This window comes from Acidimicrobiales bacterium (assembly GCA_016794585.1).
Lineage (GTDB): Bacteria > Actinomycetota > Acidimicrobiia > Acidimicrobiales > DATDAH01 > JAEUJM01.
In genome coordinates this window covers 171,420-229,090 of sequence record JAEUJM010000043.1, presented here as the reverse complement: position 1 = coordinate 229,090, position 57,671 = coordinate 171,420, and the positions used below count along the sequence as shown (strand labels likewise).

Genomic DNA, 57,671 nt, shown 5'->3' with positions numbered 1-57,671 from the left:
TCGCTCACGCCCTCGACGAGGTGCTCGGGCGCGCCGGGCCCGACGACGTCGTGGTCGTCGCCGGCTCGCTCTACGTGGTCGGCGCCGCCCGATCGTGGTGCCGCGCCCGGGGCCTCGTCGCCGAACGCGACTGACGCCTTCGCCCCCGATCGTCCGATCGCCGGGCGCCGTGAAACCTCAACTCCGACCACGCACCGGCCGATGCTGCCGTGGGGGCCGTCTGGCTGCTCTGGGAGGTCATGAGGTTGCTGTCACGTCTGAAGATCCGCACTCGGCTGGCCCTCATGATGGCCGTGCCCCTCCTCGCGGTCACCGGCGTGGCCGTGCTGGGCTTCCAGACGATGCAGGCGGTCAAGGTCGAAGGCCCCTCCTACGCCGACATCATCGAGACCAAGGAGCTCGTGAGCGACGTCACGGCCCCGCCCGAGTTTCTGGTGGAGAGCTTCCTGGTCGTGCGCCAGCTCGCCACGGAGACCGATCCCGGTCGGGTGGCGGTGCTCACCGAGCGCCTCGAGGGACTCCAGGCGAAGTACGAGGAGCGCCACGACTTCTGGGAGGAGCGGCTCGGTGACGAGCCCTCGCTTCGGTTCGCGCTCCTCTCCGACTCGTACGCGCCGGCCCAGGAGTTCTGGGACGTCGTCGACGAGGACTTCCTGCCTGCGGTCGCCGACGGCGACACCGAAGAGGCCCAGCGTCTGGTCGAGGGGCCGCTGCAGAGCGCCTACGAGCGACACGACGACGCCGTCGGCCGTGTGACCCGCCTGGCCGCCGCGCACGAGGCCGAGGTGCAGGCCGAGACCTCCGCCCTCATCGAGCGTCGGACCGACATGCTCGTGATCTTCGTGGCCGTGGTGGCGGTCCTGGCCGTCGTCCTCGCCGCCCTGGTGGTCCGGTCGATCCGCCGTCCCCTGAATGCACTCGAGCGCAACCTGCCCCGTGTGGCCGAGGAGCTCCGGTCCGCCGACCTCGTCGACGGAGCCCCCGATCTCGAACTGGCGCCGGCCATGGGACACGACGAGCTCGCCCACGCCACCGAGGCCTTCAACTCGGTGGTGCGGACCGCCGTCGATCTCGCCGCCGAGCAGGCCCGCATCCAGCGAGACGTGTCCGAGACCTACCTGCACCTGGGCCGGCGGAACCAGAACCTGCTGCGACGCATGCTCTCGTTCGTGTCCGACCTCGAGCAGAACGAGCGTGACGCCGAGGCGCTCGACCACCTGTTCCGCCTGGACCACCTCGCCACCCGCATGCGGCGCAACGCCGAGAGCCTGCTCGTGCTGGCCGGCGCCGAGCCCGCTCGGACCTGGTCGACGCCCGTGCCCATGATCGACGTCGTGCGCGCCGCGATCTCCGAGATCGAGGACTTCGGCCGCATCGATCTCGCCGGCCTCGAGCCCGCCGCGGTGCTCGGCACGGCGGCGGCCGACGTGACCCACCTCCTCGCCGAGCTGCTCGAGAACGCCGCGCTCTTCTCTCCGCCGTCGACCCAGGTGGAGGTCCACGGCCGGCGGCGCGAGGACGGCTACGTCCTGTCCATCGTCGACCACGGGCTCGGGATGACGGCCGAGCAGATGGCCGAGGCCCAGCTGCGGGTCAGCGGTGGCGACGACGGCTCGCGGGCGAAGATGCTGGGCCTCCACGTCGTCGGCCGCCTCGCCGCCCGCCACGACCTCCACGTGCAGCTCGCCGACAACCCGAGTGGGGGCACCGTGGCGCTGGTGTGGCTGCCCTTCGGCCTCGTCGGCCCCCTTCCGGGCCAGGCCACCCCGGCGCGGTCGGCGCCCGCGCCGGCGTCACCGACCACGGCGGGTGCCGCGGTGGGGGACCGGGCCCCGGAGGCCGTCGCCGGGCCGCGAGACCGCACTCCCGCCATGGCCGGTGCGGTGGCGACGCCGTCGACCTCCTCGACCACCTCGACCGCCACGCACGCGGCGGGTGAGGCGCCGCCGTCCGCGGGAGTGCGGCTCCCGACGTTGGTCCCCCCGGCCCCGCTCCGTGCCGACCCGCCCGCGGCCCCCACCGTGGCGCCCGGGCCGACCGCGTCGGCACCGGACCGTCTCTCGGGCGCCCCGGCGGGCGCGACGCTGCGCTCGCGACGGGGCACAGGCGCGAACGGTGACCAGGCGAACGGCGTCGGCGGCCACTCGACATCCCCGTCCGCCGCACCTGCGCCCGCCCCCACCCCTCCGGGCGGGGCCGGCTCGCCGGGCGCCACCCGACGCTCGCCCGACGAGGTCCGCTCCAACCTGGCCCGCCTCCAGGCCGGCGTCCGTCAGGCCCGCCACGATCGTCCGAGCCCGGACGAAGGAGGCCCCCGGTGACGTCCACCCTGAGCGAGCAGGTGCGCAACATCAGCTGGCTGCTGTCGAACTTCGTCGACAGCACCGCCGAGGTGGAGGAGGCGATCGCCGTCTCCTCGGACGGCCTGCTCATGGCCATGTCGTCCAACCTGGACCGCTCGGCGGCCGACCAGCTCGCGGCCATCGTGTCCGGGCTGCGGAGCCTGGCCGACGGCGCCGCGCGGGTGACCGGGCGGGGTGGCCTGAGCCAGGCCATCGTCGAGATGACCGACGGGTACCTGTTCGTCACCGCCATCAGCGGTGGGTCGTGCCTGGGCGTGGTCGCGGGCCCGTCTTGCGACCTGGGGGCGGTGGGCTACGGCACCACGCTGCTCGTCGAACGGGTGGGCTCCTCCCTGACCCCCGAGCTCATCGCCGAGCTGAAGGGGGCCCTGGCCAGATGAGCGACGGCCACCCCGGTGCGCGTCCCATGCCCTCGAGGGCGGCAGCCGAGACCGGCGCGGGCGAGCACGGGGTCCGGCCCTACCTGATCACGAAGGGCCGCACCCGCTCGGCGCAGCTCGCCGGCGGGTTCGAGACCCTGGTGGTGATCACGGAACTGGGCCGCGAGCGCCTCGGGCAGATCGGCCCGGAGCACAGCGGCCTGTTGCACCGGGCGACGTCCCCCATCTCCGTCGCCGAGTTGTCGGCACGCCTCGTGCTGCCACTGGGCGTCGTGCAGGTCCTGGCCGGCGATCTGGTGGGCGGCGGGCTCCTCGCCCAGCACGCCGCGGCGGCCGGCACCGCCACCGACCCCGACCTGCTGCGACGGGTCATCACCGCGTTCGAGAAGATCTGAGGAGCCATGGCCGAGACCCACCCCCTTCCCATCAAGCTGGTGGTCGCCGGCGGTTTCGGTGTCGGCAAGACCACCCTGGTGGGCGCCGTGTCCGAGATCGAGCCGCTCACCACCGAGGCGGCCATGACGACCGTCGCCGCCCAGGTCGACGACCTCGGCGACGTCACGGGCAAGACCACGACCACCGTGGCGATGGACTTCGGCCGCATCACCCTCGACGGCGGGCTCGTGATGTACCTCTTCGGCACCCCGGGCCAGGACCGCTTCGGGTTCATGTGGGACGACCTCGTGATCGGGGCCCTCGGGGCCCTGGTGCTCATCGACAGCCGCCGCTTCGACGACTGCTTCCCGGCCGTCGACTACTTCGAGTCCCGGGACATCCCGTTCGTGGCGGCGGTCAACCAGTTCGACGGCGTGGCCCACCACAGCCTGCGCGACGTCGCGACCGCGCTGGACGTGAAGCCCGACGTGCCCGTGATCGCCATCGACGCCCGGGACCGCGAGTCGGTGAAGGAGTCCATCCTCGTGCTCCTGAACCACGCCCTCGACCGGGCGACCGGCACCATGGCCTTCGTCTGAGGCCCTGACCGCCGACCGGGCGCCGGCACCGGCCCCGGAGAGTTCCCCGGCATTCGCCCGGTGAACTCCTTGATCGCGGGGCCCGAACGGTCGATACGTGGGTCGTATGGGTTCGCTCCGGAGGTGGTGGCGCCGTGGAGGCGCAGAGCGTGGGGCGACCGGCGTCGAGTACGCCTTGATCGCGGCGCTGCTCCTGTTCGCCTCGCTCGGGGCCATCCAGGCCCTCGAGCGCAACGCCGACGACTACTACGACGACACCAGCAGCCGCATCGGCGCGCTACCGGGCACCGACGGGGCGTCGCCCACGGGGACGTCCATCCCCGGCGGCTCGTCGACCTCGACCACCGCAGCCCCCACCACCACGACCACGGCGGCGCCCACGACGACGACCACGACCGCCCCGCCCACGACGACCACGACCGCCCCGCCCACGACGACCACCACGGCGGCGCCGACCACGACGACGACCACGGCGGCGCCCCGCTCCTACATCAGCGGGACCTCCGCCAGCTCCGACACCTCGGGCAGCGGGTGGCGGCCGGCCATCACCGTGACCATCAAGAACACCAGCACCGGGGCCAACGTCTCCGGCGCCGTCGTGACGGTGCGCTTCACGCGGTCGAACGGCAACGTGCTCGGCACCACGACCTGCACGACGGCGACGAACGGACAGTGCCTCGCCCGCATCAGCGGCGTCTCGGACTCCATCACGCCCGTCACGGCGACGGTGACCAACGTGAGCTCGTCGCCGACCTGGAACGGCGCGACGGCGTCGCGCAGCCTTCCCCACCCGTGAGTCCCGGTTTCCGGGCAGCGGCCGACCTCCCGTAGGCTGCCGCCCTCATGGACCGAACTCTCGTCATCGCCAAGCCCGACGCCGTGGAACGCGGCCTCGCCGGGGAGATCGTCAGCCGCCTCGAGCGCAAGGGCCTCCGCCTCGTCGCCGCCGAGTTGCGCACGATCGACGCCGAGACCGCAGGGCGCCACTACGAGGAGCACCAGGGCAAGGGCTTCTACGACGACCTGGTGGCCTTCATCGGCCGCTCGCCGGCGCTCGTGCTCGTCGTCGAGGGCCCCGAGGACACCTACAAGGTCGTCCGCACGATGATGGGCACCACCAACCCCGCCGAGGCGGCACCGGGCACGATCCGGGGCGACTTCGGCATCGAGCTCACCGAGAACCTGGTCCACGGCTCGGACTCCCAGGAGTCCGCCGCCCGGGAGATCGCCATCTTCTTCCCCGACTTGGCGTAGCCTGGCGCCGGGCGGGCGCGGCCTCATTGCATTTGCGTTACAATCCCCCAAACCCGACTGCGGAGTAGGGGCGCTGGATGTCCGACAACCTGTTGACCACCGTGATGGGCCGCGACATGGCGGTCGACCTCGGCACCGCCAACACCCTGGTCTACGTGCGCGGGCGGGGCATCGTCTTGAACGAGCCTTCGGTGGTGGCCATCAACACCCGCGACGGCCGTCCGCTGGCCGTCGGCATCGAGGCCAAGCGCATGATCGGGCGCACGCCCGGCCACATCCAGGCCATCCGCCCCCTGAAGGACGGCGTCATCGCCGACTTCGAGATCTGCGAGAAGATGCTGCGCTACTTCATCCACAAGGTGCACCAGCGCCGGTGGGTGAAGCCCCGCATGGTCATCTGCGTCCCCTCCGGCATCACCGGGGTGGAGCAGCGGGCGGTGCAGGAGGCCGCCGAGTACGCCGGCGCCCGCAAGCCCGCCTACATCATCGAAGAGCCCATGGCCGCGGCCATCGGCGCCGGCCTGCCCGTCCAGGAGCCCACCGGGAACATGATCGTCGACATCGGTGGTGGCACCACCGAGGTGGCGGTCATCTCCCTCGGCGGCATCGTGGCCAGCCAGTCCTCGCGCGTCGGCGGCGACGAGCTGGACGACGCCATCATCCAGTACATGAAGAAGGAGTACAGCGTGGCGCTCGGCGAGCGCACCGCTGAGGAGGTCAAGATCCAGCTCGGGTCGGCGTGGCCGCTCCAGCAGGAGCTGAACGCCGAGATCCGCGGCCGCGACCTCGTGACCGGCCTGCCCAAGACGGTCGTGCTGTCCACGGGCGAGATTCGCGAGGCCCTCGAGGAGCAGGTCGCGGCCATCATCGACGCCGTGAAGGTCACCCTCGACAAGACCCCTCCCGAGCTCGCCGCCGACATCATGGAGCAGGGCATCATGTGCGCCGGCGGCGGCGCGCTGCTGCACGGCTTCCCCGAGCGGTTGGGCCACGAGACCGGCATGCCCGTCCGGGTGGCCGAGAACCCGTTGTACGCGGTGGCGCTCGGCTCCGGGCAGTCGCTCGAGGAGTTCGAGGCGCTCAAGGGCGTCTTGTTCTCCGCCAACCGGCTCTAGCCGGCCCCGGGCGTGGCACCCCCGCGCGAGCACGGACGCTCGCGCACCACCCTCGTCGTGCTCGTGCTGATCTCGATCACGGTGATCGCGCTCGACACGGCCAACCTCGGGCCGGTCAACAGCGTGAAGTCGGGGCTCGGCGCGGTCCTCAGCCCGGTGCGGGCGGTCAGCGACACCGTGTTCGGGCCTGTCGGCGACGCCTTCAACGGCGTGTTCAACCGCGACGACCTCCGGGCCGAGAACGAGGAGCTGCGCCGCCAGCTCGACGAGCTCCGCGGCGACCAAGCCCTGGCACAGCAGGCCGCCGCGGACCTCGACGCCATGCGTGAGGCGCTCGACCTCCCCGACGTGGCCGACATCGTGCGCACCAACGCCCGGGTGGTGGGCGGCCCGGTGTCGAACTTCGACCGCACCATCCAGATCGACAAGGGCGCCAACGCGGGCATCCGACGAGGCATGCCGGTGGTCACCGCGGCGGCGTCCGACGAGGTGCCCGGCCGTTCGGCCCTCCTCGTGGGTCGGGTCGTGGACGTCTCCTTGAGCTCTGCGCACGTGCAGCTCATCACCGATCCGGGCTTTCGCATCGGGGTCCGCCACGTGCTGAGCGGCGACATCGGCGTGGCCGAAGGGCGAGGGGAGGGCCAGAACCTCCGCGTCGACGTCGGGCTCGACGCAGCCACTGAGATCAACCCCGGGGACTTCTTCACCACCAGCGGGGTCGAGCGCAGCCTGTTCCCTCCGGGGATCGCGGTGGGTATCGCCACCGAGGCGGTGGAGGCTGCCGCCCCGGAGCGCGACGACCCCACGGCGACCACCACCACGAGCACCACGGTGGGTGCCGGCCGCGAGATCGAGCAGAGCATCGACCTCCAGCCGGCGGCCGACCTCGACCACCTCAGCTTCGTCTCCGTGATGCTCTGGACGCCGAGCTGATGGGCTCGCTCGTCGGGGTGCGCACGGCCGTGGTGGTGGGTCTCGCCTTCCTCCTCCAGGTGAGCCTGTTCTCCCGCACCCCCTTGTTCGGCGTCGTGCCGGACGTGATCCTGCTCACGGCCATCGGGATCGGCCTGGCCGGTGGTCCGGAGCGGGGTGCGCTCGCCGGATTCGCCGGGGGCCTCCTCTTCGATCTCACGGTGACCACCCCCTTCGGGCTCTCTGCGCTCGTGGGCGCTTCGGTGGGCTACGTCGTCGGTGGGCTCCAGCACGCGGTGCTCGGCAGCACCTGGTGGACCCCGCTGGCCGTCGCCGGCATCGCCAGCAGCGCGGCCACGCTCGCCTACGCCGCCCTCGGCGCCCTGCTCGGCAACCTCGAGTGGCTCAGCGTGCACTCGATCCTGGTGGCGCTCGGGGTCGGGGTCCTCAACACCGTGCTCGCCGTGATCGTGTTGCCGATCACCCGCTGGAGCCAGGGCGAGCCGCTGGGCCTCGAGCGGCTGCGCGTGCCCGAGGTGCTCACCCGGAGCCGGCGGGGGAGCACCCGTCGGAGGCGACCCCACCGCGGCGGCTGGTGATGTCATGATCGAAGGGTCCGTATCCGCGCTTTCCAGGGAAGATGGCTGTGGCCACTGAGAACCCTGGCCTCCGGCTGAGCGTCGTCGGCATCGTCGCGTTCTCGCTGTTCGCGGCGCTCTTCGTGCGCATGTACACGCTCCAGGTCGTGCAGCGCTCCGACTTCGAGCAGGTGGCCACCGACAACCGGTTGCGCGTCGTCCACGAGCAGGCGCCGCGCGGGCGCATCCTCGACCGGAATCAGCAGGTGCTCGTGGACAGCCACGAGGTGCTCCAGGTGATCGCCGACGTCCGGGTGCTGCCGACCGCGGAAGGCGAGCCCGAGGAGCGCGCCCGGGTGCTCGGCCTGCTCGCCGCACAGCTCACCAGCGAGGACGTCCCCGTGACGGTCGCCACCCTCGAGGAGAACATCGCCGACAACTTCATCGACCCCTTCGCGCCGGTACCGGTGGTCACCGACATCTCCGACGAGCAGATGGTCGCGGTCATGGAGCGCCAAAGCGACCTCCCGGGCGTCTCGGTGCGTCGGACGACCGTGCGCCAGTACCCCTACGGCTCGCTCGGTGCCCACGTGCTGGGCTACATCGGCTCCATCAGCCAGGAGAAGCTCGACCAGATCGAAGAGGAGACCGACGGCGAGAACCCGCTCGGGTACGAGCCCGGTGACGAGATCGGGCGCGCCGGCATCGAGGCGGCCTACGAAGACCAGCTCCGTGGGCAGCCGGGCGAGCTCGTCCTCGAGGTCGACGCGAGAGGCAACGTGGTGCGCACGGTCTCGCATGACCCGCCGGTCCCCGGCCATGACCTCATCAGCACCCTCGACGTCAACGTCCAGTCGCTGGCCGAGACCGAGCTCGCCACCCGGATGGACATGGTCAACGACACCTACGACAACGCCGGCGGCTCGGTGGTCGTGCTCGACCCCAACAACGGCGGGGTGGTGGCCATGGCCTCGTACCCCACGTTCAACCCCAACGACTTCCTCGACGGCATCAGCCAGGAGCAGTACACGCTCCTGAGCGACCCCTACGGGCCCAAGGCGCTGCTCAACCGGGCCGTGGCCGGCGAGTACGCCCCAGGGTCGACCTTCAAGCCCATCACCGCGCTGGCCGCGATCGAGAACGGCGTCCGGACGCCCGTGGACGCCGTCAATGACGTCGGGGAGTACCGGGTCCAGAACTGCGAGGGCGACACGTGCACCTTCGCCAACTCCGAATCCCAGCCGCACGGCGACGTGGACATGCGTCGCTCGCTCGAGGTCTCCAGCAACTACTACTACTACGAGATCGGCGACATCCTCTGGCTGCGCCGGGACGAGGTCGGCGAAGAGGCGCTCCAGGAGACCGCCCGCTCGTTCGGCTTCGGCACCCCCACCGGCATCGAGCTGGGGGAGGAGCGCGGCGGGGTGGTGCCGACGCCCGAGCGCAAGGCCAACAACCACGAGGAGAACCCCGACGCCTTCCCGTACGGGGACTGGCTGAGCGGTGACAACGTCAACCTCGCCATCGGCCAGGGCGAGATGCTCTCGACGCCGCTGCAGCTGGCCAACGCCTACGGCGCCATCGCCAACGGGGGCACCGTCTGGCGTCCCCACCTCGCGACCGCGGTCGTCGACCCCATCGCCGACGGTGCCCAGCTCCAGGTGCTCGACCGGTACGAGCCCGAGCTCCAGGGGCGCTACAACCTCACGCCCGAGATCCGCCAGCCCATCGTCGACGGCCTCGTGGGCGTGACCCAGGGGGCCGAGGGCACGGCGGTCGGAGCGTTCGAGAACAATCCGCCCGGCTGGCCCGTCGGCGGCAAGACCGGCACCGCCGAGGTGACCAACAAGCAGAACACCTCGGTGTTCGCAGGGTTCGGCCCGGTCCTGCCCGACCAGCCACCCCAGTACGTCGCGGCCGCGATCCTCGAGCAGGCCGGTTACGGCGCCGACGCGGCGGCGCCCATCATCGCCCGCATCTTCGCCGGCATCGCCGACCCCGCGCAGATGCCCATCGCCCCCCGTGCCGCGGACGTCCTCGGCGCCGATGCCGCCGCCACCTCGGCCACAGGATGACGATCTGATGACCGCCCCCGCGTCGCTCGCCCGCCGGTCGCTCGGCCCGACCCGCTCGACGGTGCCGACCCCGGCCCGCCACGTCGACTGGATCCTCGTCGCCGCGGTGGTCGCGCTGTCCCTGGTCGGGGTGCTGATGGTGTTCAGCGCCACCAAGGGCCCGGGGGGCGAGACGCCCACCACGACGTTCTTCCTCCAACGCCAACTGATGTTCGCCGTGCTCGGCTGGGGGGTGATGGCGGCGGTGGCGTGCGTCGACTACCGCCACTACCGGGACTGGGCCATTCCCATGGCCATCGCGGCTCTCACCCTGCTCGTGCTCGTGATCTCCCCGCTCGGCTCCGAGTCGAACGGCGCCCAGGCCTGGTTCGAGCTGGCCGGCTTCCAGCTCCAGCCCTCCGAGTTCGCCAAGATCGTCTTCATCCTGGGCATGGCCGCCTTCCTCACCTACGACCGGGCCGGTGGGCTCGACGGGCGTCGGCTCCTCATCGCCTTCGGCATCGCGGCCGTCCCCATGGGCCTGATCATGTTGCAGCCCGACCTCGGCACGGTGCTGGTGTTCGTGTTCGCCGCCCTCGGCATGATCACCGTGGCCGGCGTCCGCCCCCGGCACCTCGCCATGGTGGCCCTGGTGGCCATCGTGGGGACGGTGCTCATCTTGAACTCACCGATCCTCAAGGCGTACCAGGTGGACCGCCTCACGTCCTTCGTCAGCCCGGACAGCGACACGCAGGGCGCCGCCTACAACACCAAGCAGGCGGTGGTCGCAATCTCCGGTGGCGGCCTGACCGGCCAGGGGCTGTTCAACGGCCAGCAGACCCGCCTCAACTACGTGCCCGAGCAGCACACCGACTTCATCTTCACGGTGGTGGGGGAGGAGCTCGGCTTCGCCGGCGGGGCGCTCGTGCTCGGGCTCCTCGGGGTGATCGTCTGGCGCATCTGGCGGACCGCGCAGCTGTCGCGGGACGAGTACGGGATGCTGGTCTGCGTCGGCGTGCTCTCGATGGTGGTGTTCCAGGTCTTCGAGAACGTGGGCATGACCATGGGCATCATGCCGGTCACCGGCATCCCCCTGCCGTTCGTGTCCTACGGCGGTTCGGCCATCCTGACCCAGAGCGCCGCCCTGGGCCTGGTCCTCTCGGTTCACATGCGCCGGTTCGTCTGATCAGGGTGTTCGGGGGCGTTCGGGGTACGATTCGACGCACGATGTCAACTGTCTGGCCCGAGCTCGAACCGCTCCTGGGCCGGGTGCAGAAGCCGGCCCGCTACATCGGTTGTGAAGACGGCGCCCGCGTGCCGCAGCACGGCCCCGGGCGTGTGGCGTGGCTTCTGGTCTACCCGGACACCTACGAGATCGGTCTGCCCAACCAGGGCCTCCAGATCCTCTACGAGATCCTGAACGAGCGCCCCGACGCGGCCGCCGAGCGTTCGTACGCGCCCTGGACCGACCTCGAGGCCGAGTTGCGCGCGCACGACGTGCCCCTGTTCTCCCTCGAGACCCACCGCCCGGCCGGCGAGTTCGACGTCATCGCCTTCAACCTCTCGGCCGAGCTCGTCTATACCAACCTCCTGAATTGCGTGGACCTCGCCGGCGTGCCGGTGCGCAGCGCCGACCGCGGAGACGAGCACCCCTTCGTCGCCGCCGGCGGCCACTGCACCTACAACCCCGAGCCCCTCGCGGATTTCCTCGACTTCGTCGTCCTCGGCGACGGCGAAGAGGTCGTCGGGGAGATCAACGAGGTGCTGGCCGAGGGTCGCGCCGACGGGAGCTCCCGGGCGGACATCCTGCGGCGCCTCGCGGTGGTGAGCGGCGTCTACGTCCCCTCGCTCTACGAGTCCACCTACGACGACCACGGCCGGTTGCTGGCCACCACCCCCGTGCACGCCGACGTCCCCGAGCGCGTCGAGAAGCGCACGGTCGCCGACCTGGCCGAGTGGCCCTATCCGTCGACCCAGCTCGTCCCCCTCACCGAGGTCGTCCACGACCGCCTGAACGTCGAGGTCTTCCGCGGCTGCACCCGCGGGTGTCGGTTCTGCCAGGCCGGGATGATCACCCGGCCGGTGCGAGAGCGCCCGGCCGACCAGGTGCGCACCATGATCCAGGACGGCCTGCGCCGCACCGGCTACGACGAAGTCGCCCTCACCTCGCTCTCGACCGCCGACTTCAGCGGCATCGAGGGTGTGGTGGCCGACACCGTGAACGACCCGATGAACTGCGGGCAGGTGTCGGTCTCGTTGCCGAGCCTGCGGGTGGACGCCTTCACCGTCGGCATCGCCGCCGAGGTGCAGAAGGCCCGCCGCACCGGCCTCACCTTCGCCCCCGAGGCCGGCACGTGGCGCATGCGCCAGATCATCAACAAGCTCATCCGCGAGGAGGACCTCTACTCGGCGGTCGAGTCGGCCTACTCGCAGGGCTGGCGGCGCATGAAGCTCTACTTCCTGATCGGCCTGCCGTCCGAGACCGACGAGGACACCCTGGGCATCGCCGAGCTGGCCAAGCGCTGCGTCGAGATCGGCCGCAAGTACCACAAGGGCCCGTCGGTCACGGTGTCCGTCGGCGGCTTCGTGCCCAAGGCCTTCACGCCCTTCCAGTGGTTCGGCCAGAACACGGTCGACGAGCTCACCCGCAAGGTCAACCTCCTGCGAGACGCCGTCCGCCACGAGCGGGGCGTCCAGCTGAAGTGGCACGACCCCCGCGCCACGCTCATCGAAGGCGTCATGAGCCGGGGCGACCGCCGCCTCGGCCCGGTCATCGAGTCCGTCTGGCGGGCCGGCGGGACCTTCCAGGAGTGGTCCGAGCACTTCGACCACCAGCGCTGGCTCGACGCCATGGACGAGCACGGCCTCGCGGTGGACGACTTCGTCCACCGCCACCGCACCGAGGGAGAGACCCTGCCCTGGGACCACCTCTCCGCCGGGCTCCACAAGGACTTCCTCTGGCAGGACTGGCGCGACGCGCTCGACGAGGTCGGCCTCGAGGACTGCCGGTGGACCCCCTGCTACGACTGCGGCGCCTGCACCGGCTACGGCATCGAGCACATCGTCGCCTCGGCCACGCCGCCCGCAGGTGGCAGCCAGGGCACGGGCCAGGACCTCGCCACCGGCCACGAGGTACCCGTGGTGCTGTTGGCCCGCGACCCCGTGAGGGCGGGATGAGGGTTCGCGCCCGCTTCACGAAGCGCGGCAAGGTCCGCTTCACCAGCCACCGCGATCTGGCCCGCATGTGGGAGCGCGCCCTGCGACGGGCCGAGCTGCCCATGGCCTACACCCAGGGCTTCTCGCCGCGTCCCAAGATGCACTTCGGCCTGGCCCTGCCCACCGGTGCCGAATCCGAGGCCGAGTACCTCGACTTCGACATCGCCGAGCCCGCCGAGGGCGGCCCCGACGACCTCGACGTCGCCACCCTGCCCGACCGGCTCACCCCCTGCCTGCCGGTGGGGATCACCGTCGACGCCGCCGTGATCGTCGACACTGGGGTGATGTCCCTGCAACAGGCGGTCACGAGCTGCACCTGGCGGCTCGACGTCGGGGGCACCACCGCACCACAGGCCGCGGCCGTCGTGGCCCGCGCCCTCGCCGCCGACGAGCTCATCGTCACCAGAGAACGGAAGGGCAAGGCCGTCACCGACGATCTCCGGCCCTACATCCTCGCCCTCGCGGTCACCGGGGAGACCCCTGACGAGGTCACCCTCGAGACCGAGCTGGGCACCCAGCCCCGAAGCCTGCGGCCGTCCGAGCTGCTGGCTGTAGTCGACCCGACGCTCACCGAGCGCCGGGTCTGTCGAATTCACCAGTGGGTGACGCTCGACGGCGTCCGCAGCGAGCCGCTCTCGCTCGGCACGCCTGTCGCGGCACCCCCCGCGCACGCCGAGGCGCGTGCGTCATGAGAAGGGAACCTCTCCATGTCCGAACCCACCCCGGGCGACCGCCCGGGCGCTGACGCGACCACGTCGCCGGCGCCCCGCCGCACCGCCACCCCGACCCCAGATCCCAAGAACCCCGACGAGCTGCCCGAGCGCATGATCGAAGGCCGACCCAAGTCGGCCGAGGCGGCGGAGAAGGCGCTCGTGCCCCGCAAGCCCCAGATCGGCGACAGCATGCCCGCGCCCCCTGGCCCGCCCAGCACCGGGTCGGCGCCTGCCGGCAACGGCGGTGGGGGTGACGGCGGGGGAGACGGTGCCCCCCGCAAGCGCCGTCGGCGCGGCGGCCGTGGCCGTGGCGGCGGCGGTGGTCAAGGCGGCCAAGGCTCCGGCGGTCAGTCCGGCGGTCGCAACACCTCGGGCCAGACCGGCTCCGGCGGCGGCAACGGCCGAGGCGGCGGCAACCGCGGGCAGAGCGCGCCCGCGCCCGGCACGGCAGGACGCGCACGGGCCCAGGGCAGCACCGCCAAGGGCGGCGGCCGAGGCCGCGGCGGCGAGCCCGTCGACGCCATCACCTCCGACGCGCCCCTCGAGCTCGACGACGAGACGATGAAGAAGCGACGAGGGCGCGAGCGCAAGGGCCGGCCCGTCGGCCGGTACCTCATGAGCGTGTCCGTGCGCCCCTCGGCCACCCAGATCGCGGTGCAGGAGGGCCGGGCCCTCATCGAGCACTACGTCTCGCGGCCCTCCGACGACACCACCCAGATCCACGGCAACATCTACCTCGGCAAGGTGCAGAACGTCCTGCCCGGCATGGAAGCCGCCTTCATCGACATCGGCACCCCGAAGAACGCCGTGCTCTACCGGGGCGACGTGCAGTACGACGCCGAGGACATCGAGGAGAAGGGCCAGGCCCGGATCGAGCAGATCCTCAAGCCCAAGCAGAGCATCATCTGCCAGGTCACCAAGAACCCCATCGGGGCCAAGGGCGCCCGCCTCACCCAAGAGGTCTCGCTGCCCGGTCGCTTCGTGGTCCTGATCCCCAACAGCACCACCTACGGCATCTCCAAGCGCCTCGCCGACAACGAGCGCAAGCGCCTCCGGTCCATCCTCGACCGGGTCCGCCCCGCCGGCCACGGCATCATCGTGCGGACCGCGGCGGAGGGCGTCAGCGCCGAGGAGATCGAGCGCGACGTCGCCCGCCTCGGCGACCAGTGGACCCGCATCGAGGCCCTCGCCAAGAAGTCCCAGGCGCCGGCCCTGCTCTACCGCGAGCCGGACATGGCCCTCCGGGTCATCCGCGAGGAGTTCAACAAGGACTACCGGGGCATCGTCATCGACGACAAGGCGCTCTACGAGGACGTCCGCGACTACGTCGCCAGCATCTCGCCGGCGCTGGCCGACCGGGTCGAGTACTACGACCGGGAGACCAGCGAGCTCTCGCTGTTCGAGCGCCAGCACGTCCACGAGCAGATCCACAAGGCCCTCGACCGCAAGGTCTGGCTGCCGTCCGGCGGCTCGCTCATCATCGAGCACACCGAGGCCCTCACCGTCATCGACGTCAACACCGGCAAGAACGTCGGCACGTCGAACCTCGAGGAGACCGTCTACCGCAACAACCTCGAGGCCGCCGTCGAGGTCGCCCGCCAACTGCGCCTCCGCGACATCGGCGGCATCGTGGTCATCGACTTCATCGACATGGAGATCCGCAAGAACCGCGAGGACGTGATCCGCGAGTTCCGCGAGGCTCTGGCGTTGGACAAGACGCGGACGCAGGTCTTCGACATCTCGGAGCTGGGGCTGGTCGAGATGACGCGGAAGCGGATCGGGGAAGGTTTGATCGAGTCGTTCTCTTCTCTTTGTCCTGAGTGTGAAGGGCGGGGGTTGCAGTTCGATCCGGAGCTCTTGGACATCTGAGTCGGTCGGTCGGTCGGTCGGTCGGTCGGTCGGTCGGTCGGTCGGTCGGTCGGTCGGTCGGTCGGTCGGTCGGTCGGTCGGTCGGTCGGTCGGTCGGTTCCTTCACTGACCGGCGCTGGCGGGTCCTGTCACCGATCCGGTATCCGAAAATCGGCCCGGAAAGGCATGGGCCGATCTTTCGGACCCTCCGGATCGGCGCCACCCGCCAACGCCTCCGGGGTGCGGCTGGGCGTCCCGGTCCGCATCGTTGGTGGTGGGGGCTGGTGGGGCCTGCGGCCCCAAGGCTCCTTCGGAGCCTGTGCGTTCACGTCAGTTGGTCGATTCGGGCGTTTGGCGGGTAGGATCGTCGGTCTTATGTATGCGGTGATCAAGACCGGTGGCAAGCAGTACAAGGTCGAGGAGGGGGACACCCTTCTCGTGGAGAAGCTGGGGCAGGACGACGGCGACGTCGAGCTGACCCCGGTGCTGCTCGTGGACGGCGAGACCATCGTGTCGTCGCCGGACGCGCTGGCCAAGGCGACCGTCTCGGCCAAGGTGCTGGGCGCCGGCCGCGGGCCCAAGATCACCGGCTTCACCTACAAGAACAAGTCGAACCAGCGCAAGCGCTGGGGGCACCGCCAGCACTACAGCAACATCGAGATCACCGGGATCAAGAAGGGCTAGCCATGTCGAAGACCAAGGGCGGCGGTTCCACTCGGAACGGCCGCGACTCCCAAGCACAGCGCCTCGGCGTCAAGCTCTTCGACGGCCAGGTGGTGAACCCCGGCGGCATCATCGTGCGCCAGCGGGGCACCCGCATCCACCCCGGCGAGAACGTCGGCAAGGGCAAGGACGACACCCTCTTCGCCCTGGCCTCCGGCACCGTGAAGTTCGGCCGCCGCAAGGGCCGCAAGCTCGTGGACGTGCTCCCGGCCGACTGAGCACCATCCGCAGCAACCTGTTCTGACCGCCTCCGCCCCCGGCCTCGCCGGGGGCGGAGGTCGTTTTGGGCTGGGTCGTCCCACGACCACCTCAAGGTGGGGGGTCGGGTGGGCCGAAAGGACTAGGGGCGAACCCATCCCTAGGCCGAAAGGACCAGTCGGTGAGCGTGAGCCCCGGGCGCACAGGCGCCGCAGCGCCGGTAGCGGGCTCAGCGCAGGACGTCGATGCCCTCGGGCAGGTCCTCGCGGGCCCAGCCCAGGTGGGCGATCGCCTGTTGGCAGGCGTAGCGGTCGGTCATGCCCGCGACGTAGCCCACCGCCGCTTCGAGTGCCTCCTCGCTGCCACCGGGAATGCCTTCCGCGTGCTCCCCGGGGAGCAGGTTGGGTCGGTCGGCGAAGTGCTCGACCAGGGCCCGCAGGACACGGACCACCGCCTCGCTCTGGCGCACCGACGCCGGCCGCAGGTAGACCCGCTCGTAGTTGAAGGAGCGCAGCTCGGCCAGGGCGGTGGCGAGCTCGTCGGTCATGCCGACCTGCCCGGTGGTCACGGCGGCGTCGACCATGCCGCGGATGAAGGCCCGGAGCTGGCTGCTGCGCGAGGTGCCGACGCGTTCGCGCACGAGCGGGGGCAGCAGGTCGTAGGTGACGATGCCCGCCTGCACGGCGTCCTCGAGATCGTGGCAGGAGTAGGCGATGCGGTCGGCCCAGCTCACCACGGCCCCCTCGGGGGTGAGGGGGGCTGGCCGCGACCACGAGTGGTTGCGGATGCCGTCGAGGGTCTCGGCGCACAGGTTGAGGGGTGCCACCACGACGTCAGCGCCCCACACGGCGTGGTCGAAGCCGCCGGGCACGTAGGGGCTGAGCGCGTCCTCGCTGGCGTGCCCACCGGGGCCGTGGCCGCAGTCGTGGCCGAGGGCGATGGCCTCGGTGAGGGTGGCGTTCAGCCCACAGGCGGTGGCCACCGCGGTCGCCACCTGTGCGACCTCGAGGGCGTGGGTGAGGCGTGTGCGCTGATGGTCGTCGGGGAAGACGAAGACCTGGGTCTTCCCCGCCAACCGGCGGAACGAGGCCGAGTGAAGGATCCGGTCGCGGTCGCGCTCGAAGCACGTGCGCAGCGGGTCGGGCGCTTCCTCCACGGCCCGGGTGCCGGCGCCCTGTGCCCGGGTGGCGCTCGGCGAGAGCGCAACGTCCTCCGCCTCCTCCCGGGCTTCGCGGTCGAAAAGCACCACCTCGCCGAGGCCGACGTCGTCGGGATGGGCCAGGCGGACGGCGCCGCCTGCACGGTGGCCGTGCATGGTCGACGCCCAACGCTCGTTGCGTTCGGAGGTGGTGACGGGCTCCACGACCCCACCCTACGCAGGGGCCGTGACAGCCATGCGGGCCCCGGGGCCGTCCCGCGCATGGGGCGCACACCCCATTTGCGGTGGCGCACCCTCACCACCGGGCTCCTGCGGCCGATCAGAGGAGGAAGGCCAGCGGCGTCGGAGAAGGACAACTCGTGGCAGAGGTGACGGGAACCAGGGGGCGAGGCCCGCTCGGCGCCCGCGCGCGCGGCGAACGAGGGTCCGTCCTCGTCGAGGCGGCCTTCATCACGCCCGTCCTGTTCTTCCTCCTGTTCTCCATCCTCGAGTTCGGGATGGCCTTCCGGGACTACCTGGCGGTCGCCAACACCACCCGGGACGGGGCTCGTGCCGCCAGCATCTACGGCAACGACCTGACCGCCGACTTCGACATCCTCCAGACCATCGCCGACGCGTCCAACGTCATCGACCGCCGCGACATCGAGCGCATCGTGATCTACGAGGCCAGCGGGCCGAACACCGTCGTGCCCACGACCTGTGCGAACGGCACGCCCGTGCAAGGGACGTGCAACGTCTACACGGCCGCGGCCCTCGACCTGGCCGAGAGCGAGTTCGGGTGCCGCGGTGACCGCAACCTCGACCGCTTCTGGTGCCCGACCACCCGAAAGACCGCGCTGACGGGTACCAACGGGCCGCCCGACTACGTCGGCGTGTGGATCCAGGTGAAGCACATCTGGGTCACGGGGCTGTTCGGCCCGTCCCTGACCTTCACCGATTCGACGGTGATGCGTATGGAGCCGGAGGGCACACATTGACCGCGCTGTGGCGCCTTCGGGCGCGGCGGCGTCGCGGTGAGCGGGGCGCCGCCCTCGTCGAGATGATCCTGTTCACGCCGCTGCTCGTGATGATCGCCATCGGCATCTTGGAGTTCGGCCTGGCCTGGCGCGACTCCATCACCATCGCCTCCACGACGCGGGCCGGCGCGCGGGTGGGCAGCAACGCCGGAAACGACCGCATGGCCGACTACAACACGTTGCTCGCCGTGCAGGCTGCCGTGGCCTCCATCCCCAACGCTCAGATCAACAAGGTCGTCATCTACCGGTCGACCACGACCGATGGAGCCGTTCCCCCCAACTGCACGACCTCGGCCACCGGCATCAACTCGGGCTCGGTGCGGTGCAACGTCTACACGGGTGCGCAGCTGGCCACGCTGTCCACCTCCAACTTCGCCACGACCGGGACGTCCTGCTCCGCTGCGGCCTGGGACCGCTTCTGGTGCCCGCTGGACCGTCAGTCGCAGCAGTCGGCCGGCGCCGACTACCTCGGGGTCTGGATCTCGGTCAGCCACCCGTGGGTGACCCGCATGTTCCCCGGTAGCGGCCTCACCATCACCGACCACGCCGTCATGCGGCTCGAGCCGAGCATCTAGGAGGTGCCCGTGCCGTCTCGACCCGTCACCGACCGCCGGCGCCGCTTCCGCGGGGAGAAGGGGTACGCCCTCGTCCTCGCCGCCCTGTTGCTGCTGCCCCTGCTGGCCTTCACCGGCTTCGCCACCGACGTCGGCGCCTGGTACGCCCGGGCCAACCGGATCCAGCGCGCCGCCGACGCCGCGGCCCTCGCCGGGGTGGTCTGGATGCCCGACCTGGCCCAGGCCCGCACGGTCGCGCTCGCCACGGCGCAGCGCAACGGGTTCGTGAACGGCCAGGACAACATCACCATCACGGTCACCGGTGACGCGACCTCGACCCGCAAGCTCCGGGTGATCATCCAGGACGCCCAGGCCGACCAGTTCTTCTCCGAGCTGTTCATCGGCGATGTCGCCATCACCCGGGCGGCCACCGCCGAGTACGTGCTCCCGGTGCCACTCGGGAGCCCACTGAACCGCTTCGGCAACGACCCCGTGGCGGGGGTGAACCCGAACTTCTGGGGGTCGATCTCCGGGCCCTACACCGACCGGAACAACGGCGACCCCTACTCGACGAAGTGCGGCGCAGGCTCCTCGGGCACGTCGTGCACGCAGAGCAACACGGAGTACCGCACCGAGGGCTACAGCTACGGGATCAACGTCCCGGCCTCGATGGTGGGCCAGTCCCTCACCGTCGAGCTCTACGACGCCGGGCACTACCACCGGACGAACTACCCGACCGTCGAGACCGCGGACAACACCCAGGCGTGTGGCCAGAACGCCTGCTCGGGCTCGAACGCGGCGACCGGCGTGCGCACGCAGTACGAGATGTACCGCTCGGACAACACCCCCCTCGACAACAGCGACAACCCCAGCCTGGCGGGCCAGTGCAACGGTTCCGGGGCGAACGGGAAGCTCACCCTGGACGCCGAGGCCAGCTCCGGCACCTACAAGAACCAGTGGGCGCTGCTGTGCCGGGTCACGGTCGGCCAGGCGGGTGTGTTCCCTCTGGTCGTGCGCTCCAGCGGCATCACCGGCTCGACGGACTCCGGCAACGGGTGGAACCAGTACGCCATCCGAGTGTGCTCGGGCACCGGGTCGTGCACGTCGACGTCGACGACCGGTCAGCCCCGGGTCTACGCGCTATCGGACATGTCGATGTTCAACAACGCCGCGACCGCGACGGCCGACTTCTACCTGGCCGAGGTCGATCAGATCCACGCCGGCAAGACCTTCGAGGTCAGCCTCTTCGACCCCGGTGACGGCCAGTCCGGCAACGCCTACCTCAGCGTGAAGCGCCCCGACGGGACCATTCCCCCGTGCACCTACCGCAACCGGGCCACCGGGGTGTCCACCACCCTCGCCACGTGCACCATCCAGACCTCGAACGGCGGCAGCCCGCTCTTCAACGGCCAGTGGCTGGACATCGACGTAAGCCTGCCGAGCAACTACGCCTGCACGCTCGGCACCTTGCCGGGATGCTGGTGGAGGATCAACTACCAGTTCGGCGGACAGCCGAACGACCGCACGACCTGGAGCGCGCAGATCATCGGCGACCCGGTCCACCTGGTCCGCGACGGGTAATGGCCGGGAGGTGGGCCTCCGCCTCCCTATCCTGAACAGGTGTCGGGATTCGTCGACGAGTGCGGGCTGAACGTCCGCGGTGGTGATGGTGGCGCGGGCTGCGTCGCGTTCCGGCGCGAGGCCCACGTGGCCAAGGGCGGTCCCGACGGAGGCGACGGCGGCCGGGGCGGCGACATCTGGCTCGTGGCCGACAACAACGTGGCCTCCCTCCTCGCCTTCCGCGACCACCCTCACCGCCGGGCCACCAGTGGCACCCACGGCCAGGGCAAACGCAAGCACGGCGCCGGCGGCGAGGACCTCATCGTGCCGGTGCCCGAGGGCACCACCGTGTACGCCCAGGACGGCGAGCTGCTCGCCGACCTCGTGACCACCGGCGATCGCTGGCTGGCCGCCCAAGGCGGCCAGGGCGGGCGGGGTAACGCCCGCTTCCTGTCCAACCGCCGCCGGGCTCCGGCCTTCGCCGAGCAGGGTGAGGAGGGCGAGGAGCGCTGGCTCCGCCTCGAGCTGCGGCTCATGGCCGACGTCGCCCTCGTGGGTTTCCCCAACGTGGGCAAGAGCACTCTGATCTCCCGCATCTCGGCGGCCAAGCCGAAGATCGCGGACTACCCGTTCACCACCCTCGAGCCCAACCTCGGCGTGGTGCGCATGCCCGATGACAGCGCCCGACCCGGCGTCGAGTTCGTGGTCGCCGACATCCCCGGGCTCATCGAAGGGGCGAGCGAGGGCAAGGGCCTCGGCCACCAGTTCCTGCGCCACGTCGAGCGGGCCCGCGCCCTGGTCGTCCTGCTCGACCTCTCACCGGTGGCCGAGCGGCCGCCCGCGGAGCAGGAGGCGGTCCTGTTGCGCGAGCTGGGTGACTACCAGGCCGATCTGCTCGACCGCCCACGGCTGATCATCGGCTCGCGGGCCGACCTCGCCGACGGGCAGGGCGACGAGGACGCCGAGCGGGTGCTCGACGTGTCGGCAGTGACCGGTCAGGGACTGCCCGAGCTCGTCGGGCGCATGGCCAACCTGGTCAGTGAGGCCCGGGCGGCCGAGGGTGCCGATCGCGACCATGCGTTCGTCGTGCACCGGCCCGAGCAGGAGGGGGTGCGCATCGAGCGGGAGGACGACGGCAGCTTCCGGGTCATCGGTCGCCAGGCCGAGCGGGCCGTGGCGCTGTCGGACCTCACCAACGCCGACGCCCTCGAGTACGCGCAGCACCGGCTCCGCAAGGTCGGCGTCGACCGCGCTCTGGCGCGGGCCGGCGCACAGGAGGGCGACACGGTGCGCATCGGCGCGGTCGCGTTCGACTACGAGCCGGACCTGTTCGGCTGACGGTGGGCGATCGGGTGGGAACGTGAGGGTCGTCGCGAAGATCGGGACCTCGTCGATCACCGACGAGCACGGCACCATCGACGAACGCGCCATCGCCAAGTTCTGCGGCGACGTCGCTGGGCTCCGCTCCGCCGGCCACCAGGTCGTGGCCGTGACGTCGGGGGCCATCGCCGCGGGCCTGCCCAGCCTCGCTTTCCCCGAGCGGCCAAAGGACGCCGTCACCCTCCAGGCGGCGTCGGCCATCGGCCAGAGCCGCCTGATGCGGGTCTACGACGCCGCCCTCGCCGAGCACGGACTCGTCGCCGGGCAGCTGCTGCTCGCGCCGCTCGATTTCATCGTCCGCCAGCAGTATCTGCACGCCCGGGCAACCCTCGAGCGGCTCCTCGAGCTCGGGGTCGTGCCCGTGGTGAACGAGAACGACGCCATCGCCGACGACGAGATCCGCTTCGGCGACAACGACCGCCTCGCCGCCCTGGTGGCGCACCTGCTCGGTGCCGACGTCCTCGTCCTGCTCACCGACACGGTGGGGGTCCTCACCGCGGACCCCCGGCTCGACGAGACCGCATCGCTCATCGAGGAGATCGTCGAGGTCGACAACGACCTCGAGCGGCGCGCCGGCGGGACCGGCACGGTGCGGGGGAGCGGGGGCATGAGCTCGAAGCTTCGGGCGGCCAAGATCGCCGCGTGGTCGGGGGTGCGGGCGGTGGTGGCCGCCGCGCACCGCGACGGCGTGCTGGCCGACGCCGTCGCGGGTATCAGCGGCGTGGGCACCACGGTGCTGCCCCAGGACCGGCGCATCACGGCCCGCAAGCTCTGGATCGCCTTCGCGGTCGGCTCGTCGGGGTCGCTCACGGTCGATGACGGCGCCCGCAGGGCCCTCGTGGAGGCCAACCGGTCGTTGCTGGCCGCGGGGGTGGTCGCCGTGACCGGGACCTTCGAGGTGAACGACGCCGTAGAGGTCAAAGACCCGTCGGGCGCCGTGTTCGCCAAGGGGCTGGTGCGTCTGCCCAGCCGGGAGATCGCCGCGGGCGTGCGCGACCAACTGGTCGTGCACCGCGACGATCTGGTGGTGCTTCCCTAGCCCACGCCCGAGGGCGTCGGGAGAGCGGTCAGGCGGACGGCTCGGGCGACTCGGCGGGAGCGGGCTCGGCCGCGGCCTCCACCTGCGGTGCGGCCGCCTCGGCCGGCGCCTCGAGGCCCATCTGGGCCCGGATCTCCGACAGGCGGGCGGTGGCCTCGGTGTTCATGGTGGCCTGCTCGATCTCGAGCATGCGGCTCTCGACCGACTCCTCCTGGAGCTCGGACATGCCCTTGGCCTTCGCGTACCGGGCCTCGATCTTGTCGCGCACCTCGTCGAAGGTGGGGACGTCCTCGCCGACGGTCTCGCTGAGCGAGGCCATGGCCTTGTTGACCTGCTCCTGCATCTTGGCCTGGTCGAGCTGGCCCATGAGCTTCTGGCGCTCGGCCAGCTTCTTCTGGAGCTGGGCGGAGTTCTGGGCGACGGCGGCCTTGGCCTGATCGGAGGCCTGGGCACTCTGGAGCGACAGCGCCTTCAGGTTCTCGACCTCGCTCTCGAGGGCGATGAGGCGGTTGGCGATCGACTCGGCGGCCCGGGTGTACTCGGCTGCCTTCTCCTGGTCGCCCTTCTTGGACGCTTCGTCGGCCATCATCACGGCCTGGCGGGCGTTGCCGGTGACCTTCTCGAGCTCTTCGAGGGTGCGGTTCAACCGCATCTCGGTCTGCTTCTGGTTGGCGATGACGTTCGCCGCCTGCTCCTTGAGCCGGCGGTGCTGGTCCTGGGCTTCCTGGATGGCCTGCTCGAGCTGGATCTTCGGATCAGCGCTCTCGTTGAACTTCCCGGTGAGCTTGGCGGTCCAGTACTTCCACCACCGACGCATGAGCTTTCCCATGCCCGAGAGCCTACAGGGCAGGGGTGGCGGCGTTCCCCGCTCCTCGCCGCCGGAAGCGCGCCACCAGCTCGTGCAGCTCCTGGAGGCGGAGCGCGTAGAGGGCGCCGAGGTAGACCGCAGCACCCACCACCACGCCGGCGGTCGTGCGGGCGACCGCGCCGAGCCCCTCGTTCGAACCGATCAGCTCGCGGGCCAGGAGCACCGCCACAGCCATCACCACGGCTGCGACCGCCATGCGCCCGATGGCGCTGAGGGTGCGGCGTCCGTCGAGCCCGCCGATGCGACGACGCAGCACGAACACCGCGAGGAGGCCGGCGGCGGAGTACGCCGCGGCGTAGGCGAGGGCGAGCCCCTGGGCGCCGAAGCGGCCGACCAGCGCGAAGGCCAGGGCGATGTTGACCGCGTTCTCGAACAGGTTGAGCAGGAAGGGCGTGCGGGTGTCCTTCAACGCGTAGAAGCCGCGGAGGACGAACAAGTAGACGGAGAAGCCCACCAGGCCGAGGGCCATGGCCGCCAGCACCTCGGCGGTCAGATCGCCGGAGGTGTCGCCGAAGGCCCCTCGCTCGAGGAGGGCGGCGATCACTGGCCTCGCGAGCAGGACGTAGCCCACGGCGGCGGGCAGGATCACCAGGATGAGCAGGCGCAGCCCCAGGCCGAACCGGTCGCGGAACCCGGCGAAGTCGAGGCGGGCGGCGAACGCGGAGAGATCGGGCAGGAACGTCGTCATGATCGAGACGGCCAGGAGACCGTGGGGGAGCTGGAAGAAGATGAAGGCGTACGTGTAGGCCGAGACGGCACCGGCCCCCTCGCCCGTCGCGAGTGCCAGTACGACGAACAGGGCGACCTGGTTGCAGGCGGCGTAGCCGAGGGTCCAGCCCGACAGCCCCGCGACCTTGCGCACCGACGGGTGCCGGAGGTCGAAGCGGAAGCGGAGCCGGATGCCCGCACGGCGGATGGCGGGCCACAGGGCCACCGTCATGGCCACGATGCCGGCGGTGGTGCCCACCCCGAGCAGGAGCAGGAGCGAAGTGTCGCCCTGCACCTGGTCGAGGCTGGGTGAGCTGCCGGCCACCACCGCGAAGCCCACCAGCATCGCGATCACCACGACGTTGTTGAGGATGGGGGCGTAGGCCGGGGCGAAGAACGAGCGACGGGCGTTGAGCAGTGCGGTGCCGAGGCTCATGAGGCCGTAGAAGAAGATCTGGGGGAGGAAGAGGCGCAGGAGAGGCACCGCCACCTCTGCCTGTGCCGCCGCCTCGTCCGTCGGCAGGCGCAGGGCGTAGATGTGGATGATGAGCGGTGCCGCCAGCATGGCCATGAGCGTGAGCACCGCCAGGGACACGACGGCCACGGTGACGACGGTGGAGGTGCCCTCCTCGTCGTCGTGCTCGAGGTGGTCGACGAAGATCGGCACGAGCGTGGCCGAGAGGATGCCGCCGAGGATGAGCTCGTAGACGATGTTGGGCGTGGTGTTGGCCAGGTTGTACGCGTCGCTCAGCGTGGTGGCACCGAGCGCGTACGTGAGCGCGCCGACCCGCAGGAGGCCGCTCAGGCGGCTCAGCCCGGTACCGACGCCGACGACCGCGCTGGACTTGACCAGGCGACCGGTGGCGGCCGCCTCGCCGGGCCGCTCGGGCCCCGTGTTGCTCACGCCGGCGACGGCGTCCCTGGCGCGGCGGTGGGGGGCGGGAGCTCGGGAGGCGGTGCGTCGCCCATCCGGTCGGTCTCGTCCATGGCGAGGCGCAGGGCCTCCATCTCGTCGACGAGGCTGTCGACGTCGGAGCCGAGCCCACCGAGCTCGTCCACCTGGCTGGCGTCGACCGAGAGCTCGATGGCCCGGGCCACCATCTCGTCCATGCGGGCGTTCAGGAGGCGCAGACGATCCTCGGCCTCGCGGGTCACCGTGGCGAGTCGTCGGGCCGAGGCGAGCTGCGCCTCGAGGGCGGCGGCGGTCTTGTCGAGCGAGCTCCCCGCCGCCCAGGGGGCGTCGGCGTTGGCCCGCACCTCGTCGAGCTGGCGCTGCACGCCCGCCGTGTCGATCTGCCCGGACGCATCTGCGAGCACCTGGCCCTGCCGGGCGATGCGCCAGCTCTCGCGCACGGCGTCGTGCACCCGGTCGCCGATCTGCCCGAGACGGTCGCGCAGGGGCCCGCGCTCGGCGTTGCGCACGGCCTGGTCGAAGCGGCTCTGGGACTGGAGGGCCGACTGGACGAATCGCCGCCACGGCTCGTTGAGGGTGAACGGGTCGATGCGGTCGTCGCCCGCCTTGCGGGGGACCGCGTAGCCGACCCGTCCCGCCCACGCCGCGGCGCCCAGCGCCACCGCGCCGATCGGCCCGAGCCCGACGAGGATGGCCAGCGAGGCCCCCGCCCCGGCGAGCAGGATGCCCGACGGCGACATGATGGCCCGGGCCACGGGAGGGGTCAGGAAGCGGTCGCGGAACGAGAGGCGGGGCATCGGGGGCCTAGAAGTTGGAGACCACGGCGGCGAAGACCTTGTCGATCGAGGTGGGGTCGCTGGCGTCGTAGACGGCGGCGGTCGAGGCCTCGGCGATGCGGCGCAGGGTGGCGAGGTCGGCGTCGCCGCCGTAGGCGATGGGGAAGACCCGCACGGGCGACGAGAGCTGGCCCTCGCTGTCGGACTGGAGGCTGGCGAGCAGCTCGTCGAGCTGCTCGTCGTCGTCGGAGGTGTCGCCGTCGTCGTTCACACCGTCGGACAACAAGACCACGGCGTTGATGCGGTCGGGGTCGAACGCGGCGACGGCGTCCTCGTAGGCGGCCTGGGTGGCGCTGTAGAGCGGCGTGCCGTTGGTGGGCACGAGGTCGGCGATGGCGTCGGCCAGTTGCTCTCGCTGATCGGCGATGGGGCCGACCGGGACGACGTCGACGAACTCGGCGGTGCCCGATGGCCCGAGGTCGGTGGAGAACACGCGCAGCCCCACCTCGTCCTGCTCGGCGAAGTCGTCGAGCGCCTCGATGGCGGCGCGCTTGGCGAGGTCGAGCTTGGTCTCGCCGGAGTCGGGGTCGCCGATGTCGCCCATGGAGCCGGACACGTCCATGAGCAGGATCACCTGCGCGCCCTTGCGCTGGCGGTCCCACTTGTCGAGCAGAGCCACCATCACCTCGGGCTCGGGCACCTCGAGGAGGGTCTGGGGCTGGTCGGGGTCGACCCCGTTCTCGGCCACGATCGGCGCGGCGAGAGCCACGTCGGGGTTGCCGGGACGGAAGCCGAACTCGAGCACCCGCTCCTGGTTCTCGGGCTGCTGGACGAACTCGATGAACTTGGCGGCGGCGTCCTGCTCGGCCTGCGACACCCACTCGGCGTCGAGCGTGATGAGGGGGTTGTCGCTGAACAGCGTCCCCTCCTCGGGGTAGATGGCCACGAGCGGGACGCGGGGCGGACGCGGCTCCTCGCCCGGGTCGAGCACACCGTCGGGGTTGCCGGTGTTGTAGTCGATGACCGACTTCTCCTCGACGGCGATGGCCGAGGCGTAGGTGAGGGCGTTGCCCCGCTGGTCGGCCCGGTACATGTTGTTGAGGAAGGTCAAGGTGGTGTCGCCGTAGTGCACGACGGCCGATTCGACGTCCCGGGCCGCCTCGGCCACCTCGGGCTGGTCGAGGTCCTCGATGGTGAGGCCCTCGGTCTTGCCGGTGTTGGCGTAGGCCTGGGCGATGAGGGCGGACAGCCCGCTGGTCGAGAAGTTCGGGTTGGTCTTGCCCAGCCGGAAGGGGCCCCACTCGGGGTGGCCGAATGCGGCCCAGCCCTCGGGGTCGCGGGACAGGCGCAGGACGTCGGCCCAACCCACGGGCTCGTCGGGGTAGCCGAGGGCCTCGGCCATGGGCTCGGGCATGGCGATGACCAGCGGGGTGAGCATGAACGGCTCGCCCTCGGTGGCGATGGGCTCGTCACCCTGGTCGGTGAGCTGCTGGTTGAGCACCGCGCCCCACGCGCTGGAGGCGGGTGACCAGATGACCGGGAGCGGGCCCTCGACCGCCTCGTCCCAGCCGTCGCGCAGGAGCTGCTCGCTGCCGCCGGACGACTTGCGCTGCGGCCGCACGAAGATGCACTCGTCGCCCAGCTGGGCGTCGTCCGAGTCGTTGAAGGTGCGGGCCAGGTCGGTCATGAGGTCGATCTTCTCGGGGGAGACCGCCATGTCGACGACCACGCAGTCGCCCGGGTCCTCGCCGAGCAGGCCGTCCTCGGCCACGGTGTCCGAGCTGCTCTCGTCGCCACCGGTCGAGCAGGCCACGGCGCCGGCGGCCAGCACCATGCACAGCAGGACCGCTCCGATGCGTCTCGTCATGTCGCTTGCTCCCACTCTTCGATCAAGGCTTGGTACACCCCGGCGGAGGGGCCGGCGGGCGTGTCGTCCGGGGCGGGCCCGGGCGTCCAGCCGGCGCTCTCCAGCGCGGCCTCGAGGTCGTCCTCGCTGACGTCGACCTCGTGGCCCCGGATCGGGGCGATCACCACTTCGGCCCGGATCATGGGCGAAGGGTAGAGGACGGTGAACGCGTCGGACGTGCGGGCCTTCGTGGCGACCGCATCCGGGTCGAGGGTGCCGACCGCGTCCCAGGAGGCCGTCGGGAACTGCTCGAGCTGGGTGATCACCGGCTGGGCGGCGACGGCGGGGGGAAGCCCCGGGTCGGCGTTCTCGAGCTGCTCCAGCCAGTTCCGGAAGCCGGGGTCGGCGTCGAAGTCGTTCCTGGCGAACGCGGTGGTGCCGAAGTAGTCGGCGGCGGCCTGGCCCAGCACGAGGAGCCCGGCGGCCTCCTGGGTGGGGTCGTCGTGGCCGACCTCGATCCGGCCCTGGGTGGTGCTGCCCCCGTGGGCGCTCCACGGCTCGTCGGCGATCTCGCCGAGGCACCGCCAGCCCGTCTGGTCCACCCCGCCGCAGGCCGCCGCCAGCAGGTCGACGCGCGCCGCGGGCCCGACGAGGGCCAGCCGGGTGGTGGCGAGGACGTCGGAGGGCTCTCCGAGGACGGCGGGCTGGTTGGCGAGGTCGCGGCGGAGCTCGACGAGCGCCGGCCACGGGTCGAGCGTGAGCCAGCCGTCGATGTCGGACTCGGCCGGATCGAAGGCCGCGTCGGTCAGGCGCTCGGCGGTGTCGCCGGCGGGCTCGACGTCGAAGGTGACGTCGTCGTCCTCCTCGGCCAGGGTGGCGCAGGCGTCGGCCAGCTCGGTGGCGCAGATCAGGTGGGTGGCGCCGTCGCCACCCGATCCGTTGCCGCCGCCTCCGTTGCCGCCGCCGCCCCCGTCGTCGAGCATCCCGCGGACGAGCACCGCCCCGCCGATCATCACTGCAGCGCCCACCAGGGCCAGTAGCCGCTTCACGTGCCGCTCCTCACGTCGTGGGGGCCGCTGCCGGCGCCGGGATGTCCTCGGGCGAGAACGCACCGAGCTGCTCGTCCGTGGGGGTGGCTCCCGCCACGATCCGGCTGGCCTGGCGTCCGACCGCCTCTTCGAACAGGTTGCGGGCGAGGCGGCCGTTGCCGAAGCCCTTGCCCCGGGGCTGGGCCTCGAACCACGCCCGCACCCTGGCGACCACCTCGGGGGAGCACCGGTAGCCGGCCTTGTCGGCCTGGGACGAGAAGATGGCCACCAACTCGTCGTCGGTGTAGTCGGCGAAGGCGATCGTGCGCGGGAACCTCGAGGTGAGGCCCGGGTTGGCGTTGATGAAGTCGGCCATCTCGTCCGGGTAGCCGGCGGCGATGACCACGACCGAGTCGCGGCGGTCCTCGACGAGCTTGACGATGGTGTCGATGGCTTCGATGCCGAAGTCGCGTTCGCCGCCGCGTGCCAGCGCGTAGGCCTCGTCGATGAGGAGGACCCCGCCGTCGGCCTTGTCGAACACCTCCCGCACCCGGGTGGCGGTCTGGCCGATGTAGCCGACCACCAGCTGGGACCGGTCGGTCTCGACGAGCTGGCCCTTGTCCACCACCCCGAGGGTGCGGAAGATCTGGGCCACCAGGCGCGCGACCGTGGTCTTGCCCGTGCCCGGGTTGCCCGTGAAGACGAGGTGGCGACTGGTGTCGAGCACGGGCAACCCCCGCTCGCGGCGCAGGTTCTGCACCGCGATGAGGTCGGACACGAGCTTGACCTCGGCCTTGACCCCGGCCAGGCCGACGAGCCCGTCGAGCTCGGCGAGCAGCTCCTCGATGGGCCGAGCAGGGGGAAGGGGCTCCTCGTCGGGCGGTGCCGGCGCCCCCGCCGGTCCACTGGCGGCCGTGGCGGTGGCCGGGCCCGCCGGTCCCACACCCGGCTCGGGGGTGGTGGCGTCGTGGCGCCGCTCCGGGGCGCGCGCCCGGATCCCGTCGAGGGCGTGCAGGAGCAGGCCCCGGTAGTCGTCGATGGCGCGCAGCTCGGCTTCGGACGGTCGGGCGTCGAGGGAGGCGACGGTGTACGCGATCTGCAGCGCGAGGTCGTAGTAGCGGCGAGCGTGGCCGGTGCCGTGGCGTTCGTCGGCCTTGCGGAGGATGTCGAAGAGCACGGTCGTCTGCGACAGCTCGGACTGCTTGCCGGTGACCAGGCCGGCCTCTCGGATGAGCGCGGGGGTGGCGTGGTCGAGTTGGCTGTCCAGGCGGGGGCCGAAGGCCTCGATGAGGCCCAGGAGCTCGTCATCGGACTGGCGGTCGTCGCAGTCGATGAAGGCGAGGCTGAGGTTGTAGGCCTCGAGGACGACGTCGTGGCGCAGGTCGTCGGCGTCGACGCCGTCGAGGTCCGCGGCGATCTCGGCCATCACGGGGCTCAACGCGTCGACGAAGTCGCTCACGGCGTCCGCGAGGGCGCGGTCGCCGTTCACGCGTCCCGCTTTCGGGAACGGGCCGCACGGGCCGCTCGCACCACGCCTTGCGGAGTCGGACTCACGGGGGGATGGTAACGAAACCCGCCGGTAACCTCGGGGGCATGTCCATCGCTGATCTGGGACTCCGGGCCAAGGCCGCCTCTCGGGCGCTGGCCACGGCTTCCACCCGTGAGAAGGACGCCGGTCTGCTCCTGGCCGCCGACGGGCTCCTCGAGTGTGCCGACGAGGTGCTCGCCGCCAACGCCGTGGACGTGGAGCGGGCCGAGGGCGAGGGCGTGAGCGCCACGGTCGTCGACCGCCTCCGACTCACGCCCGCCAAGATCGAGGGCATGGCCGGCGGCCTGCGCCAGGTGGCCACCCTGCCCGACCCCGTCGGGGAGATCCTCGACGGCTGGACCCGCCCCAACGGCCTGCGCATCCACCGCGTGCGGGTCCCGCTCGGCGTCGTGGCCATCATCTACGAGAACCGGCCCAACGTCACCAGCGACGCGGCGGCACTGTGCGTCAAGGCGGGGAATGCCGCGTTCCTCCGGGGTTCTTCCGGTGCCATCACCTCGAACATCGCGATCGCGAAGGTGCTGCGCGACGCCTTCGCGGCCGCCGGCCTGCCCGAGGACTCGGTCGTGCTGGTCGAGGACACCACCCGCGAAGGCGCGGTCGAATTCATGCAGCAGCGCGCCAGCATCGACTGCCTCATCCCGCGGGGTGGGCCGTCGCTCATCGCGTCGATCCGCGAACACGCCACCGTCCCCTTCGTGATCGACGGCGACGGCAACTGCCACGTCTACGTCGACGAGTCCGCCGATCTCGCCATGGCCGAGGCCATCGTCGTCAACGCCAAGACCCAGCGGCCCTCGGTGTGCAACGCCCTCGAGTCCATCGTCGTGCACCAGAAGGTGGCCGAGCCCTTCCTCACCCGCCTGGCGCCGGCGCTCGAGGGGGTCGAGCTCGTGGGTGACGACCACACCCGGTCGATCCTGCCTTCTGCCGGTGCGGCGTCCGAGGCCGACTGGGGCACTGAGTTCCTCGACCTCAAGGCCTCGGTGCGGGTCGTGGACTCGCTCGACCAGGCCATCGACCACATCAACCGGTACGGCTCGGGCCACAGCGAGGCCATCGTCACCCGGGACCTCGAGTCGGCCGAGCGCTTCACCGCGGAGGTCGACGCCGCCGCGGTCCTGGTCAACGCCTCCACCCGCTTCGTCGACGGCGAGGAGTTCGGGTTCGGCGCCGAGATCGGGATCTCCACCCAGAAGCTCCACGCCCGGGGCCCGATGGGCCTGCGCGAGCTCACCACCGCCAAGTACGTCGTCCACGGCGAGGGCCAGATCCGAGGCTGACCTCGGGCCGCTGAGCCCGGCGATCGCTTGCCGAAGGTCGGTCTTCGTCGTACCGTCGCTGGCGACGGGTGCGGACCGGGGAGGGGCGACATGCGACGAGCCCGCGATGGCCGAGGGGCGCGGCTGCTCGCCCCTGTCCTGATCACGGCGGTTCTGGCCGTGCTCGCCGTGCTGTTGGCACCCGGTGGTGCCGGGGCCCAGCGCCTCGGTCCGGCGGCGACCCGGGCGGGCGGAACGCCGGAGGCGGCGCTCGGGAGCATCTCCCAGGTCGCGGGTGGCGACGGGCACTCGTGCTTCCGGCTGAGCACGGGCAACGTGAAGTGCTCCGGGAACAACTTCAACGGGCAGCTCGGCGACGGCACCCGCAACAGCCGCCTCGAGCCGGTGCTGGTGTCCAACCCGAACGGCACCGGTCCGCTCGGCGACGTGGCCGAGGTGGCCACCGGTGGAGACATCTCGTGTGCCCGCCTGGCCAACGGCCAGGTCCGCTGCTGGGGCATCAACGTGGATGACCAGCTCGGTGGCGGGTCGCCCGCGCTCAGCAGCGCCTTCCCCGTCGTCGTGTCGAACACCGCGGGGACCGGGCCGCTCACCAACGTGACGCAGATCACCGTCGGGGCCGGGCACGCGTGTGCCCGCCTGGGCAACGGCCAGGCGGTGTGCTGGGGATTCAATGCGTCGGGGCAGCTCGGCGACGGCACCACCACCTCGCCGCCGCGGCCCGTGGCGGTCTCGAACCCGGCGGGCACGGGGTCGCTCACCAACGTGTCGAGAGTCGCGGCCGGCAACTCCCACACGTGTGCGCGGCTGACCACGGGCCAGCTCCGCTGCTGGGGGGCGAACGCGAGCGGCCGCCTGGGTGACGGGACGACGACCGACCGCCTGCGGCCGGTCGTGGTGAAGAACCCGGCGGGCACCGGTCCCTTGACCGACGTCTCCAAGGTGGCGACCGGCCACTCGCACACGTGTGCGCGCCTGACGTCGGGGCAGCTGCGGTGCTGGGGGGCGAACAGCGACGGGCGGGTCGGCGACGGCACCACGACGAACCGGCTGCTCCCCGTGGTGGTGTCGAACCCTGCGGGGTCGGGCTCGTTGAGGGACGTGTCGAAGGTGGCGGCGGGGGCGGCCCACACGTGCGTCCGACTGACCTCGGGCCAAGCCAGGTGCTGGGGCTCGAACGCGAACGGCCGCCTCGGCGACGGCACGACCACCGACCGGCCACGTCCCGTGGTGGTGTCGAACCCGGCGGGCAACGGCCCGTTGACCGACGTGAAGGACGTCGCCGCCGGTGTGGCGCACACGTGCGTGAAGCTCGGCTCCAAGAACGCCCGCTGCTGGGGTCAGGACAGCGTCGGCCGACTCGGCGACGGCGCCGGGGGCGGCAGTGTGCGGCCCGCGGTCGTGCAGGACGGCGCGGACCTGGGCGCCCTCGGCGGCATCACCCAGATCGTCGGCGGCGGCCTCCACGTGTGTGGGCGGACGACCGCCGGCGAGGCCCGCTGCTGGGGCTTCAACGACGCCGGGCAGACGGGCAACGACGACACCAGCACCTCGGAGGCGACCGCGGTCCCGGTGGTCGGGACCACGGGGTCGGGCCGCCTCTCCGGGATCGTGCAGCTGGCGGCGGGGAGTCGCCACACTTGTGCGCGCCTGACCACCGGCCAGGTTCGGTGTTGGGGGGACAACTTCTTCAGCGGTGGTGCACTGGGCGACGGCAGCACCACCAGCAGCGGCCGACCAGTGGTCGTCTCCAACGCCACCGGCACCGGTCCGCTGACCGGCGTCGCCCAGATCGCGGCCGGCGCCGGCACCTCCTGCGCGGTCCTCGTCAACGGGCAGGCCCGGTGCTGGGGCTTCAACTCCGCAGGCGAGGTGGGGGACAACACCACCACGAATCGCACCCGTCCCGTGACGGTGCTCAACGCGGCGGGAACCGGTCCGCTGACCGACGTCGCCGAGATCGCGATCGCCAGCGGCGCCGCCTGCGCCCGGCTGACCACCGGGCAGGTCCGGTGCTGGGGCAACAACGCCAACGGTCGTCTGGGGGACGGCACCACCACCAACCGCCCCCTGCCGGTGACCGTCCTCAGCCCCGCGGGGTCCGGCGCGCTGACGGACGTGGCCCAGATCTCGATCGCCCAGGGTCACGCCTGCGCCCGCCTCAACATCAACGAGGTGCGGTGCTGGGGCAATGGAGCAGACGGGCGGCTGGGCGACGGCACCGGGACCACCCGGGTGCTGCCGACCGCAGTCCTGAACCCGCAGGGCAACGGCCCGCTGACGGGCGTCGGTCAGGTCGTGGCCAACGGCTCGGGGACGTGCGCCCGGGTCGGGGCACAGGTGCGTTGCTGGGGTGACAGCGTGAACGGGGAGACCGGGGACAACGTCGGCGCCGACCGCGTGCTGCCCGTGACGGTGCTCGACCCGCCGGGGCTTGGTCCGCTGACCAGCGTGACCCAGGTCGCACGGACCGGGGCCAGCGCGTGCGCGCTGCTCTCGAACGGCGAGGTGCGCTGCTGGGGCGACAACGCCTTCGGGTCCATCGGTGACGGCACCACGGGCACCGACCGCTTCCTGGCGACGGCCACGCAGGTCTGAGCCTGGGCCCGGAGCGCCCTGTCAGCTGTCCTCGAGTCGCTCCAGGGGACCGACGACGAACGAGCGCGGCGGCTCGGGCCGGCTCGAGTGGCAGGTGAGCAGACGGGGCTCGGCGTCGTTCGACGCAGTGACCTCGGCCCGATGGCGCCGGCCGGCGAGGTCGATCACGACCGCCCACGCACCCTCCCCGAGGCGCTCCCGGTGCCAGCCCGTCAGCGCGTCGATGCGGCGCTCGCCGGTCTCCTGGCGCACCGCCAGCTCGGCCGCCTGAACGGGCGGCGGCAGGGCAGACCGGCCCCGGTAGTGCTCCAACGGCAGCAGGCCGCGGGCGAGCTCCTCGAGGAATCCCACCACGGCGTCGACGGAGACGCGGCCGAAGTAGCAGCCGTGGGGGAGCAGGACGACGTTGGCGGCGAAGCGGTCGCCGCCGATGTGGGAGCACTCCCACACGGGCGCGGGCCCGAGGGCCCGCATGGCCCGGACGAGCGGGCGGCCCTCGTTGGCGCAGCAGGCGTCGTGGCGGCCGTTGGTGCACACGACGAGGAGGGGCTCGTCGCGGCCGGCCCCGACCGGCGGCGGGGCGGTCATGGGCGGGTCGAGGCGCCACCCATCGGGGCCTCCGAGGGCCGACCGGGTCAGGCGCTCGTCGCCCACCGTGGAGCGGGCCCGCACGACCATCGGCGGCGACGTGCGCTCGGCATCGGCCTGGACGCCCTGGCGCACGAGTACGGCCTTCGCGCGCGCTCCTCGGTCGAACGTCACGAGCGGCTCGGCCAGGTGAGCGGGCAGGTCGCTCTCGGTGAGGGCGTGGCGGCCCCACGCGCCCGGCCACTCGACCAGCAGCCACTCGTCGACGTGGGAGGCGGTGGCCGCCAACGGTTCGGCCAGGTCCCGGCTCGTGGCCGCGCAGAACGGGACCCGGCCCCGGCCGGGCCGGCCGGCCGGCGACGAGGGCATCGAGTCGCTCAGCGGTCGACTCGCTCGACGATGCCCTCGCGGTACAGGCGGCGCAGGACGACGAGCGACGAGTCGCAGTCGAGGAGGCCGTCGTCGGCGCGAACGTGCCGGCCGGCGACGAGGGCATCGACGAGGGGTGCGGCCTCGACGGGCAGGCTGATCACGCGGTCGCGCCGCACCAGGCGCACCCGGCCGCCCGCCACCTCGTGGCGCTCGAGGGCGCCGTGGCGCAGCTCCAGCAACGTCGTGGCGTCGGGGGCCGCGGCCCGCAGGGCCCGGCGGAGCTCGTCGGCCGCGTCGACGGGCGGGTGGGCCGACCAGAGGTCGTGTTCGAGGCGTCCGACCAGGAGCTCGGGATCCAGCGCGTCGAGGCGTTCCGCGAGGTGCACCCGGAACTCCTTCCAGGCCTCGTCGAACCCGTCGTCGCCGCGCCCGTCCCTGCTCCCCAGGGCCCCCACCGGCAGCGCCCGGCGGAGGGCCACGTCGTCGTCGGGGAGGACGTCGGCGAGCAGGCGGAGGACGTGGCGCCAGGTGAAGGCGAGCACGCCGACGGTGAGGTGCAGCGAGGCGGCGTCGCTCGTGCGGGCCTGGTGGCCGAAGCCCCTCGGCAGGTAGAGGCAGTCACCTGGTTCGAGTGTGCCGGACCACACGGGCTCGCCGAACGCCGGCGGGGGAGCGCCGCGGCCGCGGCGATGGGGCAGGACATCGGCCGGCTCGTGCACCGTCCAGTGCTTGGTGCCCTCCACCTGGAGCACGAACACGTCGTGGGTGTCGTAGTGCAGGTCGAACCCCTCGGCGGCGGGCGGGGAGAGGTAGGCGTTGGCCTGGACACGGTGGCCCAGCTCCTCGGCGAGGCCGCGGCAGAGATCGCGCGCCGGCGGCCAGGTGCGTTGCAGTGCCTGCCCCACGATCGACGCGCCGGCCCACGCCTCCTCCGCGATGCGCCCCGGGTTGGCCAGGTCGTGCACGGTCGTGTGGCCGGCGCCGGCCGAGCGCAGGTAGGTCGACGACGGGAGCCCGCTACCGTCCCGGATGAGCCGGAAGAACGGGCTGCGCAGGCCGTGGTCGGCGATCATCTCGACCAGGTCGTCGGACGACAGGAGTTCCGAGAACCGGTCCGCCGCCGCGGCGCCGCCCCGGTGCAGGGCGAGCGCTCGCTCCCAGTGGTCGGTGAGGAACGCCTGCTCGTCGCCGACGAGGGCGCGGAGGTGCGGACGCGGGGAGTGGGTCACCGAGGGGCTCGGTCGGGCCGCTCGGTCGGCGCCCGGTGGGTCAGGGTGAGGGCTCAGTCGCCGCCGTCGGTGTCCCCGCCGTCGGTCCCGTCGCTGTCGCCGCCGTCGGTCCCGTCGCTGTCGCCGCCGTCGTCGCCATCGGCGTCGTCGGAGGCGTCGCCGTCATCGCCCATGCGCACGCCGGGGGCCGCGGTGTCGAGCTCGATCGTCCAGTCGGTGGTGATGTCTGCGTCCGTGATGGCCATGGGCGCGAGTCGAGCACCGTCGGCCGGCGCGGTCAAGGCCCAGTTGGGAGGGGTATCGGGCGGTCGCGTGGGGGCGGGTGGTGCCCGTGGTGCCGGAATCTTGACCGAGCGGTCAAGGACCGTGGGTACGATCAGGGGATGGAACCCCGATTCGAATCGGTCCCGGCGGTGCGCGAGAGCCTGGCCGATGTCAACTACCTCGCCGACGAGGGCATCGCCGGCGTCGTGTACCTGGCCGACCGGCTCCAGAAGCCCATCCTCGTGGAGGGGCCCGCCGGTACCGGCAAGACGCAGCTCGCCAAGTCGGTGGCCGAGATCACCGGTTCGCGCCTCATCCGCCTCCAGTGCTACGAGGGCCTCGACGAGTCCAAGGCGCTGTACGAGTGGAACTACAAGAAGCAGCTCCTGCGCATCCAGGCCGAACGCAACACCGACGGCACGTGGGACGACATCGAAGACGACATCTTCTCCGACGACTTCCTCCTCACCCGGCCCCTCCTCGAGGCCATCCGGGCCGAGGATCCGGTCGTGCTGCTCATCGACGAGGTCGACCGCGTCGAGGTCGAGACCGAGGCGCTGCTCCTCGAGATCCTCTCCGACTACCAGGTGTCCATCCCCGAGCTGGGCACGGTGTCGGCTCGGCAGATCCCGCTCGTGTTCCTCACCTCCAACAACACCCGTGAGCTGTCCGAGGCGCTCAAGCGGCGGTGCCTGTTCCTGCACATCGACTACCCGGACCTCGAGCGCGAGAAGGAGATCGTCCTGGCCAAGGTGCCGGACATCACCGAGAGCCTGGCCGACCAGGTCGCCCGCATCGTGCGCTCCATCCGCCAGCTCGAGCTGAAGAAGTCGCCTTCGGTGTCGGAGACCCTCGACTGGGCCCGCACCCTCGTCCTGCTCGGCATCGAGCAGGTCGACGAGGCGCAGGCCACCGAGACCATCAACATCCTGCTGAAGTACCAGACCGACATCGCCAAGGCCATCAAGGAGTTCGGCGGCGACGGCCAGGCCTGGGTGCGGGGCGGCAAGACCCCCTCCTCGCAGAAGAGCTGACCGTGATGGAGGCTGCGGAGCGGAGCGGGGCAGCGCCGATCGCCCGACCGGATCCCGAAGGGGCGCCGACGGAGGAGGCGCAAAGGTGAGCGTCGTCGCGCCCTCGCCGATGCTCGAGCTCCTCGCGGGGTTCATCCAGGAGCTGCGCGAGGCCGGCCTGCCGGTCAGCCTCACCGAGAACCTCGACGCGATGGAGGCCATCAAGCACATCCCCCTCGAGGATCGTGAGGCCTTCAAGTACGCGCTGGCGGCCACGCTGGTGAAGAACAACGCCCACTGGCGGTCGTTCGAGACGGTCTTCGAGGTCTACTTCTCGCTGCGGGGCAAGGAGTACCTGATCGACCAGGGCGACGACGACGAGCGCGACGGCGCCGCCGGCGACGCCGACGCCGGCGACCAGCCGATGCAGGGCCAGGGCGGCGCCGGCGGGCGCATGAGCAACGACGAGCTCGCCGAGATGCTCTACCGGGCCCTGATGCGGGGCGACGAGGCGATGATGCGCGCCATCGCCCGCCAGGCGGTCGAGCGCTTCGCGGGTATGGAGCCGGGCCGCCCCGTCGGCGGTACCTACTACCTCTACCGCACGCTGCGGAACCTCGATCTCGACAACCTCTTCGAGCGGCTCATGGAGCACTCCCGCGAGGAGTCGCCCGAACCGTTGAGCCCCCTGGAGGAGCGCCTCGAGGCCGACGAGTACCAGCACCGGCTCGAGCAGCTGAAGCAGGAGGTCGAGGCGGAGATCCGTCGGCGCCTCGTGGCCGACCGCGGCGTCGAGGCGATGGCGAAGACGCTGCGCAAGCCGCTGCCCGAGGACGTCGACTTCATGCACGCCAGCCGGGAGGAGATGGCCAACCTGCGCAAGGCCATCTACCCGCTGACCCGCCGTCTGGCCGTGCGCCTCGCCCGCAAGCGGCGTCACGGACGCAAGGGCCCGCTCGACTTCCGCAACACCGTGCGCCACTCGCTCAGCTACGGCGGGGTCCCCGCCGAGCCCAAGTTCCGCTTCCCCCGCCCGGCGAAGCCCGAGATCATGGTCATCGCCGACATCTCGGGGTCCGTGGCGGCGTTCGCCCGCTTCACCCTGCACCTCGTCTACGCCATCAGCAGCCAGTTCTCGAAGGTGCGGGCCTTCGTGTTCATCGACGGGCTCGACGAGGTCACCCGCTTCTTCGAGGGCGTGGAGGACATCGCCGACGCGGTGCACCGGGTCAACACCGAGGCCGACGTGGTCTGGGTGGACGGCCACTCCGACTACGGGCACGCCTTCGAGGTGTTCTGGAAGGAGTACGGCAAGGACGTCGGGCCGAAGACGTCCGTCATGATCCTCGGCGACGCTCGGAACAACTACCACTCCTCGCAGTCGTGGGTCATCAAGGAGATCCGCCAGAAGGCCCGTCACGTCTTCTGGCTGAACCCCGAGCCCCGCTCCTACTGGGACACCGGCGACTCGATCGTCAGCGAGTACGGCATCCACTGCGACGGCGTCTACGAGTGCCGCAACCTGCGGCAGCTCGAAGGCTTCGTCGAGCGCCTCGCCTGAACGGCGCCGGCCCGGTCAGGCCCGCTGGGAGCGGTGAGCGGCGGCGCCGCCACCGGCCGTGCTGAGGTTCATGGCGGTGTTGACCAGCGAGACGTGGGAGAACGCTTGGGGGAAGTTGCCGAGCAGTCGGCCGGTGGACGGGTCGTACTCCTCGGAGAGCAGGCCCACGTCGTTGCGGAGCCCGAGCAGCTTCTCGTAGAGCGCCCGGGCGTCGGCGCGACGCCCGAGCAACTCGAGGCAGTCGGCCAGCCAGAAGGTGCAGAGGAGGAACGCACCCTCCTTGCCCGGCAGGCCGTCGGCGGTGTGCTCTGTGCGGTAGCGGAGGACGAAACCGTCGTCGGTGAGCTCCCGCTCGATTGCCTCGACCGTGGCCCGGACACGCTCGTCGGCGGCTGGGAGGAACCCCACCAAGGGCACCAGGAGGAGGCTCGCGTCCAGCGCGTCGCTCCCGTAGGCCTGGCGGAACGCGCCGTCGGTTCGGACCCCGTGGGCCAGCACGTCGTCTCGGATCTCCTCGGCAAGGCGCCGCCAGCGCTCCACGGGCCCGTCCAGGCCGAAGCGCTCGACCGCGAGAGCCGCTCGATCGGCCGCGACCCAGGCCATCACCTTCGAGTGGGTGAAGTGCCGGCGACCACCGCGGACCTCCCAGATGCCCTCGTCGGGTTCGTTCCAGCAGCCTTCGAGGAAGTCCATGAGCACCTTCTCGAGCTCCCACGACTCGTGGCCCTCGGCCAGTCCCGCGACACGGGCCTGGTGGGTCGCGTCGAGCACCTCGCCGAACACGTCGAGCTGGAACTGGTCGCTGGCGGCGTTCCCCACCCGAACGGGCGCCGAGCCCTCGTGGCCGGCCAGCCAGGGGACCTCGTACTCGGTCAGGCGGCGTTCACCGGCCACGCCGTACATGATCTGGAGCTTGTCGGGCTCGCCGGCGACGGCCCGCATGAGCCACTCCCGCCACGCCGACGCCTCGTCGACGTAGCCGGCGCTGAGCAGGGTCATGAGGGTGAAGGTGGCGTCGCGCAGCCAGCAGTACCGGTAGTCCCAGTTGCGCACGCCGCCGAGGACCTCGGGCAGCGAGGTGGTGGCGGCGGCTGCGATCCCACCGGTGGGGCCGAAGGTGAGGCCCTTGAGCACGACGAGCGAATCGTGCACCACGTCGGACCACTCGCCCCGGTAGGTGTTGCGGCCGCTCCAGGACTGCCACCAGCGCTGCGTGTAGTCCAAGGCGGCGTGGACGTCGGGCGCCGGCTCCGGTGGGAGGTGGGAGGGGAACGTGGCGAGCTCGAAGGGGACCGTGTCCCCGGGCCCGACCGAGAAGCGGGCCTCGGTGCGGTGGTCCATGCCGTGGGTCTCGACGGGAGTGTCGAGGCAGAGCCCGTCGGGCCCCGCCACGGCCAGCAGCCGGCCGTGGTCCTGACGGACCCAGGGGACGATCGAGCCATAGTCGAAGCGCATGCGCAGGTCCATGACCATCGGGACCCGACCGCTGCGGCCTTCGACGATGCGGATCAGGTTGGGGCGCTCGTCGCGGGGCACCATGAAGTCGATCAGCGCCGCCGACCCCTCGGCGGTGTGGAACACGGTCTCCAGGATCAGGGTGCCCGGCCGGTAGGCGCGCTCGACGCGGAGGACCTCGGTGGCCGGCGCCAGCTGCCATCGGCCGTTGTGCTCGTCACCCAGCAGGGCGGCGAAGCAGGCGGCCGAGTCGAAGCGCGGGGTGCAGAGCCAGTCGATGGACCCGTCCTTGCCCACCAGCGCAGCGGTCTCGGTGTCGCCGAGCATCGCGTAGTCCTCGATGCGGGAAGGGCTCACCCCACCAGCTTGTCGTGGTGGCGGGCCGCTCGCTCGGGTCAGAGCCGGTCGATGACCTCTTCGAACAAGGAGAACAGCGCCGGGCGCTCGTGGCGCTCGCGGGCGAGCACGCCGAGGCGGCGGCCCCGGTTCACCAGCTCGCGGGCCTCCCGGCCCGGCCACGGGCGGGGGAGCAGTTCGGGCGGAAGCAGCGGGTCGCGGCTGAAGCAGGCCTCGAAGTCGATCACCGTGGTGAGCGCGCCGGCGAGGAACTCGGCCTCGGTGAGCCGCTCCTGTCGGCTGCGCATGTCGGTGAGGGCCTCGGGCACCTCCTTGTAGCGCTCGATGAAACCCTGGTACCGGCGGGCGAGGTCGTCGAGCGCCCAGAGGCGGCCGGCAAGGGTGCGGGGATCTCGCTCGCCGCCGATCTCGAGCTCGTCGGTGACGGCCGTGGTGACCGCGTCGGCCACCCCGAGGCGCTCGGCCTCGGCGGTCACGACCGACTCCCACGAGTGGGGGGACACGTAGAGGCCGTTCTGGATCTGCCCGGCACCGAGGGCGAACAGGCGGCGCACGAAGGCGGCCACGCTCTCGTCGTCCACCGGGGCCACGGCGACGAGGTGCCAGCGCCGGTCCCAGCCCCGCCCGGCGGCGTCCTGGACGTAGGCGAGGCGCGCCCGCTCGAGCGCGGAGTCGAGGAAGGCCCGGCCCGCCGGGGTGGGGGAGTAGCGGTCGCCGTCCTCGGTGGCGAAGAGACCTTCGTCGACGATCAGGGCGAGCTCGGCCCGCACCTGCTCACGGGTCTGGCCGCAGGCCTCGGCCACGGGCTCGACCTCGCTGGCCACGATGCTGCCGTCCTGGCCCGCCATGCCCATCACGAGGAGGCGGGTGGGGATGTGGTCGTCGGGCGCCCGGTCGGTCACGGCGCCGAGGCTACTGCCGGGCGAGGAGGCTCCCTCAGGCCGGCCGCACGGGCGTCGATACTGGGTGCGTGTCACGCCGTGTTCGCGCCTTCTGGCTTCTCGTCGTGCTGCTGATGCTCGCGATGACGGGTTGCGACGCCGGCCGGTCGCTGCGCTTCTTCGGGACCGGGTCGGGTCGGGCCGACCGGGTCGAGATCGCGCTCGACGCCCCAGCCCGCCCCGTCGACGTCGGCGCCGGAGCCTTCACCATCGAGTGGTGGATGCGGGGCTGGCGGTCCAACAACCCGTCCGGGGTCGTGGCGTGCGGCGCCGGTGCCTACGGGTGGATCGGCGGGCACGTGGTGGTGGACCGCGACCGCTTCCCGTTCAGCGGGCCCGACGGGCGGGACTTCGGGGTCTCCGTCGACCGCTACGGGGACGTCGCCTTCGGCGCGCAGGACGGCACCGGCGCGGCTTCGACGGTGTGCACCGACCTCCCCGGCGACGGCGTGCTCGACGGGCGCTGGCACCACGTGGCGGTGGAGCGCACCGGCGCCGATCATCTTCAGATCTGGGTCGACGGGGTGCGCCGGGCCGATGGCGTGGGCCCGGCGGGCGACCTCTCCTACCCCGACGGGACGACCGGCGCACGACCGGCCGATCCCTACCTGGTGATCGGGGCGGAGAAGCACGACGTCGGCGCGGCCTACCCCTCGTTCGCGGGCCGCCTCGACGAGCTGCGGGTCTCCTCCATCCGGCGGTACCGCACTGCCTTCGCCCGACCGACGGCGCCGTTTGTCGCCGACTCGGCGACGGTGGGCCTGTACCACTTCGACGAGGCCGCGGGGTCCCGCGTGACGGACTCGTCCGGCGCGGTCGGCGGCCCCAGCCACGGGCTGGTGCGCTTCACGCCGTCCGGGGCCCGTCCGGCGCGCACCGACGACACGCCGTTCGGCTGATCGGCTCGAGCTCGCCGAGCGGCGGCACCGCGGGTGGGCTCAGACGTGCAGGCCGCACTCGGTGCGGTCGCGTCCGGCCCATCGTCCGGACCGGGGGTCGTCGCCGGGAGCGACCGGCTTGGTGCACGGCTCGCAGCCGATCGACAGGTAGCCCTGGTCCACGAGCGGGTTCTGGGGCACGTCGTGGTCGGCGATGTAGCCGGCGACGTCGTCGTCGGTCCAGGTCGCGATGGGGTTCACCTTGACCAGCCCACGCAGGTCACGGACCACGATGGGTGCGGAGTCCCGACTGGCGGCCTCGACGCGGCGCAGGCCGCTCATCCACGCGGCCTTGCCGGCGAGGGCCCGGTCGAGCTGTCCCACCTTGATGGCCGAGCAGCAGTTCTCGGGGTCGAGCTTCCAGAGCTCTTCCGCGTGGTGGGCGACGGTCATGATGCGCATGTTCAGGCCGTAGCGCCGGCGCACGTCCTCGACGGTCTGGAGCGTCTCGGGGAAGTGGTAGCCGGTGTCGATGAAGACGACCTCGATGGCAGGGTCCACCTTCACCGCCAGGTCGATGAGCACGGCGTCGGTCATCGAGGCCGTCATGCACAGGTAGGGCGCGAAGCAGTCGACCGCCCACTGGATGATCTTGCTGGCGGGCAGGCCCTCGAACTCGCGGTTGAGGTCGGCGAGCTCGTCGTCGGAGAAGGAGGGGACGTCGAGGCCGACGGGATCGAAGGCCATCAGGTCGCGCACTCCGAGTCACCGACCTCGGCCACGTAGGGCCCGGTCTCGCCGTAGTCCACGTAGTACTCGGGGCCGTCCTCGGGCTCGGGGAACCAGTCGAGGTCGAGCAGATCCTTGCGGACCTCGTCGACGCCGCCGACGCGGGCCAGCCAGCTCTGGAAGGCCTCACCCGCCTCACGCTCACCGGCGTAGCGACGCACGACCCGCACCGCGGCCTCGGGGGCGTTCTTGGCCGGGAGGCGCAGCGCCTTCTGGCCGAACTCGATGCGCTCCTCGCCGACGTAGCCGCCGAGGAGCATCTGGTAGCCGGGGGCGGCCTTGCCGTGGGCACGGCGCTCGGCCCCGAAGAAGCCGATGTCCGAGGCGTGGTGCTGGCCGCACGAGTTGGTGCAGCCGGAGATGTTGGTGCGCACGCCGCCGATCTCGGCGAGGCCCTCCTCTTCGAGGCGCCGGCCGATCTCGTCGGCGAGGCCACGGGACTGTGTCACGGCCAGGTTGCAGGTGTCGGCGCCCGGACAGGCGACGACGTCCCGGGTGAGCTCGGCCCCGGGCTGGGCCATGCCGATGACCTCGAGGCGCTCGTAGAGCGTGTCGAGCTGCGACTCCGAGAGGCCCCGGAACACGAAGTTCTGGCGATTCGTGACCCGGACCTCGGCCCCGAGCTCGCGCTGGATGGCGGCGAGCGCCCGGAACTGGTCGGCGGTCACGTCGCCCAGGCGGCTCCAGGCGTAGGCAGACACCGTGCCCTTGGCCGCGCCCCGCACGACGTTGGCCTGGTGCCAGCGGTCGCGCTGGTCGCCGCTGCGGATGGTCACGGGCGTGCCCTGTCCGATGGTCGGTGCAGTGGCCCCGGGAGCCAGGCCGGCGGGGTCGTCACCCAGCTTCTCGACGATGGCGGGAACGCCACCGGGCCAGGAGGAGGACGCCACGAGGAAGGCCCGCTCCTTCAACACGCGGGCCTGGAGCTCGTCCCACCCCATGGTGTCGACGAGCCACTTGAGGCGGGCGCGCAGCTTGTTGTCCCGGTTGGCGTGGTTGGAGAACACCCGCAGGACCGCCTCGAGGGTGGCGAGCAGCTCCTCCCGGGGCGTGAAGGGCTCGAGCGCGAGCGCGGGGTGCGGGGTGGCGCCGAGGCCCCCGGCGAGGAAGACGCGAAAACCCGCCTCGACCGAGCCGTCCTCGAGCGTGCGCGTGGTGGCGATGACTCCCACGTCGTTGAACATGGCCTGGCCGCAGTCGGTGGCGCAGCCGGAAAAGTTGATCTTGAACTTGCGGGGGAGGCGCTGGGCGAGGGGGTTGCGCAGGAAGTGCCGGTGCGCCGCCTCCGCCCAGGGGCTGATGTCGAGGGCCTCCTTCGGGCAGGCACCGGCCAGGTGGCAGCCCTGCACGGTGCGGACCGTGTCGCCGCAGGCTTCCCGGGTGGTCATGCCCACCGAGGCGAGCTTGCGCATGACCTCGGGCACCTCGGTCAGCTCGACGAAGTGGAACTGCACGTTCTGGCGGGTGGTGAGGTGGCCCCAGCCCCGAGAGTGCTCGTCGGCCAGGCGGCCCATCATGTCGAGCTGCTCGGGCAGCATCGAGCCGTAGGGGATCTTGACCCGCACCATCTGGTTGGTGCCGCCCTGGCGCTGGCCGTAGATGCCGTTGTTCAGGCGGAAGACCCGGAAGACGTCCTCGGGGAGGTCGCCGGCCTGGTACCGGGCGAGCTGCGCTTCGAACTTGGCGATGTCCGCGGACATCGCCGGGTCGATCTCGGCGTGCGGGAGCACGGGTGGGGCCTCCACGAGGGTCGAAAACCCGAGCGGATCGCTCAGGTATTCGAGGGAGTGTAGGAGAATCCCGACCCCGAAGGTCAAGTATTCTCAGAAACCCCAGGTATCAGCGGTGCTCGCGCAGCAGCTCGGAGACTCGGAAGGCCAGGTCGAGTGACTGGCGGGCGTTCAGGCGAGGGTCGCACATCGTCTCGTAGCGGTCGCCCAGGTCGGCGTCGAGGATCTCCTCGGCGCCGCCGAGGCACTCGGTGACGTTGTCGCCCGTGAGCTCGACGTGCACGCCGCCGGCCCAGGTGCCCTCGGCGCGGTGGGCGGCGAAGAATCCGGCGATCTCGGCGAGCACGTCGTCGAGGTGGCGGGTCTTGTGGCCCGTGCCACTGGTGAAGGTGTTCCCGTGCATGGGATCACAGGCCCACACCACGGGATGGCCGGCGTCGCGCACGGCGGCGAGCAGGGGAGGCAGCCCTGCCTCGATACGCGGGGCGCCCATGCGGCTGATGAGGGTCAGGCGACCCGGGATGCGGTCGGGGTTGAGGCGCTCACACAGCGCCAGCACCTCGTCGGGGGTGACGGAGGGGCCGACCTTGGCTCCGACGGGGTTGTGCACCCCGGAGAGGAACTCGAGGTGGGCGCCCTCGGGCTCACGCGTCCGCTCGCCCACCCAGAGCATGTGGGCCGAGCAGTCGTACCAGTCGCCTGTGAGCGAGTCTCGACGGGTGAGCGCCTCTTCGTAGCCGAGGATCAGCGCCTCGTGGCTGGTGTAGAAGTCGACCTGTTGGAGGTCGGGCTGCGAGGAGGTGTCGACCCCGCAGGCCTTCATGAAGCGCAGGGCGCGGTCGATCTCGGAGGCGAGCTGCTCGTAGCGGCGGCCCTCGTTGCTGCTGGCCACGAACTCCTGGTTCCACCCGTGCACCTGGCCGAGGTCGGCGAACCCGCCCTTGGTGAAGGCCCGGAGCAGGTTCAGCGTCGACGCCGACTGGTGGTACGCCTGCACGAGGCGCTCGGGATCCGGCGTGCGGGCTGCGGCCGTGAACCCGATCGAGTTGACGATGTCACCGCGGAACGACGGCAGCTCCACCGCCTCGACCTTCTCGACGGGTGACGACCGCGGCTTGGCGAACTGCCCGGCGATCCGCCCGACCTTCACCGTGGGGACGCCCGACGAGTACGTGAGCACGACGGCCATCTGGAGGATCACCCGCAGCTTGTCCCGGATGGCGTCTGCGGAGAAGGCGTCGAAGGACTCGGCGCAGTCGCCCGCCTGGAGCAGGAAGGCCTCGCCCGCGCTCACCTGGGCCAGGCTGCGGGTGAGCTCGCGGGCCTCGCCCGCGAACACGAGCGGGGGCAGGGTGGCGATGGTCTTGACGGCCTGGTCGAACGCGCCGGCGTCCGGCCAGTCGGGCTGCTGGCCGGCAGGGCGGTCGCGCCAGGACGACGGGGTCCAGGAAGTGGAGGCCACGAGCAAAGGATCGCGGGTCGCGTCCCCCACCGACAAGCGGTTTGGGGGAGTTGCCCGCTGGTGGTCCGGCCTAGGCGGCGTCGGTGGTGGCGGCGGCCTGGTCGCGCACGGTGCTGACCGCACGCTTCACCAGGCGGCGGGCGGCCTCGGCGGTGACGCCGAGCTCCTCGCCCACCTCTCGGTAGCTGCGCTTACGCCCGTCGTGCAGGCCGAAGCGCTGCTCGACGGCGTACCGGGCCCGCGTGTCCAGGACGCTCAACAGGTCGGTGACCATCTGCTGCTCGGCGCGGTCGAGGACCTCCTGCTCGGGGCCCGGCGTCGAGTCGGGGAGCAGGTCGACGAGTTCGTTGCTGTCGTCGTCGCCGATGGTCCGGTCGAGCGAGGTGGGGGTGGTGAGGCGGTGCAGGCGAGCGTGCTCGTCGTCGAGCTCGTCCCCGTCGCCCGCGACCTGGCGCAGCGCGGCCCGCAGGCTGGCCGAGCGGTCGCCCGGCAGGCGCACCAGGCTCGCCTTCTGGTCGAGGGCCCGGCCGATGGCCTGGCGGATCCAGAAGGTGGCGTAGGTGGAGAACTTGAAGCCCTTGCGCCAGTCGAACTTGTCGACGGCGTGCTCGAGGCCGAGGTTGCCCTCCTGGACCAGGTCGAGCAGCTCCATGCTCGGGGGGAGCGGGTAGCGACGGGCGACCGACACCACGAGGCGGAGGTTGGCCCGGATGAACCGGTCCTTCGCCCGCTCGGCGGCGCGCACGGCACGGTCGAGCTCGATGCCGGACTCGCCGTCGGCGATCCGCACGCGTGCCTCGGCGCCCTTCTCGATCACCTGGGAGAGCTCGCGCTCCTCCTGGGCGGTGAGCAGCGGCACCAAGCCGATCTCGTTGAGGTACTGGCCTACTGAATCGCTCATGACACCTTTTCCACGGGAAGTTCAGCTCTCTTAACGAGAATTACTGCCCTGTGATTCCCAGTTGCAGACATTTTCGGGGGCAACCGGGCCACACGACGGCGTTCCGGTCGAGTTCACCCTGCAACCACCGTGTTTTCCCGCCTGTTCCGGGGGGTGAAGTGACATCGGTCACTCCGGCCGCCGACGGGGTCGCCGAGGCGTGGAACAGGGGGCGAGGGAGGGTGCGGGCGAACACCTTCGTAACCAGAATGACACATTTCCACGACGGCCACAAGTACCCTCGACGGGTCGGGTGAGGCGCGACCCCTACACTCTCGGCCCGTGCCCGCCTCCCGGACCCTCGTCGGCGCGCTCCGCCGCCAGGCGTGGGTGATCGTGGCGGCCACCGTTGCAGGAGCGGCGCTGTTCGGGACGGCCTCGGCGCTGCTGCCCAAGACCTACGAGTCGAGGGTCGAGGTGCAGGTGGACCCGGTCTCGCTCGACCAGCGCTTCGGGGCGCCCGACGCCCCCGCCGACGATGCGCAGGCCATCGGGCGCGAGGTCCGGTTGGTCGAGAGCGCCGCCGTCCTCGGGAGGGCTGACGCCCAGATCGCCTTCGATCATTCGCTCGCGGTCGAGCAGGTGTCCGACGACACGATCGCGTTCGTCGGCCGCTCGATCAGCGGCCCCTACGCCGAGGCGGTCGCCAACACGGCCGCGAACACCTACCTGGCCGTGCGCGAGGAGACGGCCACCGGCCTGGCCGAGAGCGCGGTGACGTTCACCCAGGCGCGAATTGACGACCTGAACGCGCGCCAGGCGGCAGGCGAGGACGTGTCGGCGGACCTGGCCGACCAGCAGGCGCTTCTCGCCGATTACCAGGCCGGTCAGGCGGCGGTGGGCGACACCGCCGTCGTCACGCTCGGGCCCACCGACGCCGGCGACGCCGTGGCCCCCCGGCCGTGGAGCGCCGCTGCCAAGGGACTGCTGCTCGGCCTCGTGGCGGGCCTGATCATCGCCGCGGCCCGCGAGTACCTGCTGGTCCGTCCCCTTCCGGCCTCGCTCACCGGCTCGGTGCCCACGCTGCGCCTCTCCCGTCGTGACGGCGGCGACCTCCGGGCCGGTTGGGCCGAGCGGCGCCGGCCCGCAGTCGTGCTTCTCGTGGGCCTCGTGCTGGCCCGGGCCGGCCTGTACATCGCCCTGGGGGTGAACTTCGTGCTCGACGACTGGAGCCTGGAGTTCCAGCGGGCAACGGCCGGGACCTGGTCGTCGGTCCCGTCCGGTCAGGACCTCGTCAACGCCCGCCCTGGGGCGTGGTTGACCTTCACGCTCCTGCACGGGGTGGTCGGGCCGCATCCGCTCGTCCAATTCCTCGTGCTCACGGCCATCAACGTTGGCGTCGTCCTCGTCCTGTACACCGTGCTGGCCAGGTTCTTCGATCGGACCCTCGCGCTCGTGACCACCTCGGTCTGGGTGCTGCTCCCGATCCACCAGTCGATGACGGTCTGGTCCGGGACGAGCCAGATCGCCGTCGGGGCGCTCCTCTTCCTGCTCGGGCTGTGGGCCTTCACCGACGGACGCTGGCTCCTCGCCGGTCTCGCCTTCGCCGCGTCGATCCTCTGCTACGAGCTCGCGGTCCCCGTGGCCTTCGCATCGGTGGCGCTGGTGGCCACGCCGCTGGCGCCGCTCCGGGGCGGTGCGCCGGCTCCCAGGACGCCCATCACGCTGCTCACCCGGGCGGGCACGCTCGTCCCCGTGGTGGCGGCCACGGCGTGGTCCCGGGCCCACCCCGTGTACCCGCTGGAGTGGCGCATGCCCAGCCCCTCGACCCTGTGGTCCGGGCACTTCGGCATCGGCCTCTTCGGCAGTCTCGACACCCCCGACCTGTTGTTCGCCGCGGTGGGGGCGTTGGCCGCAGCGGGCGTCGTCGTCTGCCTCGTGTGGTGGGTGCGGGGCGATCGAGCCCGCGGCGCCGGCCCCTCGCTGGTCGTCGCCGGCGTCGGCGTCCTCGGGCTGGGCCTGTTCGTGTCCTTCACCGCCACCACCGGGGTGCTCGGCTTCAACGACCGGCTCTACGCGGTGTCCTCGGTGGGCGCGGCGATGATGCTCACGGGACTCGGCGTCTTCCTGTGGCGGCGCGTGCCGGTGACGACGATCGCGGTCGCCGCCGTCATCGTCCTCGTAGCGATGGTCGGTCAGTTCGTGTCGCTCCGCTCGTGGAGCCAGGCCGGCGCCGACGTGGTCGCACTGATGGACTACCTCGAGCGCACGTACCCGGACGCGGCCAGCACCAACTTCATCGTGGGCCCGACCCCGAGGTACCGCAACAACGTGATCGGCGCGTCCTCGCCCTACGGCGGCGCCGACTCGGCGTTCCGCCTGACCTTCCCGGATGCCGGGCCGCCGTGCGCGCTGCTCGCCGATCGGACGACGGTCCCGCCGGACACCTGCACCGGGTCCCTCGTCATCGCCAACTCGGCGGAGGAGTTCACCCCGACCCCCTGGGGCGAGTCCCTCGTCGACTGGTCGCGTGTCCTCGGGGCCGACGGAGCGCCCTGATCGCCCCCTCGTACACTGCGTCGGTGACCGGCAGGGGCGAGCGCATCGGGTTGTTCGGGGGGACCTTCGATCCGCCTCACGTCGGGCACCTCGCGGCGGCGGTCAACGCCCGCCACGACCTCGGCCTCGACGTGGTGCTCCTGGTCGTGGCCAACGTGCCGTGGCAGAAGGTGGGGGAGCGGGTGGTGAGCCCGGCCTCGGTGCGCCTCGAGCTGGTGCGCCTCGCCGTGGGCGATGTCGAGGGCGTCGAGGTGTGTGACCTCGAGATCCGGCGGGGTGGGCCGTCGTACACGGCCGACACCGTGCGTGAGCTGTTCGAGGAGGACCCTTCCCGCGAGCTCTACGTCATCGTCGGCAGCGACGCCGCGGCCGGGCTCCCGACGTGGGAGCGCGTGGACGAGGTGCGCCAGCGGGCCGTCATCGCCGTGGTCGACCGACCCGGTGGCTCCTGGGGCCCTCCGCGGGGCTGGGACGTCGAGCGCGTCGAGGTCCCTCGGCTCGAGATCTCGTCGACCGATCTCCGCGACCGTGTCGTGGACGGTCGTCCCCTCGACTACCTGGTCCCGGCCCCGGTCGTTTCGGGCATCGAGCGCCTCGGCCTCTATCGTGACGACCGATGAGCGAGCGGGACCGATGAGCCATGAGCCCATGGTCCTGCCCCCGGCCGGGACGGGCGAACGTGCCCGTCGCCGCCGGGAGCGCGAGGCCGCATCCGACGGGAGCGACGGGCCCCCGTCGGTCGAGGGGCCGTCCGACCCGGCTCCCGACGCCGAACCGTCCCGTCGCCGGGCCCACCCCGTCCTGCGTTACGCGTTCATCGGCACCTGGGTCGTCCTCATCCTCGCGATCCCGGTGCTCACCGTCGTCGGCATCAAGGCGGTCGGTCGCAGCAACGCCGGTCGCGAGCTGAACGTCGAGACCGATCCCCGGGCCGAGGGCTACGAGGCCGCGGTCGATCCCACCCCGACGATGCTCGTGACCCAGACCGACGACGCCGGCACGATCACCGGGGTCACCATGCTCTCGCTGAAGAACAGCGGGGGCGGCAACCTCACCTTCTTCCCGGCCGGCACGGTGCTCGAGCTGCCCTTCACCGAGACGGGGCAGGCGCCCATGAACGAGATCTACCAGGGTGCCGGCCAGACCGGCCTCGAGCAGCGGGTCGAGACGCTCCTCGTGGCGGCGGCCCAGGAGGACGTCGAGATCCTGAACAACGCGCAGTGGGCCAGCCTCGTGGCTCCGCTGGGCCCGCTCACCATCGACAACCCGGTCGAGCTGGTGACCACCGATGCCTTCGGGGGGCAGGTCACGTTCGCGCAGGGCCCGATCCCGGTGCCGCCGGAGCAGATCGGCCTGTTCGTGAACTCGCGGGGGCTCGAGGAGAACGACCTCACCCGTCTGGAGCGCCAGCAGGCCTTCTGGACGGCCTGGTTGGCGGCGGTGAAGGTGTCGACCGACCCCAACGCCGTCCCGGGCGAGACCGACAGCGGCCTGGGCCGGTTCGTCCGCGACCTCTCGAAGGGTGACGCCACCTTCAACACGCTCCCGGTCACCCCCATCGGGATCCCCGGGGTGGGTGCCACCGACTCCAACCTCTACCAGCCGGACCAGGTGGCGGTCGATGCGCTCGTGGCCGAGACCATCCCGCTTCCCGTAGGCGTCGGGCGCCTGCGGTCCCGTGTGCTCGACGGCACCGGCACCGAGGGCCTGGCGATCGAGGCGGCCCGCATCATCGTGCCCGCCGGCGCGGAGATCGCCATCGTGGGCAACGCCGAGAACTTCGGGCGCGAGCAGACCGTGGTCCAGTACTACGACCCCGCGGAGCGCGACCAGGCGCAGCGCCTCGTCGACGCCCTGGGCGTCGGACGCCTGGTGCTGCGGGAGAACGTCACCGACAACGTGGACGTCACCGTGATCATCGGGAGCGACTTCGAGCTCGAGAATGCGCCCGGCGCCTCGGCGGCGGCCACGACGACCACCGCGCCTCTCGGGGCGCCCGCCACCACCTTGCCGGTCGACCCGTTCGCGGTGACCACCACGGTCCCGTTCGGGGTGGCGCCGGAGATCACCCCGCCGACGGAGGCCCCCACTGGCTGATCCACCCCCGACCAAGACGTCCACCACCGCGCTCGACTGGGTCGTGGCCGCGGCCCGCGCCGCCGACGCCAAGCTGGGCGCGCGCACCCTCGTGCTCGACGTGTCCGACGTGTTGTCGATCACGGGCTGGTTCGTCATCACCAGCGGTGCCAACAGCCGGCAGGTGAAGACCATCGCCGAGGAGATCGAAGAGGCGGTCGCGGCCGCCGGCGGGCCCCGACCGCTGCGCATCGAGGGCCTCGACAGCCTGCGGTGGGTGCTCATGGACTACGGCGACTTCGTGGTGCACGTCTTCCTCGACGAGGAGCGCGACTACTACGAGCTGGAGCGGCTCTGGAACGACGTCCCCCGGGTCGCCTGGGAGCCCGACGCCGGCGGGGCCCGCACGGCCGAGTGACTAACGTCGTGGGTCGATGGGTGTGATCGACTTCGACGCCGCCACGCTGGCCGCCGACGGCTTCGCCGTCCACCGCAAGGTGTTCGACGAGGCGGAGATGGCCCGGGTCGTCGCCATGATCGAGGCCGCCGACGCGGTCAACCCGCACCACGACCAGCTGAACAACGGCGCCATGCGCTTCGCCAGCAACCTGCTGCCCTGCAGCGCCGACCTCCAGGCGTGGGTGACCCAGCCGGTGCTGCTCGACCTCGTGTGCCCCCGGCTCGGGCCCGACGTCTGGATCCGGTGGGACCAGGCCGTGGCCAAGGGCCCCGGCGCCCCCTTGTTCCCGTTCCACCAGGACAACGGCTACAGCCAGGTGGGCTTCGAGCACCTCCAGGTCTGGGTCGGCCTCAGCGCCGCCGACGCCGACAACGGCGGCCTCTGGCTCATCCCGGGCAGCCATCTGCGCACCTGGACCCACGCCAACGACGACGGCGTCGTGCGGGTCCTCGAGCCCACCGACGGTGCCGTGTGCATCCCCGCCGAGGTGGGCGACGTCGTGGTGTTCTCGTCCCACACCGTCCACGCCACCCTGCCCAACGTCAGCGATCGCCTGCGGTGGGCGTACGTCATCGAGTACGTCTCGCTGGACCACGCCGACCCCTACCTCACGCCGCCCTTCTTCGTCGCGGCGCGAGGGGGCCGCCCCGCCCCGTCCTGGGTCGATGCGCTGCCGGGCGCCGTCGCACCGTCCTAGACCGTGACCGACGAGCCGCTGCCGCCGGCGACGCCGCGGCCGCTCGGCGCCCTGGGGCCCATCGCCCCGCTCGCCTTCGGGTGCTGGCGCTTCCGGGACGACGACCTGGCGGGGGCCGTCGCCGCGGTCGGTGCGGCGGTGCAGGCGTTCGAGGTCGCAGGGGCGCGGGTGCTGGTCGACAACGCCGATGTCTACGGCGAGCGGGCGGAGGGCGGCGCCGAGGCGCTCCTCGGCCGGGTGCTCCGTGAGGACGCCACGCTCCGGGACCGGGTCCTGATCGCGACCAAGGCCGGCATCCGACCCGGGCGCTACGACGGGAGTGCCCGGCACCTCACCGCGGCGTGCGAGGCCTCCCTGCGCCGGCTCGGGGTCGACGCCATCGACCTGTTCCAGCTCCATCGGGTCGACCTGTTCACGCCGGTGGCCGAGACGGCTGCGGCCTTGAGCGCCCTGCGCGACGCCGGCACGATCCGCGAAGTGGGCGTGTCGAACGCCACGCCGGCGCAGCTCGACGACCTCGAGCGCCACCTCCCCTTCCCGATCGCCGCCGTCCAGGCCGAGTGCTCGCTGCTCGACCACCGCCCGCTCTTCGACGGCACCCTCGACTGGTGCGCCCGACGCGGTGCCGCACCCCTGGCGTACAGCCCGCTCGGGGGTGGGCGCCTGGGCGAGCGCTCCGGTGAGGTGCGCCCCGATCTGGCTGCCCGGCTGGACTCGCTGGCAGGGCGCGAGGGCGTCGACCCGGTCGCGGTCTGCCTCGCGTTCGTCGCCGCTCACCCGTCCCGGCCGGTGCCCATCGTCGGCTCCCAGCGGCCCGATCGCCTGGTCGCCGCCGCGGCCGCACCCCGTGTCCGCCTCGATCGCAGCGACCTCTACGGGCTCATCGAGGATTCGCGCGGCTACGAGATGCCCTGACCCACTAGATGCCCGGACGCGGCCGACCCCGGCCACTGGGGCCGGGGTCGGTCCGGGTCACACTCAGGGTGGAGGCGAAGGGATTTGAACCCTCGAAACCTCCTGCATGCCATGCAGGCGCTCTACCAGGCTGAGCTACGCCCCCTGGGGTGCGGGGGCACACGATAGCAGCACCACCCCCGGCCTCCGCCAAGCCGGAACGGGTTCCGGGCGGCGAGGGTGCCGTCGGTACGATCGGGAGATGGACGAGCAGCCGTACGACTTCCGTGCCATCGAGGAGAAGTGGCAGGCCCGCTGGCGCGACGAGGGCACCTACGAGGTCGACAACGACGACCCGCGCCCGAAGTCCTACGTGCTGTGCATGTACCCGTACCCCTCCGGCGCCGCCCACATGGGCCACGTGCGCAACTACACCTTCGGCGACCTGCTCGTCCGCTACCGCACGATGCAGGGCCAGGCCGTGCTGTCGCCCATCGGCTTCGACTCGTTCGGCCTGCCGGCGGAGAACGCCGCCATCAAGACCGGCGAGCACCCGCGCCCGTTCACCGACGCCAAGATCGAGGAGCTGACGTCGTCGCTGCAACGCCTGGGTGCGGTCTACGACTGGCGGCGCGTGGTGAAGAGCCACGACCCCAGCTACATCCACTGGACCCAGTGGATCTTCCTCCGCTTCCTGGAGGCGGGCCTGGCCTACCGGCGCAACGCCCCGGTGAACTGGTGCCCGGGTTGTCAGACCGTGTTGGCCAACGAGCAGGTGCTGGCCGACGGCACCTGCGAGCGCTCGGGTGACCTCGTCGAGCGACGCGACCTCGAGCAGTGGTTCTTCCGGATCACCGAGTACGCCCAGCAGCTGCTCGACGACCTCGAGGACCTGGACTGGCCCGAGCGGGTCAAGACCATGCAGCGCAACTGGATCGGACGGTCCGAGGGTGCCGAGTTCGACCTGGCGCTGGCCGACGGCGGTGGGACGCCCCGCGCCGACGGGTTGGCGCTGCGGGTGTACACGACGCGCCCCGACACCAGCTTCGGCATGACCTACGCGGTGATGGCCCCCGAGCATCCCCTCGTCGCCGAGGTGACCACCGAGGCGCAGCGGGCCGAGGTCGACGCCTTCGTGGCCAAGGTCCGCCAGGCCAGCGAGCTGGAACGGGTGTCGTCCGAGGGGGGCCTCGAGAAGCGGGGCGTGTTCACGGGGTCCACCGTGATCAACCCCTTCAACGGCGACGCCGTCCCCCTCTACCTCGCCGACTACGTCCTGATGGGCTACGGCACGGGCGCGATCATGGCCGTGCCCGGGGGCGATCAGCGCGACTGGGACTTCGCCAAGGCCTACGACCTCCCCATCATCCCCACCGTGCAAGCGCCCGAGGACTTCGACGGCGAGGCGTACACCGGCGACGGTCCGGCCATCAACAGCGAGTGGCTGAACGGCCTGCACAAGGCCGACGCCATCGCCAAGGCCATCGAGTGGCTGGAGGCCGAGGGCCACGGCCAGGGAACGGTGAACTACCGCCTGCGCGACTGGCTGCTGTCCCGCCAGCGCTTCTGGGGGTGCCCCATCCCGGTCGTGTACTGCCCCGACCACGGCGCCGTGCCCGTGCCCGACGACCAGCTGCCCGTGCTCGCACCCGACGACGTCGAGTTCCGTCCGACGGGGGAGTCGCCGCTGCGGTTCCACGAGGGCTTCCTGGCCACGACCTGCCCCACCTGCGGCGGGCCCGCCACGCGCGAGACCGACACCATGGACACCTTCGTCGACTCGTCCTGGTACTTCCTGCGCTTCGCCGACCCCACCAACGAGGACGCCCCCTTCGATCCCGCCGCAGTGGCCGAGTGGCTGCCGGTCGACCAGTACATCGGTGGCATCGAGCACGCCATCCTCCACCTGATGTACGCCCGCTTCTTCACCAAGGCGCTGGCCGACCTGGGGGTCGCCCCGAAGGAGCTGCGTGAGCCGTTCGAGCGGCTGTTCACCCAGGGCATGATCCGCATGGGCGGCACCAAGATGTCCAAGTCGAAGGGCAACCTGGTGGCGCCCGAGCCCTTCCTGGACGCCATGGGGGCGGACTCGCTGCGCCTGTTCCACCTCTTCGCCGGGCCTCCCCAGGACGACATGGAGTGGAGCGACACCGGCATCGAGGGCTGCTCGCGCTTCTTGCACCGCGTCTGGCGCCTCGCCCTCGGCGAGGTGGCCGGCGAGATCGTGGACCGCGAGCCCACCGCGGCCGACGCCGAGGTCGAGTCGTCGATGCACCGCCTGATCCAGCGGGTCACCGACGAGTACGAGCGCTGGTCCTACAACACCGCGGTGGCCGGCTTCATGGAGCAGACCAACCTGCTCTACAAGTACGTCCAGTCACCCGAAGGGGCCCGCCGGGCCACGCTCGACGAGGCCGTGGACTCGCTGCTGCTGCTCATGGCCCCCATGACGCCGCACCTCTCGGCCGAGCTGTGGGAGCGTCGCCGTGGCGGCCACGTCCACGCGGAGTCGTGGCCCGTCGCCGACACGACCAAGGTCGCCCGCGAGGTCGTCACCCTGGTGGTGCAGGTGAACGGCAAGGTGCGGGACAAGCTCGAGGTGTCGCCCGACATCAGCGAGGCCGACGCCGAGGCGGCCGCGCTCGCCTCGCCGAAGGTGCAGGCCTTCCTGGACGGTGGGGCGCCCCGCAAGGTCATCGTCCGCGTGCCGAAGCTCGTGAACCTGGTGGTGTAGCCCGCGCTCAGATGGCCTTGAGCGCCTCGATGATGGGGAGCCAGGTGTCGGGGGCGCTCTTGTAGGGGGCGTAGAAGCTGACCCGGTCGATCACGCCGCCGAAGCGGTCGTGGAGTTGCGGGGCGAT

The 57,671-nt window shown here is 71.6% G+C and carries 51 protein-coding genes, 1 tRNA gene and 1 pseudogene (2 of these 53 cut by a window edge); 34 read left to right on the top strand and 19 right to left on the bottom strand.

Annotated features, from left to right (window positions below):
* The 15 genes from JNK12_21745 to JNK12_21675 all read left to right on the top strand — a co-directional run.
* A protein-coding gene (locus JNK12_21745; protein MBL8778572.1) for a hypothetical protein crosses the window boundary here: on the top strand, positions 1–134 show its final stretch. It extends 1,186 nt beyond the left edge of the window; 134 of the gene's 1,320 nt are visible here — the last part of the coding sequence; the start codon falls outside the window, past its left edge; its stop codon occupies positions 132–134.
* Positions 135–209: 75 nt separating this feature from the next.
* Positions 210–2,321, top strand: coding sequence for a hypothetical protein (locus JNK12_21740; protein ID MBL8778571.1), 2,112 nt, complete (start codon positions 210–212; stop codon positions 2,319–2,321).
* An 8-nt stretch (positions 2,322–2,329) separates the two neighbouring features.
* Positions 2,330–2,743 (top strand): roadblock/LC7 domain-containing protein, encoded by a 414-nt coding sequence (locus tag JNK12_21735; GenBank protein MBL8778570.1) that lies wholly within the window; start codon positions 2,330–2,332, stop codon positions 2,741–2,743.
* Positions 2,740–3,138, top strand: a complete 399-nt coding sequence (locus JNK12_21730; protein MBL8778569.1) for a DUF742 domain-containing protein — start codon at positions 2,740–2,742, stop codon at positions 3,136–3,138. The genes JNK12_21735 and JNK12_21730 overlap by 4 nt, the downstream gene beginning before the upstream one ends.
* A gap of 6 nt (positions 3,139–3,144) precedes the next feature.
* Positions 3,145–3,717 carry an ATP/GTP-binding protein gene (locus JNK12_21725; GenBank protein ID MBL8778568.1) on the top strand — a complete coding sequence of 191 codons (573 nt, stop codon included), beginning with the start codon at positions 3,145–3,147 and terminating at the stop codon, positions 3,715–3,717.
* A 106-nt stretch (positions 3,718–3,823) separates the two neighbouring features.
* Positions 3,824–4,513: a hypothetical protein gene (locus tag JNK12_21720; protein MBL8778567.1), complete on the top strand. Its 690-nt coding sequence runs from the start codon at positions 3,824–3,826 to the stop codon at positions 4,511–4,513.
* 47 nt (positions 4,514–4,560) lie between these two features.
* Positions 4,561–4,971 (top strand): nucleoside-diphosphate kinase, encoded by a 411-nt coding sequence (ndk, locus tag JNK12_21715; protein ID MBL8778566.1) that lies wholly within the window; start codon positions 4,561–4,563, stop codon positions 4,969–4,971.
* A gap of 104 nt (positions 4,972–5,075) precedes the next feature.
* A complete protein-coding gene (locus JNK12_21710) occupies positions 5,076–6,086 on the top strand; it encodes a rod shape-determining protein (GenBank protein MBL8778565.1) in 1,011 nt (336 codons plus the stop codon).
* 12 nt (positions 6,087–6,098) lie between these two features.
* The gene (locus JNK12_21705) at positions 6,099–7,019 is read left to right on the top strand and encodes a rod shape-determining protein MreC (GenBank protein MBL8778564.1); all 921 of its coding nucleotides are present in this window, start codon (positions 6,099–6,101) and stop codon (positions 7,017–7,019) included.
* Complete coding sequence (gene mreD, locus JNK12_21700) at positions 7,019–7,597, top strand: rod shape-determining protein MreD (protein MBL8778563.1); 579 nt, start codon at positions 7,019–7,021, stop codon at positions 7,595–7,597. The genes JNK12_21705 and mreD overlap by 1 nt, the downstream gene beginning before the upstream one ends.
* Before the next feature lie 47 nt (positions 7,598–7,644).
* Positions 7,645–9,651, top strand: coding sequence for a penicillin-binding protein 2 (mrdA, locus tag JNK12_21695; protein ID MBL8778562.1), 2,007 nt, complete (start codon positions 7,645–7,647; stop codon positions 9,649–9,651).
* A 7-nt stretch (positions 9,652–9,658) separates the two neighbouring features.
* A complete protein-coding gene (gene rodA, locus JNK12_21690) occupies positions 9,659–10,816 on the top strand; it encodes a rod shape-determining protein RodA (GenBank protein ID MBL8778561.1) in 1,158 nt (385 codons plus the stop codon).
* A 41-nt stretch (positions 10,817–10,857) separates the two neighbouring features.
* Positions 10,858–12,807: a TIGR03960 family B12-binding radical SAM protein gene (locus JNK12_21685; GenBank protein ID MBL8778560.1), complete on the top strand. Its 1,950-nt coding sequence runs from the start codon at positions 10,858–10,860 to the stop codon at positions 12,805–12,807.
* Complete coding sequence (locus JNK12_21680; GenBank protein ID MBL8778559.1) at positions 12,804–13,538, top strand: DUF2344 domain-containing protein; 735 nt, start codon at positions 12,804–12,806, stop codon at positions 13,536–13,538. The genes JNK12_21685 and JNK12_21680 overlap by 4 nt, the downstream gene beginning before the upstream one ends.
* Positions 13,539–13,553: 15 nt before the next feature.
* Complete coding sequence (locus tag JNK12_21675) at positions 13,554–15,428, top strand: Rne/Rng family ribonuclease (protein MBL8778558.1); 1,875 nt, start codon at positions 13,554–13,556, stop codon at positions 15,426–15,428.
* A gap of 4 nt (positions 15,429–15,432) precedes the next feature.
* Here the strand turns inward: JNK12_21675 and JNK12_21670 are convergent.
* A pseudogene (locus JNK12_21670) lies at positions 15,433–15,630 on the bottom strand (PT domain-containing protein).
* Between the two features lie 152 nt (positions 15,631–15,782).
* Here JNK12_21670 and rplU point away from each other — a divergent pair.
* Entirely contained in the window at positions 15,783–16,091 is a 309-nt protein-coding gene (gene rplU, locus JNK12_21665) for a 50S ribosomal protein L21 (GenBank protein MBL8778557.1), read from the top strand.
* A gap of 2 nt (positions 16,092–16,093) precedes the next feature.
* Complete coding sequence (rpmA, locus tag JNK12_21660; protein ID MBL8778556.1) at positions 16,094–16,348, top strand: 50S ribosomal protein L27; 255 nt, start codon at positions 16,094–16,096, stop codon at positions 16,346–16,348.
* A 209-nt stretch (positions 16,349–16,557) separates the two neighbouring features.
* Here the strand turns inward: rpmA and JNK12_21655 are convergent, their stop codons facing one another.
* Positions 16,558–17,643, bottom strand: coding sequence for an HD domain-containing protein (locus tag JNK12_21655; protein MBL8778555.1), 1,086 nt, complete (start codon positions 17,641–17,643; stop codon positions 16,558–16,560).
* Positions 17,644–17,846: 203 nt separating this feature from the next.
* On the opposite strand from JNK12_21655, the gene JNK12_21650 reads away from it, so the two are divergent.
* The 5 genes from JNK12_21650 to proB are packed head-to-tail and all read left to right on the top strand — an operon-like array spanning position 17,847 to position 23,036.
* Positions 17,847–18,464, top strand: a complete 618-nt coding sequence (locus JNK12_21650; GenBank protein MBL8778554.1) for a pilus assembly protein — start codon at positions 17,847–17,849, stop codon at positions 18,462–18,464.
* Positions 18,461–19,078 (top strand): pilus assembly protein, encoded by a 618-nt coding sequence (locus JNK12_21645; protein ID MBL8778553.1) that lies wholly within the window; start codon positions 18,461–18,463, stop codon positions 19,076–19,078. The genes JNK12_21650 and JNK12_21645 overlap by 4 nt, the downstream gene beginning before the upstream one ends.
* Before the next feature lie 9 nt (positions 19,079–19,087).
* A complete protein-coding gene (locus JNK12_21640; protein MBL8778552.1) occupies positions 19,088–20,638 on the top strand; it encodes a hypothetical protein in 1,551 nt (516 codons plus the stop codon).
* 39 nt (positions 20,639–20,677) lie between these two features.
* Positions 20,678–21,955 (top strand): GTPase ObgE, encoded by a 1,278-nt coding sequence (obgE, locus tag JNK12_21635; protein MBL8778551.1) that lies wholly within the window; start codon positions 20,678–20,680, stop codon positions 21,953–21,955.
* Positions 21,956–21,977: 22 nt separating this feature from the next.
* Entirely contained in the window at positions 21,978–23,036 is a 1,059-nt protein-coding gene (proB, locus tag JNK12_21630; protein MBL8778550.1) for a glutamate 5-kinase, read from the top strand.
* A 28-nt stretch (positions 23,037–23,064) separates the two neighbouring features.
* Here proB and JNK12_21625 read toward each other — a convergent pair whose 3' ends face one another.
* Genes JNK12_21625 through JNK12_21600 form a run of 6 tightly spaced genes read right to left on the bottom strand, consistent with a single transcriptional unit; the run spans position 23,065 to position 30,664 of the window.
* Positions 23,065–23,865 carry a PspA/IM30 family protein gene (locus JNK12_21625; protein MBL8778549.1) on the bottom strand — a complete coding sequence of 267 codons (801 nt, stop codon included), beginning with the start codon at positions 23,863–23,865 and terminating at the stop codon, positions 23,065–23,067.
* Between the two features lie 10 nt (positions 23,866–23,875).
* Positions 23,876–25,516 carry a murein biosynthesis integral membrane protein MurJ gene (murJ, locus tag JNK12_21620; GenBank protein ID MBL8778548.1) on the bottom strand — a complete coding sequence of 547 codons (1,641 nt, stop codon included), beginning with the start codon at positions 25,514–25,516 and terminating at the stop codon, positions 23,876–23,878.
* A complete protein-coding gene (locus tag JNK12_21615; protein ID MBL8778547.1) occupies positions 25,513–26,322 on the bottom strand; it encodes a hypothetical protein in 810 nt (269 codons plus the stop codon). The genes murJ and JNK12_21615 overlap by 4 nt, the downstream gene beginning before the upstream one ends.
* 7 nt (positions 26,323–26,329) lie before the next feature.
* Positions 26,330–28,168: an extracellular solute-binding protein gene (locus JNK12_21610; GenBank protein ID MBL8778546.1), complete on the bottom strand. Its 1,839-nt coding sequence runs from the start codon at positions 28,166–28,168 to the stop codon at positions 26,330–26,332.
* The gene (locus JNK12_21605) at positions 28,165–29,196 is read right to left on the bottom strand and encodes a hypothetical protein (GenBank protein ID MBL8778545.1); all 1,032 of its coding nucleotides are present in this window, start codon (positions 29,194–29,196) and stop codon (positions 28,165–28,167) included. The genes JNK12_21610 and JNK12_21605 overlap by 4 nt, the downstream gene beginning before the upstream one ends.
* A gap of 10 nt (positions 29,197–29,206) precedes the next feature.
* Positions 29,207–30,664, bottom strand: a complete 1,458-nt coding sequence (locus tag JNK12_21600; GenBank protein ID MBL8778544.1) for an AAA family ATPase — start codon at positions 30,662–30,664, stop codon at positions 29,207–29,209.
* Between the two features lie 104 nt (positions 30,665–30,768).
* Here JNK12_21600 and JNK12_21595 point away from each other — a divergent pair, with 104 nt between their 5' ends.
* Positions 30,769–32,007 (top strand): glutamate-5-semialdehyde dehydrogenase, encoded by a 1,239-nt coding sequence (locus JNK12_21595; protein MBL8778543.1) that lies wholly within the window; start codon positions 30,769–30,771, stop codon positions 32,005–32,007.
* A 90-nt stretch (positions 32,008–32,097) separates the two neighbouring features.
* Complete coding sequence (locus JNK12_21590) at positions 32,098–34,605, top strand: RCC1 repeat-containing protein (GenBank protein ID MBL8778542.1); 2,508 nt, start codon at positions 32,098–32,100, stop codon at positions 34,603–34,605.
* A 21-nt stretch (positions 34,606–34,626) separates the two neighbouring features.
* Here JNK12_21590 and JNK12_21585 read toward each other — a convergent pair whose 3' ends face one another.
* The 3 genes from JNK12_21585 to JNK12_21575 are packed head-to-tail and all read right to left on the bottom strand — an operon-like array spanning position 34,627 to position 37,039.
* A complete protein-coding gene (locus tag JNK12_21585; protein MBL8778541.1) occupies positions 34,627–35,562 on the bottom strand; it encodes a hypothetical protein in 936 nt (311 codons plus the stop codon).
* 8 nt (positions 35,563–35,570) lie between these two features.
* A complete protein-coding gene (locus JNK12_21580) occupies positions 35,571–36,794 on the bottom strand; it encodes a hypothetical protein (GenBank protein MBL8778540.1) in 1,224 nt (407 codons plus the stop codon).
* A gap of 53 nt (positions 36,795–36,847) precedes the next feature.
* Complete coding sequence (locus JNK12_21575) at positions 36,848–37,039, bottom strand: hypothetical protein (protein MBL8778539.1); 192 nt, start codon at positions 37,037–37,039, stop codon at positions 36,848–36,850.
* 138 nt (positions 37,040–37,177) lie between these two features.
* Here JNK12_21575 and JNK12_21570 point away from each other — a divergent pair, with 138 nt between their 5' ends.
* Positions 37,178–38,092 carry a MoxR family ATPase gene (locus JNK12_21570; GenBank protein MBL8778538.1) on the top strand — a complete coding sequence of 305 codons (915 nt, stop codon included), beginning with the start codon at positions 37,178–37,180 and terminating at the stop codon, positions 38,090–38,092.
* A gap of 109 nt (positions 38,093–38,201) precedes the next feature.
* On the top strand, positions 38,202–39,632 hold the full coding sequence (locus JNK12_21565) for a VWA domain-containing protein (GenBank protein MBL8778537.1): 1,431 nt from the start codon (positions 38,202–38,204) through the stop codon (positions 39,630–39,632).
* A 15-nt stretch (positions 39,633–39,647) separates the two neighbouring features.
* On the opposite strand, the gene JNK12_21560 is transcribed toward JNK12_21565, so the two are convergent.
* Both JNK12_21560 and JNK12_21555 read right to left on the bottom strand, forming a co-directional pair.
* Positions 39,648–41,444 (bottom strand): glycoside hydrolase family 15 protein, encoded by a 1,797-nt coding sequence (locus tag JNK12_21560; GenBank protein ID MBL8778536.1) that lies wholly within the window; start codon positions 41,442–41,444, stop codon positions 39,648–39,650.
* A 38-nt stretch (positions 41,445–41,482) separates the two neighbouring features.
* Complete coding sequence (locus JNK12_21555; GenBank protein ID MBL8778535.1) at positions 41,483–42,346, bottom strand: hypothetical protein; 864 nt, start codon at positions 42,344–42,346, stop codon at positions 41,483–41,485.
* Between the two features lie 68 nt (positions 42,347–42,414).
* Between JNK12_21555 and JNK12_21550 the strand changes: the two genes are divergently transcribed.
* Positions 42,415–43,284: a LamG domain-containing protein gene (locus tag JNK12_21550; GenBank protein MBL8778534.1), complete on the top strand. Its 870-nt coding sequence runs from the start codon at positions 42,415–42,417 to the stop codon at positions 43,282–43,284.
* Positions 43,285–43,323: 39 nt separating this feature from the next.
* Here JNK12_21550 and JNK12_21545 read toward each other — a convergent pair whose 3' ends face one another.
* The 4 genes from JNK12_21545 to JNK12_21530 form a co-directional block, all read right to left on the bottom strand.
* Positions 43,324–44,010, bottom strand: coding sequence for a phosphoadenylyl-sulfate reductase (locus JNK12_21545; GenBank protein MBL8778533.1), 687 nt, complete (start codon positions 44,008–44,010; stop codon positions 43,324–43,326).
* Positions 44,010–45,782, bottom strand: coding sequence for a nitrite/sulfite reductase (locus JNK12_21540; GenBank protein MBL8778532.1), 1,773 nt, complete (start codon positions 45,780–45,782; stop codon positions 44,010–44,012). Before JNK12_21540 ends, JNK12_21545 begins: the two co-directional genes overlap by 1 nt.
* Positions 45,783–45,891: 109 nt before the next feature.
* On the bottom strand, positions 45,892–47,244 hold the full coding sequence (locus tag JNK12_21535; protein MBL8778531.1) for a 3-deoxy-7-phosphoheptulonate synthase class II: 1,353 nt from the start codon (positions 47,242–47,244) through the stop codon (positions 45,892–45,894).
* 70 nt (positions 47,245–47,314) lie between these two features.
* Positions 47,315–48,145, bottom strand: coding sequence for a sigma-70 family RNA polymerase sigma factor (locus JNK12_21530; GenBank protein ID MBL8778530.1), 831 nt, complete (start codon positions 48,143–48,145; stop codon positions 47,315–47,317).
* Between the two features lie 321 nt (positions 48,146–48,466).
* Between JNK12_21530 and JNK12_21525 the strand changes: the two genes are divergently transcribed.
* Genes JNK12_21525 through JNK12_21500 form a run of 6 tightly spaced genes read left to right on the top strand, consistent with a single transcriptional unit; the run spans position 48,467 to position 54,831 of the window.
* Positions 48,467–50,683, top strand: coding sequence for a hypothetical protein (locus JNK12_21525; protein ID MBL8778529.1), 2,217 nt, complete (start codon positions 48,467–48,469; stop codon positions 50,681–50,683).
* A 23-nt stretch (positions 50,684–50,706) separates the two neighbouring features.
* Positions 50,707–51,303 (top strand): nicotinate (nicotinamide) nucleotide adenylyltransferase, encoded by a 597-nt coding sequence (gene nadD, locus JNK12_21520; GenBank protein ID MBL8778528.1) that lies wholly within the window; start codon positions 50,707–50,709, stop codon positions 51,301–51,303.
* Between the two features lie 13 nt (positions 51,304–51,316).
* Entirely contained in the window at positions 51,317–52,780 is a 1,464-nt protein-coding gene (locus JNK12_21515) for a LytR C-terminal domain-containing protein (protein MBL8778527.1), read from the top strand.
* Positions 52,781–52,823: 43 nt separating this feature from the next.
* On the top strand, positions 52,824–53,177 hold the full coding sequence (gene rsfS / locus JNK12_21510) for a ribosome silencing factor (protein ID MBL8778526.1): 354 nt from the start codon (positions 52,824–52,826) through the stop codon (positions 53,175–53,177).
* A 16-nt stretch (positions 53,178–53,193) separates the two neighbouring features.
* On the top strand, positions 53,194–53,916 hold the full coding sequence (locus tag JNK12_21505; protein MBL8778525.1) for a phytanoyl-CoA dioxygenase family protein: 723 nt from the start codon (positions 53,194–53,196) through the stop codon (positions 53,914–53,916).
* 3 nt (positions 53,917–53,919) lie between these two features.
* Positions 53,920–54,831, top strand: coding sequence for an aldo/keto reductase (locus tag JNK12_21500; GenBank protein ID MBL8778524.1), 912 nt, complete (start codon positions 53,920–53,922; stop codon positions 54,829–54,831).
* A 69-nt stretch (positions 54,832–54,900) separates the two neighbouring features.
* On the opposite strand, the gene JNK12_21495 is transcribed toward JNK12_21500, so the two are convergent.
* Positions 54,901–54,976, bottom strand: a tRNA-Ala gene (locus tag JNK12_21495).
* 96 nt (positions 54,977–55,072) lie between these two features.
* Between JNK12_21495 and JNK12_21490 the strand changes: the two genes are divergently transcribed.
* A complete protein-coding gene (locus JNK12_21490) occupies positions 55,073–57,544 on the top strand; it encodes a leucine--tRNA ligase (GenBank protein ID MBL8778523.1) in 2,472 nt (823 codons plus the stop codon).
* A 7-nt stretch (positions 57,545–57,551) separates the two neighbouring features.
* On the opposite strand, the gene JNK12_21485 is transcribed toward JNK12_21490, so the two are convergent.
* Positions 57,552–57,671 carry the final stretch of an LLM class F420-dependent oxidoreductase gene (locus JNK12_21485; protein ID MBL8778522.1) on the bottom strand. The gene runs 894 nt beyond the window's last position, so 120 of the gene's 1,014 nt are visible here — the last part of the coding sequence; its start codon lies off the right edge, out of view; the stop codon is at positions 57,552–57,554.

What these genes read in the sequence shown, in the direction of transcription:
- JNK12_21730 (MBL8778569.1), top strand. Translation starts at nt 2,740, where the DNA reads ATGAGCGACGGCCACCCCGGTGCGCGTCCCATGCCCTCGAGGGCGGCA.
- JNK12_21725 (MBL8778568.1), top strand. Translation starts at nt 3,145, where the DNA reads ATGGCCGAGACCCACCCCCTTCCCATCAAGCTGGTGGTCGCCGGCGGT.
- JNK12_21720 (MBL8778567.1), top strand. Translation starts at nt 3,824, where the DNA reads ATGGGTTCGCTCCGGAGGTGGTGGCGCCGTGGAGGCGCAGAGCGTGGG.
- ndk (MBL8778566.1), top strand. Translation starts at nt 4,561, where the DNA reads ATGGACCGAACTCTCGTCATCGCCAAGCCCGACGCCGTGGAACGCGGC.
- JNK12_21710 (MBL8778565.1), top strand. Translation starts at nt 5,076, where the DNA reads ATGGGCCGCGACATGGCGGTCGACCTCGGCACCGCCAACACCCTGGTC.
- mreD (MBL8778563.1), top strand. Translation starts at nt 7,019, where the DNA reads ATGGGCTCGCTCGTCGGGGTGCGCACGGCCGTGGTGGTGGGTCTCGCC.
- rodA (MBL8778561.1), top strand. Translation starts at nt 9,659, where the DNA reads ATGACCGCCCCCGCGTCGCTCGCCCGCCGGTCGCTCGGCCCGACCCGC.
- JNK12_21685 (MBL8778560.1), top strand. Translation starts at nt 10,858, where the DNA reads ATGTCAACTGTCTGGCCCGAGCTCGAACCGCTCCTGGGCCGGGTGCAG.
- JNK12_21680 (MBL8778559.1), top strand. Translation starts at nt 12,804, where the DNA reads ATGAGGGTTCGCGCCCGCTTCACGAAGCGCGGCAAGGTCCGCTTCACC.
- JNK12_21675 (MBL8778558.1), top strand. Translation starts at nt 13,554, where the DNA reads ATGTCCGAACCCACCCCGGGCGACCGCCCGGGCGCTGACGCGACCACG.
- rplU (MBL8778557.1), top strand. Translation starts at nt 15,783, where the DNA reads ATGTATGCGGTGATCAAGACCGGTGGCAAGCAGTACAAGGTCGAGGAG.
- rpmA (MBL8778556.1), top strand. Translation starts at nt 16,094, where the DNA reads ATGTCGAAGACCAAGGGCGGCGGTTCCACTCGGAACGGCCGCGACTCC.
- JNK12_21655 (MBL8778555.1), bottom strand. Translation starts at nt 17,643, where the DNA reads ATGCACGGCCACCGTGCAGGCGGCGCCGTCCGCCTGGCCCATCCCGAC.
- JNK12_21625 (MBL8778549.1), bottom strand. Translation starts at nt 23,865, where the DNA reads ATGGGAAAGCTCATGCGTCGGTGGTGGAAGTACTGGACCGCCAAGCTC.
- JNK12_21615 (MBL8778547.1), bottom strand. Translation starts at nt 26,322, where the DNA reads ATGCCCCGCCTCTCGTTCCGCGACCGCTTCCTGACCCCTCCCGTGGCC.
- JNK12_21610 (MBL8778546.1), bottom strand. Translation starts at nt 28,168, where the DNA reads ATGACGAGACGCATCGGAGCGGTCCTGCTGTGCATGGTGCTGGCCGCC.
- JNK12_21595 (MBL8778543.1), top strand. Translation starts at nt 30,769, where the DNA reads ATGTCCATCGCTGATCTGGGACTCCGGGCCAAGGCCGCCTCTCGGGCG.
- JNK12_21590 (MBL8778542.1), top strand. Translation starts at nt 32,098, where the DNA reads ATGCGACGAGCCCGCGATGGCCGAGGGGCGCGGCTGCTCGCCCCTGTC.
- JNK12_21585 (MBL8778541.1), bottom strand. Translation starts at nt 35,562, where the DNA reads ATGCCCTCGTCGCCGGCCGGCCGGCCCGGCCGGGGCCGGGTCCCGTTC.
- JNK12_21575 (MBL8778539.1), bottom strand. Translation starts at nt 37,039, where the DNA reads ATGGCCATCACGGACGCAGACATCACCACCGACTGGACGATCGAGCTC.
- JNK12_21570 (MBL8778538.1), top strand. Translation starts at nt 37,178, where the DNA reads ATGGAACCCCGATTCGAATCGGTCCCGGCGGTGCGCGAGAGCCTGGCC.
- JNK12_21565 (MBL8778537.1), top strand. Translation starts at nt 38,202, where the DNA reads ATGCTCGAGCTCCTCGCGGGGTTCATCCAGGAGCTGCGCGAGGCCGGC.
- JNK12_21545 (MBL8778533.1), bottom strand. Translation starts at nt 44,010, where the DNA reads ATGGCCTTCGATCCCGTCGGCCTCGACGTCCCCTCCTTCTCCGACGAC.
- JNK12_21530 (MBL8778530.1), bottom strand. Translation starts at nt 48,145, where the DNA reads ATGAGCGATTCAGTAGGCCAGTACCTCAACGAGATCGGCTTGGTGCCG.
- JNK12_21515 (MBL8778527.1), top strand. Translation starts at nt 51,317, where the DNA reads ATGAGCCATGAGCCCATGGTCCTGCCCCCGGCCGGGACGGGCGAACGT.
- JNK12_21505 (MBL8778525.1), top strand. Translation starts at nt 53,194, where the DNA reads ATGGGTGTGATCGACTTCGACGCCGCCACGCTGGCCGCCGACGGCTTC.
- JNK12_21490 (MBL8778523.1), top strand. Translation starts at nt 55,073, where the DNA reads ATGGACGAGCAGCCGTACGACTTCCGTGCCATCGAGGAGAAGTGGCAG.